Genomic DNA, 54,774 nt, shown 5'->3' with positions numbered 1-54,774 from the left:
CGCGCTGTTTGGGATTGCCCGCACCGTTGGAGAAGCGGATCAGCACCGGAACCGTCGAGCCGTCGAGATGCTTTGCGCGCGTGAGCATGAGCGCGTCGGGTGTCGCGGTGAACGTGCCGCGGTAGAGCGTGCCTTTGGCGTGCAGCGCGCGGCAGCCCGGCTGCGCCCCGCCGGCGCCGCGAATCGCCTCGATCGCCTCATCGGGAGTGACCATGCGCGAATCTTAAGGCGCTAGGAGGGAAAGCCGAAGAGTTTGACCACACCGTGATCACGACCGGCGGTGTAGCCGCCGTCGACGGCGATGGCCTGACCGCTGACGAACGAGGCGTCCGGCGACAGCAGGAAGGCCGCCATGGCCGCGACCTCCTCCGGCTGGCCCAGCCGCTGCAGGGCGTGTTCGGAGGTGATGGATTGCAGCGGGCCCTCCATGCCCGGGAGACCGAAGACGCTTTGGGCCATTGGGGTTTCGATGAACCCGGGACATATGGCGTTGGCCCGGATGCCGCTCGGTCCGTAGTCGAGCGCGATGTTCTTGGTGAGCAGCACGACGCCACCCTTGGCCGCGTTGTATGAACTCCCGCCCGCCGTGCCTTCCAGGCCCTCGACGCTCGCGACGGTCACGAGCGAACCCCGTTCACCATCGACGCGGGGTTGCTCGATCATCCGGGCCAGCGCCGCCTTCGCCACCAGAAAGGTGCCGGTGAGGTTGATCTTGATCACCCGGTCCCATTCAGATCGGTCGAGCAGGTGGACCGGTCCTCCCCCGGCGACCCCGGCGGCGTGCAGGACGCCGTCGAGGCGGTCGGGCACGGCGGCCAGCACCGCGGCGATCGCGGCTTCGTCGGTCACGTCGGCGTTGACGAACTGAAACCGGGGGCCGAGGTCGGGCGCCGCGACCAGGTCGGCGCCAATCACCGTGCCGCCCTCGGCCAGCAGGCGCCTCGCGGTCGCCAGGCCGATCCCGGACGCGGCGCCCGTGACGACGAAGGTGCGTGAGCCGGCTCGGTCGGGGTTCACCATGGCAGACATGTTGGCACACCGCTCCACTCGCGGGTAAGCAAACGCGCACGGGGAGCTAATGCTCGCGCCGCTCGATATAAGTGAGCTATCAGCAAATATCGAGATTTTCTTCTCTGCCCGGCACCGACGCATCGAACGCGTTCAGCGTGATGCCGACCATCGAGAAACATCCCACCAGGAAGACGATCTCGGCGACACCCTCAGCGCCGAAAGCCTGCCTCGCCGCTTGGTACGTGGTCTCCGGAAGCGGGGCACCCCGGTTCAGCGCCGCCGCCATGTCGTAGGCGGCACCCTCGTCGTCGTCGAGGTCGTGCGGACGTTCGCCCGCGGCGATCGTCGCGATCTTGCGCTCGGCCAGGCCTGCCTGCCGGGCGAAGTGCTCGTGCCCATAGATCTCGTACCGGGCGCCGAACCTGGCGGCGGTCACCAGGATGACGAGCTGGTGGACGGCGGCGGGCAACACCCTGTGCTCCCAGAGCGCCTTGTTGAAGGCCCAGGCCGGCTTTCCGAATTGTGGGAAATGCAGCCAGCCGTTGAAGGGGCCGATCAGGGCGCCATCCTCGCGGCGCGCGACGAGCCCGTCGAAGTTGCGCTCGATCACCGCCGCCATGTCGTCATAGAGGCGCTTCTGCTCGGGGCTCAGGCTGGGCGGTGGCAGCAGGGGCAGGCGCGTCTTTTCGGGCATAGTCTGATCGTGCGCCGACGTCGGTGCGAGTGCCAGGACTTGTTGGTGACCACTGGTAGGCGGAAGCTCCCAGTCAAACGGAGGGCCGCCGTGGCGGGCGCGGCCACGACCGCGTATCACAGAGTGTGAGTAAACCGACCTCGGAGGGGTTCATGCCACCAGCCGACACCACGGCGAAAACGACGGAGACGCTCGCCGGATTCGTCGACCGGCACGCACAGCAGCGGCCCGACGCCATCGCGATTCGCTACGGCGAACGGCAGTGGTCCTGGGCGGACTGGGCCGCGCGGATCCGGCGCGCGGCCGGCGCGCTGCGGGACGCCGGCGTGCAGCGCGGGCAGTGCGTGGCCTTTCTGGACAAGAACCACCCCGCCTGCCTCGAGGTGCTCTTCGCCGCGGCGTCGATCGGCGCGGTGACGACCGTCGTCAACTGGCGCATCGTCGGCGACGAACTCGTCCACGTGCTCGAGGACAGCGGCGCGCGGCTGCTTTTCGTCGGCGCCGAGCTGCAGGCCGCGGCCGAGGCGGCCGCCCAACGAGCACCGGGCGTGCAGCGCATCGTGGTGGTGGGTGACGAGTACGAATCCCTGCTGGACGCGGCGGCGCCCATGGGCAGCGACGCCGAGGTCGACGAGAGCGAAACCGCCCTGGTGATCTACAGCTCCGGCACCACGGGGCGGCCGAAGGGCGTGCTGCTGAGCCAGCGCGCGCTGGTCAATCACGCGGCCAACCTGGCGCCGGCGTTCCCGTTCGATGACGGGGACGCGAACCTCGTCGCCATGCCCCTGTTCCACGTGGGCGGAATCGGCTACGCGCTCTTCGGTATTCGGGCCGGTGTGCCGACGATCATGACACGTGAACCCGACGCCACCGCGCTGATGGGCGCGGTCAGATCCGGCGCGACCCACGCGTTCTTCGTCCCGCCGGTGATCGCCCGGTTCCTCGACGCCGGCGACGCGGCCCACGCCATGTTCGCGGGCCTGCGCTACATCGTCTACGGGGCCGCGCCCATGCCGTTGCCGCTGCTGCATCGGGCGCTGTCCACCTGGCCCGAAACGCGTTTCGTTCAGGTGTACGGGCAGACGGAACTGTGCGGCGCGGTCACGGCGCTCAGCGACGCCGATCATCGCGATTCCGCTCGCCCGCACCTGCAGTTAGCGGCGGGAAAGGCGGTGCTGGGCACCGAGATTCGCGTGGTCGATCCGGAAACGGGCGCCGAGGTGCCGGCCGGGGAACCCGGCGAGATCTGGGTGCGGAGCAACCAGAACATGAGCGGTTACCTGAACCGGCCGGAGGCGACCGCCGAGACGATCACCGACGACGACTGGGTGCGCACCGGTGACGTCGGCCGCCTGGACGCCGACGGCTACGTGTACATCGAAGACCGGCTGAAGGACATGATCATCACCGGCGGCGAGAACGTGTACGGGCCCGAGGTGGAAAGCGTGCTCATCGAGCACCCCGCCATCGCCGACGCCGCGGTCATCGGCGTGCCCGACGACTTCTGGGGGGAATCGGTCAAGGCGATCGTGGTGGCCAACGGCGAGATCGATCCCGACGATGTCATCGCCTTCTGCCGGGAGCACCTCGCCGGCTACAAATGCCCGCGGACCGTGGACTTCGTGGAATCGCTGCCCCGCAATGCCAGCGGAAAGATCCTCAAAACCGATCTGCGCGAACCGTATTGGCGCGACCGGGCCCGGGGCATATGAGCGCCTTGGTGGACGCGCAGCGGCGCGCCTGCGCGATCACTGTGCTGGGCGGCCCGACCACGGTCGTCGACGTCGCGGGCCACCGGATCGTGATGGACCCGACGTTCGACCCGCCCGGGGTGCACGCGTACCTGACCAAGCTCGCCGGGCCCGCCGTGAGCGCCGAGGCGCTCGGCCCGGTGGACGCGGTGTTGATCAGCCACGACCAGCATCCCGACAACCTCGACGACGACGGCCGGCGGATGGCCCTGGCCGCGCCGCTGGTGCTCACCCATCCGGGCGGCGCCGGCCGGTTGGGCCCGCCGGCGGTGGGGGTGGCACCCTGGCAGACGCATGAGCTCTCCGGATCGCTTGCGGTGCAAGCTGTTCCGGCGGTGCACGGCCCGGCGGACGGGCAGCGCGACGAAGGCGGCCACGTCAACTGCGAGGTGACCGGATTCGTGCTGTCCGGGCGCGGCCTGCCGACCGTGTACCTCAGCGGGGACAACGCCTCGATGGCGGCGGTCAAGGACGTGGCCGACCGGGTGGGCACGATCGACGTCGCGGTGCTGTTCGCCGGGGCGGCCAGCGTGCCGACCAAGGAGCGCGGGCGTCCGCTGACGCTGACCGCGGCGCGCGCGGCCGCCGCCGCCGAGATCTTGGGCGCCCGGGTGGTGATACCCGCGCACGTCGACGGCTGGGCGCACTTCAGCGAGGGCGTCGACGAGTTCGCCGCGGCCTTCGATCAGGCCGGGATCGGCGACCGCTTGCGGGTCGCTCCCCACGGCGAGTGGATCGACTTATAGCCGCCCCTCGGCGCGCAGATCCGGGTGCACCCAGTCGGGCGAGCGGCGCTCCTTGAAGGCTCGGAAGCCTTCCCGCGCCTCGGCGTCGCTCAGGCTGCTGGTCATGCCGATTCGGTCGTAGAGGCCCAGGTAGCTGTCGATGCTGGACTTGATGACACCGCGGGCGCGCGGCGCGGTGCGGCAGCACTGCGCGAGCAGGTCCTTGGCGGCGTCGAGCAGGCTCTCGTGCGGTACGACGCGGGTGACCAGGCCCCAGTCCAGGGCCTCGACGGCGGTCAGCACCCGCCCGGTGAACATCAGGTCGCGGGTGCGCACCGGCCCGATGACCCGGGTGAGCATCTGGCTGTAGTAGGTGTCGGCGTAGCCGCGGAACAGCTCGGGGACGCGGAAGGTGGCCCGGTCACTCACCACCGACAGGTCGCTGCACAGCGCGATCTGGAACCCGCCGCCCTGGCACAGGCCGTTGACCGCCGAGACGATCGGCTTGGCCGACGTGCGCACGGTGTCGAACGGGGTGACGTCCATGCCCAGGGCGCCGCCGAAGGTGATCCAGTTGTCGGCGGCTCCCCCGCCGCCCATGTCACCGCCGGGCGCAAACACGTCCCCGGTTCCGGTGAGCACGAGCCCGGCCAAATCGTGATCCTCGTTGAGACGCCCAACGGCGTAACGGATTCCGAAGTACATCGCGGGCGTCAGCGCGTTACGCGCTTCGGGGCGGTCGATGGTGCACACCGCGATCGACCCATGACGCTCGAACCTGAGGTAGGGCGTTCCGAGCCAATCCCCCTCGGGCGGGCGGGGGGCTTCCTGCGAGGTCGGGGGAACCTGGGCCACGGGACTCCTCTTGCGTCGGTCGCTACTGTCGCTCTTACAGTAGCCGCGGCGGCCGCCTACAGGTACGCCAGCGTGGCCGTCCCGGTGGTCAAGGCGGCGTCGGCGATCACCTCGGCCAGTTTCACCTGCAGCGTGGCCGTGGCATCCCCCACCGGCTTCTCGCAGAATCGGCAGCTCGTTTGGAACTGCGGCTGGTCGTCCTCGTCCGGCCAGAACCGGCGCGATCCCACCATGGCGCCGGGGTCATATTGAACGGCCTGGTGCGGGGCGTCCTTGAGGATCCTGCCCACGGGATGACCTTGTGGACACTCAAGTTTCAGCGTGCCGATACCTTCGGAATTTCCGACCATCGTCCACCATCCTTTGCGGAGTTCTCTTGAATCCCAGCATCGTTCATGGCTGTGGGCAACACGTCTTCGAGCGAGAGGCCGGCCGCGGGAGCGGAGCCGTGAACGGCCCGCTGCTAGCGCCAACAGTGAGAGTTTCCGGTCGCCAGCCAGCCGAGTGCGTTTGCTGATTAATCTGCGTTGTACCCGGGTACCCAGGAGATCGTGCGTTTCTTTTCCGTTGCTGCGGCACTCGGCATAGCCATCGCCACTCTGGTGGCCGCACCGGCTCGCGCCGACTTGAGCGGTTACGGAAATTGCGTGGGAAGCGTTACGCAAGTCCCGCTGTGGGAGCACGACTCCCAAAACCAGCAGCTCATTGGCGTTATCGAGCAGGACCTCAATTCTGGTGTATCGCCGGCTGGTGAAGCGCAGAAGGTGTCGCGGATGGGATTCGACCAGCGCTTGGCCAATCGGATTGTGGAGTGCGTTATCCAGGAGCGCCCCTAAAGCCCTAGCGAACTAGTCGCTGGGCTCCTCATGAGCGTGTGTCCAACCGTCTGTCCCCGCCGTCATCTGGGCGTTCGCGATCGTCGTATGGAAACTCGGCCGACAATAGGCTTCAGAAGTGGAATGCTCGGTGCCAGCCAAAGAATTGAGGTCGATATGCCAGCCGCCATGGCGGACACCGAACTCATCGAGGACGCGGTGCGGTCAGCATGCCGCGCGCCCTCACTGCATAACAGCCAACCCTGGCAGTGGGTGGCCGGCGGCGGTCAGCTGGATCTTTTTCTCGATCCAAGCCGGGCGATGGTTACAGACCGGTCTGGCCGAGAGGCGGTGATCAGCTGCGGCGCCGCGCTCGATCACCTTCGAGTCGCATTCGCCGCTGCGGGGTGGCGAGCCCGGATCTCCCGGTTCCCCGACCCGAAGGATCCGAACCATCTGGCGTCCATCGACGTCACCCCCGCGGAGAACGTCACCGACGAAGAAAAGCGTCGCGCCTCCGCGATCTGGGCGCGCCGGACCGACCGATTGCCGTTCATCGCGCCGATGAACTGGGAGGCGTTCGAGCCGTCGCTGCGGGGCGTCATCGACGACGACGCCGTGCATCTGGACGTGATGGCCGACGACGTGCGCGACAGGCTGGCGCAAGCATCGTGGGTGGCCGAATCGGTGCGCCTCTATGACACCGCCTATCAGGAGGAACTTCGTTGGTGGACAGCGCCTTTCGAGGCAGCTGAGGGCATTCCATACGATGCGCTGGTGTCGTCGGCCGAGAGGGAGCGCGTCGACGTCGGGCGGACGTTCCCGATGCCGCATAACCTTGAACGGCGCACCGACATCCCCGCCGACGAGGCGACGATTTTGATGCTGTCCACCGACGACGACACTCGGCTCGGCGCATTATTGTCCGGCGAAGCGCTCTCCGCGGTGTTACTGGAATGCACGATGGCGAACCTGGCCACGTGCCCGGTCACTCACGTCACCGAGCTCAAAGTCACGCGCGACATGATTGCGGACCTGATGGAAGAGGGCAGGCGGCCGCAGGTCCTGGTCCGCGTGGGTGTGGCGCCCGCGGCGGCCGAACCGCCCAGACCGACGCCGCGCCGTCCGCTCACCGAGGTGTTTCAGCTGCGGGGTTGAGCAGCACTCGCGCCGTGGTGCCTGCGTCTTTACTTGTGGTCCCGGCTGGGATCGAACCAGCGACCTTCCGCGTGTGAAGCGGACGCTCTCCCACTGAGCCACGGGACCGGCGCCGAGAGGCGAACGACGTCGAAGATTAGCACGAGCCCGGTCTCGACAGTACCGGCCGCCTGCGCGTCATCGGTACGCCGCGATAGCCTGGACGCGGTCCGTACCGAGAAATTTGTATGTGCCCGCTCACGTCGACTATCGTCGTGCTTCGCACCGGGCGACGATGTCGTCCGAGGCGCGCGGATGTAGCGCAGTTGGTAGCGCATCACCTTGCCAAGGTGAGGGTCGCGGGTTCGAATCCCGTCATCCGCTCGAAGGTGCAAGTGGCATCAATCCAGCGGTGGAGTGGCCGAGTGGTGAGGCAACGGCCTGCAAAGCCGTGCACACGGGTTCGATTCCCGTCTCCACCTCCAGCTTTTGACCCCGGCGCGATTAGCTCAGCGGGAGAGCGCTTCCCTGACACGGAAGAGGTCACTGGTTCAATCCCAGTATCGCGCACAAAGCGTCACAGCAGCTCAAAGCATGTTTCCAGAACCCTCACGCGGCGCTCGCTGCCAATACGCTGCCGATGGAGATCCTAGGAGCGCTTGCCGGCGGCCGCCGATACGATCGATCTCGTGACGCTGTTCCTTGGGATGAGCAAGCCCGAAGGGATCTACGTTTCAACTGACTACCGCATGTCCGACGCGAATGGAATCCCGCTCGATGACGACAGGGTCAAGCACCTTACGGTCCACTACCCACCGGAGGGCGGCCCCAAGGCGCTCTTCGGATTTACAGGTCTCCTCGAAACGCATGACGGCATCAGAGTTGGTGACTGGTTGCGCGAGACCATACGCGGGGTCAACGAGCCTCTCGAAGTGTCAATGGATCGCCTAAAACGGCGGCTCACTGAAGAGTTCGCGCATCGCGGGCACCCATTGTGCATCAACTTTCTCATCATCGATGGGGAGAAGCGATACATCGGGGAATTAGCGAATCTCGAGATCCCCGACGCTGCCACCGGTGCCTACAAGCTGCTGGATTCCTTCTACTTCCGCGCTAAAGAAATCACCGAGCCTTACGTGTTCGCCAACGGCTCGGGTCGCAAACTGGTGATGACAGGCAGGAATCACGAAGTATTAAAGAGGCAGGTCTCCAAGCGGCTGACGCAGCCTGAATTGCACATGCAGTTGCTCGCGGCAGTGAATCGCCGGGTCGCGAAGACGGACCAGCAGGTTAGTCCGTTCTGCCACGTGTCGTTCATCGGTGCGGACGATTCGTATCCGCCACAGTCGCGAGTTTTCACTCTGGACGGCGAGTCCGTGACATTCAGGATGCCGCTGATCTGGATGGGTATCGACACGTCGTTTCCGATGGAGGCTTTCACGGCTGGTATCGACTTGTCGTCGATCCCGCCCGAGGAATGGAATAAGAACCTTAAACGGCTCGAATAAGAACGCGGGAGAAAGGGATTCGATGGCACAACGTTCTTATGCGCCTGGGGCCGCGGCCCTCTTGTCGTAAAGTTGTTGGGCCTTGGTCACGAAGACAAAGGCACCGGCGCAGGACAGGTCAAAGAAATCCTCATCGAACTTGCCTGGATCGGAGCGGCCTGCTTGCGCCCAGTAGTATCCGTGCGCAACAGCAGACCCCATGCGCCACAGCCCCCCTATCGCCGAGCCCCAGCCGGTGTTCGGATCCGCTAAGTCACGGAGCATCGACACAGTGTCTTTGGGCTCGGCGAGTTTTTGCACACCTAACGACTTCGCTTGCGACTCAAGCGATCCAATCTCGGTATCCAGTTGCGTGATCGCAGCTGAAATGGACTGTTTCTCGGCTGCGTTCAGGTGGCCGCCAAGGAAGCCGTTGAATGCTTTTCGCTGTTCGTGGCGGTTCTGGTAGCAGACCTGGAGGCATCGCAGACGCCGATCCTCACTTTTGTCGGGTTCCAGCATCCAGCGCACCCGCGCCGATGCCAGCAACGTCGTGCGTAACGCGGTGAAAGGCGCAAAGTGCCGGATCGGCCTGTCGGACGCCACTACGTCAACGACCGATCCGAAATGATCGATCGCGGTGGCGACACCGTAGGCGGCGACGTCAGAGACCGCTGGGCGGGCCGACGCGTTGTCAAGAGCCAGGTCACTCCCCGCCTGTGGGATATGGTCAGTAGTCATCCATTGCTGACCCGCACTCTGCATCCAAGCGATCATCTTGAGGCGATACTTCCTAGACTGCACGACGTATAAGTCTGCGCCCTCCCGCCATCCGGGTGGACCAACCCCCTATTTGGAGCCATGACCTCCGAGAACGCGAGCGATTGGCGCGATCTCGCCGCCGAACTACCCGCCGACCGCGCGGCCACGCTGGCCAGGCGCGAGGCCAAACTGCTCCAGGGCGGCATGCCGGCCGACCAGGTGGCCGCCCTCATGCTGGACTTCGCCCGAGCAGCCCTCCACGACCGCACCTTCGGCGTCCTCTATCCCGACGTACCCGTGCCGGCCGGCGCCGAGGCCTTTGAGTGGGAGCCCCACGCCGATGGCAGCTGGCGGCGGGGCCTGCACTGGGGCAGTTGGGGTGCCGGCGAGCCCATCACCGTCGACGTTCGTCGGCCACCAGCACAACGACGGCAACGTCAACCGCCTGATCGCCATTGATGGGCTCGGACAAATCACTGCGATCGATTCGGCCACAGCCCGCAAGCTAGCCGGTTACCTGCTCTCAGCTGCGGATCTAGTCGACGAATCGGGATCGTAACGACTCTCCAAATGCGGAATTTTCTGGCTCGGCGCTGCTGTCAGAGCCGAAATTCTTAGGCGGGGCAGTCCTTGTGACTGAGGGACACGCTCGACCTGTAGTCGTCGGCGTCCAGCAACGTCGGCAGCCAGCTGTCCCACTCGCTCGTACCACCGCCGGCAGCATGTACCGCAGTTCGTGCCGCAACAAACGCCTTGAAAAGGGCGCCAGGGCGATCGTCAGCGTTGACGGTCATGCACAGGTCAACGCGGCCCTCTTTGAGGTGTACGCCAACATCGCCATCCACATCGGTGAGACCGGCGAACGCTTCGGCCACCTCATCGAAGTGCGCTTCCGCCGCCTCATCGAACGGGGCGCCCATCTCGAATGTCATCTCGACGTAGTAGCTAGTCACTGGTTGTCACCTTCTTCCCAACATTCCTGACGCCGAAACCACGCCCGTAGATTCCTGATGTAGTTCGGATCACTCGGCGAGTGGTGAATAGTCTTTGAATGTCCGCCACATGGGCATCGAAACTTGCGATATCTGCGCCCTGTGACCTCGAACCAGCCGTGAGCCTCGATCTCCTCGACTACTTCCTTGATCTCCTTGTCGTGCTTCCCCACTACGGCGTCACGCTAGCGGACCCAGATCACAGCTGGGTATAGAACGGCTCACTCTGTGGACAATCACACAGCAACAATACAGCCTGACCTGCGTCTTGTGCCTTAGGCGAAAGCCTGAGCCCCGCGCCCGCCGCTAGTGCTCGTCCGCCCGCCAACCATGCTCACCGCACCGGATAAAGTCCTCGCCGGGTCGCCGGCCCCAGCCGCCGCCATGCGGCAACCCGATCAACTCATCGTTATCCTCCCCGAAGCCATCAGCGCGCTCATCCTCCGGCCGCGGATCCACCAGCCGACGCATCAGGAACCGCCCGGCACGCCACGCAGCCCTCGCGGCGCACGCTCCGCCCGCTCCACCACCCCGACCTCACCCTGCGGCAGGCCAAGCGCCTTCAGTAGCTGGTCTAAGGCAACCCCGCATCCACGGGATCATGCAAGCACCGCGGAAACCCGGGAGCTAGCTGTGAGAAAAATCAGAAGCGGCGAAGGTGGAGTAGTCGACGCCGGGTCGATGATGAATCCCGAGATGGGATGGGTAGCCCAGGCGCAGCACCCAACCGAACAAACGCGTCACATCTCGGTCCACTCGACTGAAGCAGGCGCCCAGCGGCGTCTCGCTCTGGTCGCAGAATCGTGGGGCGTTACTCTCGACAAGCTGGATTGCAGTATCGCCCACCGCCCTATCGAACCGTAGGAGTCCCCGCGCAGTGCTTTCACACCGCGATGGGGTGTCAGGTCCGCGCTAGGCCGACGCCTCAAAACCGCGGCGGGTCGCTCGCCAGCTCGATGTGCGGGCGCCAGCACGGTCGACCCCCGGCGGCCGGACAGGCCCCGAGCGCGCCCTAAAGGCTGTACCCGTCTCGGAGTGACTTAGCTGGGCCGATTTCCCTCGCGAACGGCGGCCGCAGCGTTAAATTCTGCTCCTAAGCATCGCAAAGGAGCGGGGCAGATGCGGTCACTCATTGCCGTCCTCATTGCCGTAGTCGGTTACGGGGTCATTCCATTTGCTGCACCCCCAACCGCCGCGGCCGACGAATGCCCGGCGGGTTATTACTGGTCTAAAGCACACGCCACGTGCGTGGAGCGCCCCGACAACAATCCGGTCGGCGCGGTTGCGCTGTGCGGCGACGGGAAATACTCGCACAGCGAATCACGCAGCGGCACATGCTCATCGAACGGCGGCGTCAGCCGGTGGTGCCCGTGTGGAGCCGCGCCCTCTCTCGCTGCCGTTCCAGCACCCGCCACTGCGGATAACGATGAATATGTCGCTATCGCTATCTCGCTCGTTACCGGACGTCCCGCCGGGTGGGGTACCGCGGGTAGCCAGACCAAGGCGAATCAAATAGCGGTCGTCGAATGCACTGACGCTACCGGCGACAATTGCGAAGCCGTGGCGGGCATGCACAATGGCTGTGCATCAGTCGCAATCGACCCCGACGCCGGCCGATTCCAAGGCGGATATGGTGCGGACACAACAGCTTCTAATGCGGATGCACTCGCCAAGTTGAACTCACCCACCGGGGTAATAGCAGCCTCGCATTGCTCTTCGTGAACGCTGACGCCTAGGGCTGCTTCGTCACACGCTACGCCATGCTCACTCCGAAGCCGAACGTCTAATTGCCTCTCGGACAACCGGAACGACCCGATCGTCCGGTGACACCCGCACACGCCGCCGGCCGCCACGGCCAAAGGCAACCGCGGCCGATGAGACCCTGGATCCTGCTTGCGGGTCACGAGACCACAACGCATTCTCGAGCCATCCGGCGCTGACATTGACCGTTTTGCCGGCCTCAACAAGGTCGAGCGCATGCCGCGGCCAGAGAAAAAACTTTGCGAGTGGTCATCCTTGCCGACCCACGTCACGCGGAGCTCGCGGCCGCCCATCATGGTCAATTCGCCTCGGCGCTTCTATCTCGTCCTCTCATAATCCAGGAGTGCCGCGTACACACCTGGCAGGTGCAGTCCGGGCGTTCCCGTCGCGTTACCCCTGACTCGAGCCATCGCGATCCCATCGCACGTGCGCCGCGCGCCGGGCCCGGCGCGTCCGCGGACTTTCCCGCTCCCGCACGTCGGGGTTGATCTGGTTCAATCCCGGTATCGCGCACCAGCGTTTTCGCACGTCAAAGGTGGTTCCGAGGCTAACCGATTTTCGGTGCGCGAACTCAACGTGAACTGACTGGCCTGAAGGCACCGACGAGAGTTGTCCGAGTCAGTGGAACCAAATCGTCCTAACGCTGCGCCTGGCCGCGCCCCCACTCTCCTTTGGGAGTATCGGTTGCTTCGTAAGCCCTCGGTGTGGCCAGCCCTCGCAATTCTTCCGGGAAAGTGTCCCTTTCGGTTCTCCCGGTTGCTCCAGGTCTATGAATGCAGCCCGAAGGACGGGCTGTGACGACCTAACGGAGATCACGATGAAGAACACCACCCGCAAACCGACTCGCTTCCACTACGCCGCCGCCCTGGTTGGCGCGCTGGGGATCGTCGCGTTGGCTCCTGCCACCGCCTACGCCGAACCCAACGGACCCACGGGCCCGAGCGGCGGATGCCACTACACCGACCCCGACGGTTACGACATCCCGATCGACGAGGGCCAGGGCGTGATCGTCGGCGGCAAGCTCGTCACCTGCACGGGCGGGAAAATCGTCGTCAGTGCCGCGCCTGCGCGCACGAACCCCCATCGGCCGGCCGCACCGCCCAATCAGCCGCCGGTATTGACCCGGAAACTGTAAGTCGCGCAAGCGCACTGAAGCAGTCACTGATCGTCGAGGCCGCCACCGTGCAAACGCGGTGGCGGGCTGACGCTTGTGTTCTGTATGCCTACGGCTAGCCCAACCGTCACGCGCCTGGGCTAGGCGACGCCGAGACTTCATTCAGATCGCGTAGCACGTCGTCTTTGACGTTTGTCCGCCGTTTCTGCGGAAACCGCCTACGGGAATTCCGGTGTGGCGTAAGCTTTCAGCTCATGATTAGGGGGAAGAAAGTCTTGTTGGCGTTACTGCTCGCTTTTGCCGTCTCGACGACTTCGGTGAGCTGCATACCCATCAACATCCCCACCTGCCCGGCGGGCGGCGGACCGGTCGGCTGCTGACCAAGCGCCTCGGGGCCCGAAGCTCCGGCCCGTCGCCGGGTGCCGGTGTCACCAACCAATTACTTCGACTGGTTGCGGACTTCCTCGCGGCGGGCGGAGACCACCAAAGCCACGCTGAGTAGAACCAGCAATGGCACGAACACGAACGGGTACGCGGCGACCGCGGCCAAGCCGATGATCACGCTCGGCACCGTCAGCGCCAGCGCGGCCGTGGGATGCCGACCGCTTAGAACGACGATTCTCCGCAGCAGCGCGAGCGCCTCCGCGGCCCGCGAGTGCCGATCCGGACGCCGGGGGTACGAGTAACGGGTTTCCAGGCCGCAACCCATGCAGCTGCGCCCATACGAGTAGCGGGTTTGCAGGCCACAACCCATGCAGGTTTGGGTGGTCATCTGCCTATGGTCCCATCGCGGCGAGTGGGCTTCGCGACTGGCGCGGTTGTCTGCGTACCGCCGCTAAGCCACAGTGGTGGTCGGCGGCTGGTATCTCAATTCGGGTCTTCCGCGAACGCGCGGACGCGGCGATAATGCAGCATGCGTTTCATATATGTCGCCGCGGCGGTCGGCATAACCATCGCCGTGCCGATGGGGGCGTCGCCGGCTCACGCTGACACCGGGGTCAATGGTTACGTTCAATGCGTGGGAGGCGATGCGAAGCCCCCGCCGCCGGGGGTAAACGCAGAAGATTGGTTTCCCAGCGTGCATGTGATCGCGACGGATATCGATGGTGGAGTGCCCTCTAACCAGGTAGAGGCGAGGTTAGTCGAAATGGGGGTCGCGCCGGCCGACGCCGTTAAACGGGTGCAGTGCTTCATGGCCAACCGGCCGCATTAGCGCGCCCGCCGAATCGCCGGCAAAACGCGACTCATATTTTGAAATACGTTGTGCGTCAATGCTTTTGGTCGAATTTGAACTTCACACGCGCTCAGCCTTCATGTCCATGTCGATGGTGCCTTGGCACGCCCCGCTCAAGATGTCCGTGTGCATGGTCCCGTTAAGCGATCCGTCGGGTTGCGGCGTGTAGCGCACAGTGGCGCGCGCCGGATTCCATTGGATGGTGGTGTCGGGCATCATGCAGTCCCACTGAAAATCGGTGGTCTGCGACCAGGCCGTTCCATCCCACGTGAACTGAACCGGCTGCGGAACCGTTGGGTTGCTCGGCGGAGGGCCGCTGATGATTGTGGCGACGCATTTTCCGTTGGTGCAGCTCGAGCGGAGACCGTAGGTCTCGGTGTGCTGCCCCTCCGGGTCGCCCACCGCCATGCTGGTCCCGGCCTTGGGCCCAACCATGAACGTGATCGCGTACTGGCCGTTCCAGGATGGGTTGTCGGCGAAGGCGGTCGGGGAAAGTGACAGGGCGATCGGGAGCGACGCCGCGCATAAACCGACGAACATTTTCAAGCGGTCCGGGGTCATCGTTTCTCCTCTGAGTCCGTGACCATTTCCCCAATGGTCGTACCCAGGGCTATCGGCGACAAGCCTTTTGGCCGATTGCCTCGGCGCCCCGTTTATCGCGCCTTACCAACCCCACTCGTCAGGGTTCAGGACATCCACCGTGAGATCGTTGTCAGCCGGGGCTTTGGTCCCGTAGGCAAAGGTGAGCAGGGTGCGGCCGTCGTCGAGCGGCTCGGTCGCGACGACGGTGGCATGCCCGATCTTCATCCGGATCTTGTCCCCTGGCTCCAATTCGTCGACACGTTTCAGCGGCATGCTTGACCCGTCAGTGTCAGTGAAACTGGCGATCCCGCGGCTACCGTGGTCATCACGGCGATCCTCCCATGGCTCTAGGGGCGCCCACGGCACGCGCGATGGCTTGTGCAGCTAAGGAAATTGGGAAGCGCTGACCGCCGGTGACCGCAGCGTCTGGCGGCACCTAGTCCGAGGACTTCTCGGAGTCTTCGGACTCTTCGTCGTCATCGGACTCGTCGTCGTCGTCTTCGTCATCGTGGTCGTCTTCGTCGTCGTCGTCATCATCGGAGTCTTTCGACTTCTTCGACTTCTTCGACTTCTTCGACTCCTTGTCCTTCGAGTCCTTGTACTCATCGGAATCGTCGGACGTGTCGGAGCGGTCGAGCTTGTCGGCGAATTTCGTCAAGAGCTCAGCGAGTTTGCGGGCCTCATCGGAGTCCAGCGAGTCGTCGAATAATTGCTCGTCGCCCTCCGAGACGCGCTGAACGTAAACCGCGTCGTCTTTGATGCCGACGTCCCACCTGCCGCCCTCTTGACGAACCATTTGCTGCCGCCTTCCGACTAGTGAACTGATCGCACAACCGACGCGTCCCGGCGCGTTACTGGGTTGTTTACCCACTTGTGTCGGCAGAGCCTCACTCGTGGAGGTCCGAATCGACCGAGGGGCGTCGGGCTTAACGTGCGATCGGCCGCTTGAAGAAGCACGCGACGGAGAAGGCTCCGCGGTGGTCGGCGTCGAGTCCGACCATTTCCCACCCCAGCCGCCCCAGCTCGTCCGCCCTGAGCTTCATCTCGTCCATGGCGGTATCCCCCTCCCGGTAGTCCCACGTGTACTCCCACTGCTGCGGATACCACTTGCCGTCAGAGGCCAGCCACCAGCCAGGGCCCGGCGAAGGATTGTTCATGTGGTCGTAAGTACCACAGGCCGCAGTGTCCCCCGGAACTGGTCTTGGGCGCGGACGGATCCAGATGCCGTGTTCCTCGGCCGCGGCGACTACGGGGCGTAGGCCCAACCGAGGAAGATGTTTTGCGAATCGTTGGGGCTTGGCCTTATCTCCCGAATGTGCGGCGCAGTGAAGTAGTTGGCGGTTAGGAACTGGCCGTTGCCCTCGCTGAGCATGACGTGACCCGTGCCGTGATCGAATCCCGGATTGCTCGTGAAAACGAGCGCCCCCTCCGGAATATTGTCGCGGTTGGTGTGGATCTGCCCTTTGCGGTTGAAGTCGTTGAAAGCGTCCATCGCCGACGGATATCTGAACGCGTGGTTATACGCCTGCTCGACGAACGCCTCGCATTGAACCGTGCTATTGGGGTCGGCCGCCATTTGGTCGCGAGCCCACGCCAGCGCATGGGCGGCCTTGTCTTCACCGGTCGCTGACGCGGCCGCTCCCCCGCCACTGCAGTCCGGGCCGAGGGCGTCCAGTGTGCGCGTGTCGATATCGACATCGGCGACGTAATGGCCGTCAGTTGTCTTGTACCAGAGGCTGTCCCAACCCCCATTGGCAATCTGGTAGCTGAAGAATCCCTGCACCGGGTCGCCCGCCGCATGGCACACGAGAGTGAGGACCTGGCCGGCGTTATAAACGCCGTCTTGACCCGCCTTCAAGTTGGGGCCGTTCATGCGGTTGGACTGCGCTTTGACGGTCGCAGTCGTCTCCGCGTGAGCCGGCGCGGCAACGGGCAGACCCAAAGCAAAAACGGCTGCCGTCGCTGCCGCGATTGCTGCTTTCATTGCTCGGTCTTTCTGCCACGTCCCTATGAAATTGATCGGGACGCTACACCAGCAGCAAACGTTATGTATTTGAAATGTCGTAAGAACTCAGCCGTAATTCCTTAAGGAAACTCCAGCCCATCGACGACGGCGGTATCCCGAACCAGCCCCTTAAGCGAGTTGAATTTCGGCGCCGGCGGCGCGCCGTGTGAACCTACTTCTCGGAGAGAGAGTTCGGGGTTTATCCGCCGGGCCACAGCCCGGCCGGGGAAGCCATCAGCAGTGCGCGGCCCAGCACCGCTGAAGCGGACAATAGGTCGCATGCGCGATGCTCACCATGGACTCGACGTCTCCCATCGTCACGTTCCTCGGATCCAGGTCGGCGTGCACATTCTGCGCGATCTGCTCGTAGGTCCAACCCCACCCGATGTCGTCACAGATGAGGCGCCCCATCCCCGTCAGCGCGGCGTCGTGGTCCGGCGGCCAACTAAATCCCGCGGCGCGCAGTTGCGCGAGGTAGGCGTCGTCGGCGGGATCCGCCACGGCGATCGCGGCGCTCGCGAACAAGGCCGCGACTGCCACGACGGGGACGACCAGTCGCGCAAGCCAACGAGGTAGCGGCATCGATCCACTTCCTTTCTCACGCCGGCGACGAGGCCGTCCGGACCGGCTCCAATGCGGGAGGAATACGAAGAATAGGAAGCGCAGGGAAAATTCAGCTTATGGGAAGCTGAATAATCGGATTAGCTGCCCGTTGTCAGGGTGCGGGCGGTGGTGGTGGCGGCGGCGTCCATCGCCGCCCATCGGTGGTCCACCCGCAGGGCAGCCAGTTCAGCTGGGGGCCATCGAACGTCAGGCATTTGGGCGTGCCGGGCGGCGGCGTGGGACCCGGCGAGGGCTTGTCAGCGTGAGAGGTGGCCCCGCTGAGCATTAATGCCCCAACGGCCAAAAATATCGCTGCCGACTTCCTCATCGCGATTCCGGTGAATGGGGGTCCACCAAGGCGATTGTCGCTAGCCTTCGGCCTGCGCGTTCACGCTATGAATTTTAGTCGTCCAACGGTGGATAAGACCTGGGGAATTCCTGGCAATCGGCCGTGGCGGAAGACTGGACAATGGCAAGTACGCCCCTGCCCGCACTCGCGATGCGCCGCTCAATGCACCGGAAACATCCCCGACCAATGATCATGCGCTGCAATGACTTTCGTAAGAGGAGTACAGTCACGGGCATGAATTTGGTGGAGTGGCTGAGGACCCCGCACTATTTGCGGACGCGGTTGATGATGGAACGGCAACCGATACGCAACCTCGAGATAGAGACCGTGTTCCTCGAAATCTCGCACCGCGACGCGCTGCTGCGGTTCCCGGTGATGCTCATGCTGCTGCCCAGGCGCAATCGCTCACCTAAGGAACAGACCTCCCGCCTCGATCAAGGCAAGTGATTACAGGGCGTCGGCTCGGGTGCGGCGCCGGCCCTCGATCGGGCATGCTTGCCCTATGCACCTCGTCAACGGCGTCCGCGACCCCGCGGCAAGTTTTCCCCTCGACACCCTCACCGACGATGCGGCCGAGCGCCGGCAGGCCAACCGGGCTGTCGCCGTCAGCGCCGTCGGCCTGGCGCTGACCGGGCTCGTCGAGTTGGCCATCGCGCTGCTGTCCGGCTCGGTGGCATTGCTCGGCGACGCGTTGCACAACCTGTCGGACGTCTCCACCAGCGTCCTGGTATTCGTCGGCTTTCGGGCGTCTCGCAAGCTTCCCACCGAGCGCTACCCCTACGGCTACGAACGCGCCGAAGACCTCGCCGGAATCGGTGTGGCCCTGGTGATTTGGGGCAGCGCCGCCGTCGCCGCCTACGAGAGCATCAACAAGCTGCTCCGGCACGGCGGTACCGAATACGTGGGCTGGGGCATTGCCGCGGCCATCGTGGGGATCGCGGGCAATCAGCTGGTGGCCCGCTACAAGTTGGTGGTGGGCAAGCGGATTCGCTCGGCGACGATGGTGGCCGACGCCAAGCACTCCTGGCTGGACGCGTTGTCGTCGGCCGGGGCGATGCTGGGGCTGATCGGGGTGGCACTCGGCTGGACCTGGGCCGACGCGATCGCCGGGATCGTCGTCACCGGCTTCATCTGCCACGTCGGCTGGGAGGTTACCGCCGACATCGCTCACCGCCTGCTCGATGGCGTGGACCCCGAGATCATCACTACGGCCGAGGCGGTCGCCGCCACGGTGCCGGGCGTCACGCACGCGCACGCCCGGGCCCGGTGGACCGGCCGGACACTGCGTGTCGAGGTGGAGGGCTTCCTCTCCCCCGAGACTCCCCTGGCCGCGGCCGATCGGATCGGCGGTCAAGTTGCCGCCGCCCTGGCGCCGAAGATCCCCGAGATGCACAACTTCACCTGGACGGCGCGGGCCGCCTGAAGCGCGCGTTCAGCCCCGCCGGAATCGTTCCCGCAGCTGTGGATCGTTCTCCCACCACAGCCCCGACGGTGCGACGCTTTTGTCCTCGGTGCTTTCCGCCTTGTCCAACTCGGTGTCGACCCGCGCCGCGTGCGCCTTCTCGTCGCGTGACAACGCGCGCATCAGAAGCAGTACGAACGGCCACCCGACCAAGTCACCGAGGATCCACAGAACACCCGCGCCGATCGTCTGATCGAGCCGCTGATCCGGCCCCCAAGACCGATGCAGCCCCGCGTAATACACGGCGCCGATCAATGCGCCCTGCCAGATGACCAACCCCAAGACACCGTCGCCTAGCGCCTCAGCGACGGTGATTAACAACGAGATCAACTGGGGATACCTACGCGGAACCGGGTCTTCTTGCAGCCGCGCATAGAAGTATCCAAACCCGATGGCCACCAACATGATTCGAGTAGGCGCACCCACCCATTCACTTTCGAGAGCCGCGGTGTACCAGGACGTCAGGTAAAGCAGCCACGGCGTGGCCAGCATCGCGACCGACGTGGTTGCGGGGTGGGCGACTATCCGGGCGAATCGCGTCGCCAACAGACGATCGATACGGTTACGGCCCCCGGGGCCCAGCGCAGCGCGCAAAGCCGTGACCGGCTTGCCCTGCGCGATGAACAAGGGCACGACGTATAGCAGCAGCACCACCTGTAGCGCGCGCACCCAGAACAGGATGTACGCGTACGCCCCGATCACGCTTGCGGTCGCCAGCAGCCACACAACCGCGCCCGCCGCGAGGCACCAAGCCTGAGCGGGCCCGACTGACTGCTCCGCCTTTCGCGCCCGTCGGTAGCACCACGCGTAGCCGCCGGCAAGCAACACGATTGCGGTCGCGGAGGCAAGGTCCAGCCGCCATGTCTGAACCACGGCGCTCCAGGTCAGCGGTCCGGGGTTGGGGCCCACAGCAATCAGGGTATTGCGCAACGCAACGGCGGTCGACGGGCGCGGTCTGGACGCCGACGCTCAGTTGCCGGGTTGCCCCTCGGGCTTGGGGCCACGATCCTCGCCGGTGATGTACTTCGGGCAGTAATGGGCAGAAGCCAGGTACGTGAACTTGGCGGCGCTGGCACCCTGAAAAGCCGGATTCTGGTTGCGGAGTTGCGTCACGATCTCGGCCGACGACTGGCCGTCATCGAGCAGTTCACACACCGACTTGGCGATGGTGACCGCGTTGCCGCCGTCCTGGTAGGTGAGACCGGCGTCTCGCAGGTCCTTGAGGAAGTCCTGATCGTTGTCGATGTCGGCATACGCGGGAGCGGCCAGGCCGATTGCGGCGACGCTCGTCAGCACCAGTAGAAATCGCATAACGCAGCGATTGTCGCAGACCTGTTGGGGAATAGCACCTCGCCGGGCAAACGGCGGGTGAACTCTCTCCGGCCCCGCGGCTACGCGGCGGGCGCGCGGGAGAAGCGGAGCGCGGGGCGGCGCAGCGTCAACGATTCGGGCAGCGCTCCGACCTGTCGGCGCTCCGCGGCTTCCCAGATGTCGCCGTCGAGGACGCCGGGCAGGCCAGCCTGGCTGGCGATGAAAACCGGCATGACGCCTTGCCTGAACTGCCGGTGGTAATCCTTGAGCGCGGCGAACGCCCACTTCCCCAGCAGGCAGATGGTGAGCAGGTTCGCGATGGCCATCACCGCCATCGTCAGATCGGCGAGCGCCCACACCAACGTGAGCTTGGCCAGGGCCCCGAAGACGATGGACAGCAGCGTGACCACCTTCAGCACGTTGGCCGCCAGGCGCCGGCCACCCAGATAGAACAGATTGGCCTCGGCCACCACGTAATTGCTCAGCACCGAGGCGAACGCGAAGACGAACACCACCGCGGTCATCAACACCGTGGTCCACGATCCGAGATCGGCGGCGACCGCCGACTCCGTCAGGCTCGCACCGGCAATCGCTCCCAGGCGGGCCGGGTTGTAGGTTTCGGGACCCGAGAGCAGCACGATGAATGCCGTTGCCGTGCAGATCACCATCGTGTCGACGAACACGGCGAGCGACTGAATCAGCCCCTGCTCCACCGGATGTGCCACGGTTGCGGCACCGGCGATATTGGGCGAACTGCCCATCCCTGCCTCGCAGGCGAACAGGCCGCGCTTGACCCCGGTGAACATCGCGGCGAGCACGCCACCCGCGAAACCGCCTGCCATTTCCCGGATTCCGAATGCACCACCGATGATCTCCTTGATCACCGTAGGCAGTTCGGTGATGTTGACCGCCACGATGCCCAGCGCGAGCACGGTGTAGAGCAACGCCACCACCGGAAGGACCGATCCGGCGAACTGGGCGACCCGCCGCACACCACCGAAGAGCACGGGCGCTGCCAGCACCGCCAAAATGGCTGTCGTCCAACCGACCCCGATGCCGTGTGACGATTGCAGGACACCGCTGATCGCGTTGGTCTCCACCATGTTGAACGCGGTGGAGAAGGTGAGCACCAACAGCATGGCGAACGCGACGCCGCCCGCGCGTGACCGCAGCCCGCGTTGGATGTAGAACGCGGGACCGCCGCGGAATGCGCCGTCGCCCGAGCGGACTTTGAAGATCTGGGCCAGGGTGGCCTCGATCACCGCCGTGGCCATGCCGACCGCCGCGACCACCCACATCCAGAAGACGGCACCGGGCCCGCCGACGGTCAGCGCGATTGCGACACCGGCGATGTTTCCGGTACCCACGCGCGAGGCGAGACCGACGCAGAACGCCTGGAAGGAAGAGATACCGCCGTCGTGGTGATGCGCTCGACGGAGCTGGCGAATCATGCGGCCGAAGTAGCGGATTTGAACGAACCGGGTGCGCACCGTGAAATAGATGCCGCCACCGATCAGCAAATAGATCAAGACGTGCGTATTGAGGATGTTGCTAAGGGGTTCGACTAACTGCTGCTGAAGGAAGTCCAAACCCCTGCTTCCTTTCGACTACGGCCGCGATCCGTCGCCGAAATGGTATGGGCGAATTGTTGATTACAGGTTTCGTTCACTCGCCGTTGGCGGGCGGATATGTAAAAAGCGCATCACATTCACCGCCGGGCCCACCCCTAGGAGGCGGCGGTGGGCGCCGAGAGCGCCTGGGGGCAATAGGAGTTGGCGGCGATCGCGGCGAACCGGGTGGCGTCGTCGCCCTGAAGCCCGCGATTGAGCATTTGAATCATCCGGACGACGTCCGCCAGGTTCGCGCCTTCGCTCACCAACTTGCACACCGACCTGCCGGAGGTAACCGCCTGCTCGGGATCCGAATAGGTGAGGCCGGCAGCGTGCACCGTGGCGAGGAAGGCGTCGTCGCTGCCATCGGCGCGCGCGGGACCGGCCAGGCCGATCGCGGCCGCAAGCCCGAGCAGAATCAGAAATAGCCTCACGGCTCACAGATCGTTCCAGAGCTGCGGCCGGCCCGCATCTCGTAGAGCGGATCGTGCACTCAGGAGCTGGCGGTCGTGGTCGTCGGGGTGGACGACGAGATCGCGTCCGGGCAGTAGGCGCTGGCCGCGATCGCGGTGAATTTCTCCGCCTTCTCCTCGGTCAGTGCGGCCGCCTTCGATGTCATCGCCTTCGCGATATCCGCCATCGCCGTGCCGCTGCCGGCCGCCGAGCACACGTAGTGGGCGGCCTGGATAACCTGCGCCGGGTCGTTATAGGTGAAACCGGCCGAATTCAGCGACGCGAGGAAGGCGTCGTCGGTGTCATCGGCGTGCGCGGGAACGGCCAAGCCAATCACGGCCGCAACACTCGAAATCGTCAGAACAAGCTTCATAAATTCGAAATCGTCCCAGACCCGCAGGCGGTTTGCCGCCGGCGAAACAATATTTAACAATCGTCAACCTCGGGTTGACAGCCCGGTTAGCGTCAACCTATCGTTGACGACATGTCCGGCCCGACCCGCATCGCTTACCCCGTCCGCCTTGACGAGCTGATCGACGCCATCAAATCGGTTCACACCGACGCGCTGGATCAACTGGCCGACGCCGTGTTGGCCGCGGAGCACCTGGGCGAGGTCGCCGACCACCTCATCGGGCACTTCGTCGATCAGGCCCGCCGATCCGGGGCGTCGTGGACCGACATCGGCAAGAGCATGGGCGTCACCAAGCAGGCGGCCCAGAAGCGGTTCGTCCCACGCGCCGAGGCCGCCACCCTGGACCCCGAACAGGGCTTCGGCCGCTTCACCCCGCGGGCGCGCGGCGCCGTGGTGGCGGCCCAGAACGCCGCGCACGAGGCTGCCAACAACGAGATCACCCCCGAGCACCTGCTCCTCGGTCTGCTCGATGATCCGGCCGCCCTGGCCACGGTGTTGCTGCACCTGCAAAAGGTCGACATCGAAGCGCTGCGCGCCGCGGTCAACCTGCCCCCGCCCAGCAGCGGAACCCCCGACCTCATCCCGTTCAGCGGACCGGCGCGCAAAGCCCTGGAGCTGACCTTCCGCGAAGCACTTCGGTTGGGCCACAACTACATTGGGACGGAGCATCTGCTGCTGGCCCTGCTCGAGTTGGAGGAAGCCTCCCCCGACGCAGGGCCACTGCGCCGATGCGGTGTCGACAAGGCCCGCGTGGAGGCCGATTTGATCAAGGCGCTCGAATCGCTCGGCGGCGGCAAGACCGACCGCGCGGACGGCTGATCGGTGCGGTCCGACCCCTCCCCGCCGCCTCACCGCGTGTGCGATCATTCGATGGTCCCTTCCAAGGGTGCCTAGGAGGCGAAGATGCACCGCTGGCTGGTCGTCCTGTCCGCGTTCCTCGTCGCCGCGGCAAGCGGCACCGCCGTCGCCGGGCTCTCCGCCCCCCGCGCCTGGGCCGGTGACGCCCCGATCGGCCACATCGGCGACACGCTGCGGGTGGACGCCGGCACCTACGTCGCCGACGTCACCGTCACCGGCGTGTCACCCTGTGACCCACCCCCCGGATTCGGCTACACGCGCGAAGGTACGTACAAGGGCTTCCCGGGGAGCACCGTCGAGCGTGCCGACGTGGTCGTCCGCGCCGTCCGGGTGCCCAATCCGTTCATCATGGCGACGACCTTCAGCTTCGACGGCGTGACCCCATTCGCCGACGCCTACAAGCCACGAGCCACCGATGCGCCCGACGCCCTGGACAACGTGCTCACCAACGCGCCGAACGGGGCGATCGTGCGCGGCGAAGTGTACTGGGACGCCTACCGTGATCCCGTCTCCACCGTGGTGCTGCTGGACAAGAAGACGGGCTACCACCTCGCGCAGTGGAACCTCTGACACGCGTCGTAACAACGAACTCCGTTGACGTTCAAGAGCTTGCCGATATCGCCGCGCGCACATTCCCGTTGGCCTGCCCCGCCTCGATGGCACCGGCGAACATCGCAGCGTTCGTCGAGGCCCACCTGTCGCCCGACCGCTTCGCCGAATACCTGTCCGATCCGCAACGCGCGGTCCTGACCGCGGCGGACGGCGACCGAATCATCGGTTACGCCATGCTGATTCGCGACGGTGACGCAGCCGAGCTGTCCAAGATCTACGTTGCACCCGAGCACCATGGCAGCGGGGTCGCCACCGCGCTGATGGACCTCGCGCTGGCCACGGCCGGCGAATGGGGCGTGCGCCGGGTGTGGCTGGGCGTCAATCAGGCAAACCAACGCGCACAACGGTTCTACGCCAAGAGCGGCTTCACGGTCAGCGGCACCCGGACCTTTCAGGTCGGCGCCGGGCGCGAGAACGACTTCGTCATGACCCGCGTGCTTCGCTGACGCCAGCCGTCAGCGCCAGGAGGCGAGACATGGCCCTCAGATACTTCTTTCGGTACCCGCCGGCCAGCATCTCCTCGCTGAAGATGGTGTCCAGCTTCGCGCCCGAGGCCACGACCGGGACGCCGGCGTCATAGAGCCGGTCGGTCAGCGCCACCAGCCGCAGCGCGACGTTCTGGTCGTCGATGCCGTGCACGCCCGTCAGAAACACCGCGGTCACCCCCTCGATGAGGGTCAGATACCGCGACGGGTGCATGGTGGCCAGGTGCGCGCACAACGCGTCGAAATCATCGAGCGTCGCGCCGTCCACCCGGTGGGCACGCGCGGCCACCTCTTCGTCCGACAACGGCTGCGGAGCCGGCGGCAAGCCGCGGTGCCGATAGTCGGGACCCTCGATCCGTACGGTGGTGAAAATGCTTGCCAGCGTGTTGATCTCCCGCAGGAAGTCCTGGGCGGCGAATCGGCCCTCGCCGAGCTGCTCGGGCAGCGTATTGGAGGTGGCCGCCACCGACACCCCCCGCTCGACCAGTGACGAGAGCAGCCGCGAGATCAGCGTCGTGTTGCCGGGATCGTCGAGCTCGAACTCGTCGATGCACACCGCGGTGTACTCGGCCAGCAGTTCCACGCATTCGGCGAAACCGAATACCCCGGCCAACTGCGTCAGCTCCCCAAAGGTTGTGAACGCCTTGGGGTTTGACGATTCCGGCCCGTCGCCGGGCAGCTCGTAGTAGGCCGACGCGAGCAGGTGGGTTTTCCCCACGCCGAAGCCGCCGTCCAGGTACAACCCCACACCGGGCAGAACCGCCCGTCGGCCCAGCATTTTTCGCCGGCCCGCGCGTCGTTCCACGGCCCGCCGGCAGAAGTCGCGGCACGCCACGACGGCGGCGGCCTGCGTCGGCTCGGCGGGATCGGGCCGATACGTCGCGAAGCTCACGTCGGCGAACGTTGGGGGCGGCCTCAATTGGGCGATCAACCGCTCCGGTGAGACCGTCGGATGCCGATCCACCAGGTGCGTCACTCGCCCCGAAGAGGACCCGTGCATGCCAAAACTGTAACGGCGTGCTGCAATCGACCTCATGCCCCTTCCCGAGACACCGCTGTCGCTGCTCGGATCGGTACGCGAAGTCGACGACGGAGAACTCCCCCGGCTCTACGACTACCCCGAACACGAGGGGACATGGGTGCGGGCCAATTTCATCACCAGCGTGGACGGCGGGGCCACCTCCGGCGGCAGCAGCGGAACGATGGGCGGTCCCGGCGACCGATTCGTCTTCAACCTGCTGCGTGAGCTCGCCGACGTCATCGTGGTCGGCGCGGGCACCGTGCGGGTCGAGGGCTATTCCGGCGCGCAGCTCAGCGTCGCCCAGCGCCAGCAACGGCAGGCCCGCAGGCAGAGCGAAGTCCCGCCACTGGCGATCGTCACCAAGTCGGGTCGGCTGGACCGCGACATGGCGGTGTTCACCAAGACCGAGGTACCGCCGCTGGTCCTCACCTGCGCGGCGGCCGCCGCCCCGGCGCGCAGGCTGCTCGCCGACGTGTGCGAAGTGATCGACTGCTCCGGCAGCGACCCGGGCGAGGTCGACGAGGCCGTCATGCTGGCGACCCTCGGTGATCGCGGCATGCGCCGCATCCTGACCGAGGGCGGGCCGATGCTGCTCGATTCGTTGATCCAGCGCGACATGCTCGACGAGCTCTGCCTGACGATCGCGCCCTACATCGTCGGTGGGCTGGCCCGGCGCATCGCGACCGGCCCCAGCCAGCTGCTCACCCGGATGCGCTGTGCCCACGTTTTGACCGACGACGCCGGTTACCTGTACACCCGCTACGTCAAGGCCTAGCTACTGTGGTCGACATGAGTCGGCAGATCACGTTCGCCACGATCTTGGTTGCGGCGACCACCGTGGTCGCCGGCTGCGTCCCGGGCCTGGCAGCCGACCCGCGCTTCGCCACCAATTCCGGCGCCCGCCCCCAGGGTGCGGCCACCGCCAAACCGCCACCCAGCGGCCCGCCGCCGCTCGCCGCGCCCAAGAACGATCTGCCCTGGCACGACTGCACGTCGCGGGTGTTCGGCGACGCCGCGGTGCCGCCCGCGGCCGGGGTGCAGCTGGATTGCGCGAACTACGATGCCGACCTGGACCCGAACGGCGGCGGGACCGGCACCGTGAGCGTCGGCGTGGTCCGCGCCCGCTCGAGCCAGACGCCGCGCGACGCGGGCCCGCTGGTCTTCACCACCGGCTCCGACCTGCCGTCTTCGGCGCAGCTGCCGGTCTGGCTGTCCAGGGGCGGCGCCGACGTGCTGCAGACCCACCCCATCGTCGCCGTCGACCGTCGCGGCATGGGCATGTCGAACCCGATCGACTGCCGCGACACCTCCGACCGGCAGATTATGCGCGACCAGGCGCAGTTCCAGACCGGCGACGACCCCGTCGCCAACCTGTCGGACGTCGCGAACAACGCCACCACCAACTGCACCGACGCCATCGCGCCGGGCGCGTCCGCCTACGACAACGCCCACGCAGCCTCGGACATCGAGCGACTGCGGTCGCTGTGGGACGTGCCGGCGGTCGCGCTGGTCGGGATCGGCAATGGCGCGCAGGTGGCGCTGGCCTACGCGGCGGCGAGGCCCGACAAGGTCGCGCGGCTGATACTCGACTCGCCAGTTGCGTTGGGTGCCAGCGCCGAAGCCGCCGCCGAGCAACAGGCCAAGGGCCAGCAGGCCGCGCTCGACGCGTTCGCCGCCCAGTGCGTCGCGGTGAACTGCGCGCTGGGTCCAGACCCCAAGGGCGCCGTCAGCGGGTTGCTGGCCGACGCCCGCGCCGGCAAGGGGCCCGCCGGGGCGTCGGTGGCCCAGCTGGCGAGCGCCATCACCGTCGCGCTGGGCTTTCCCTCGGGCGGCCGCGTCAACTCCACCACCAGCCTGGCCAACGCGCTGGCCGCCGCCCGCTCCGGCGACACCAATCAGCTGACCAACCTGATCAATCACGCCGACGCCACCGAGGACTCCGACGGCCAGTTCGTCAACACTTGCAGCGACGCCGTCAATCGCCCCACCCCCGACCGCGTGCGCGAACTGGTCGTGGCGTGGGCCAAGCTGTACCCCGAGTTCGGCACCGTCGCGGCGCTCAACATGGTCAAATGCGTGCATTGGCCCACCGGCTCGCCCCCGGCGCCGCCGAAATCGTTGAAGGTCGACGTCCTGTTGCTGGGCGTCCAGCACGACCCGATCGTCGGCACCGACGGGGTCGCGGCGACGGCGGCCACCGTCATCAACGCCAACGCGGCCAGCAAGCGGGTGATGTGGCAGGGCATCGGACACGGCGCCAGCATCTACTCGAGCTGCGCGGTCCCACCGCTGATCGGCTACGTCAACAGCGGCAAACTGCCCGGCACCGACACGTACTGTCCCGCCTGATTTTCCGGCCACGCGCCGGTGTACGGTGCGCTGGTGACGGCAGCTGAATCGAGCCGAGCCGGCTCTCGCGATCGGATCCTGGCCGCCTTTCGTCCCCGCAGCGGCCCGCCGAGCACGGCGACCATCGTGCGTTCGGCGTTGTGGCCCCTGGCGATTATGTCGGTGCTGCACCGCAGCATCATCCTCACCCTCAACGGCAACATCACCGACGACTTCAAGCCGGTCTACCGGGCGGTGCTGAACTTCCGGCGGGGCTGGGACATCTACAACGAGCACTTCGACTACGTCGACCCGCACTACCTGTACCCGCCCGGCGGCACGCTGCTGATGGCGCCGTTCGGGTATCTGTCCTTCACGCCGTCGCGGTATCTGTTCGTCCTGATCAACACCGTGGCGATCCTGCTGGCCTGGTACCTGCTGCTGCGGATGTTCAAATTCACCCTGTCCTCGGTGGCCGCGCCCGCCCTGCTGCTGGCCATGTTCTGCACCGAAAGCGTGACCAGCACTTTGGTGTTCACCAACATCAACGGCTGCGTGCTGCTGGCGGAGATGCTGTTCCTGCGCTGGCTGCTGGACGGCCGGGTCAGCCGTCAGTGGTGGGCCGGCATCGCGATCGGGCTGACGCTGACGCTCAAACCGTTGCTCGGTCCGCTGCTGTTGCTGCCGCTGCTGAACCGCCAGTGGCGGCCGCTGATCCCCGCGATCGTGGTGCCCGTCGTCGTCAACCTGGCCGCGTGGCCTCTGGTGAGCGATCCCATGGACTTCGTCACCAAGACGGTGCCGTACATCCTGGGCACGCGTGACTACTTCAACAGCTCGATCGAGGGCAACGGCGTGTACTTCGGCCTGCCCACGTGGCTGATCGTGTTCCTGCGGCTGCTGTTCACGGTGCTTGCGATCGGGGCGATGTGGCTGCTGTACCGCTACTACCGCACCCGCGACCCGCTCTTCTGGTTCACCAGCTCGTCGGGCGTGCTGTTGCTGTGGTCGTGGCTGGTGCTGTCGCTGGCCCAGGGCTACTACTCGATGATGCTGTTCCCGTTCCTGATGACCGTGGTGTTGCCCAACTCGCTGATCCGCAACTGGCCGGCATGGCTCGGGGTCTACGGCTTCTTGGCGCTGGACGACTGGCTGATCTACCGGTGGATGAGGTACGGCCGCGCGTTGCACTACCTGAAGATCACCTACGGCTGGTCGCTGCTGCTCATCGTTGTGTTCACGGTGCTGTTGTTCCGGTATCTGGACGCGAAGGCCGAGAACCGGCTGGACGAGGGCATCGATCCGGCGTGGCTGACGGCGCGCCGAGATGGCGCTAGCGTGGATGCATGAATCCGAAGCTGCAGCTGACCGATGCCGAGTGGCGCCAGAAGCTCACGCCCGAAGAGTTTCACGTGTTGCGCCAGGCCGGCACCGAGCGGCCCTTCACCGGTGAGTACACCGACACCAAGACCGAAGGCGTCTACCAGTGTCGCGCCTGCGGGGCCGAATTGTTCCGCAGCACAGAGAAGTTCGAGTCGCACTGCGGGTGGCCGTCGTTCTTCGACCCGGCGAACTCCGACGCGGTGATCCTGCGGCCCGATCACTCGATGGGCACGACGCGCACCGAGGTGCTGTGCGCGAACTGCCACAGCCACCTGGGCCACGTCTTCGCCGGCGAGGGCTACCCGACTCCGACCGATCAGCGCTACTGCATCAACTCCATCTCGCTGCGCCTGGTGCCCAAGGGGGCCTAGTCGCGGCGGCTATCCGCCGCGACACATAACCAGTTGCGACGACACGCCGCTGGGCGTCGCAAGGGTTTATATCTCGCGGCATCCGCGACGGGTGAGCGCACCGCGAACGCGTCTCACGACGTCTTGCGGCTTGTCCTCCGCGATTACCCGGATGACGATCCAGCCAAGTTCTTCGAGCTTGCGTAACCGCCACTGGTCTCGGGCGTATTGCCGGCGGTTGGTGCGGTGGTGGTCTCCGTCGTATTCGACCGCCACTTTGTACCGCTCCCAACCCATGTCGAGCACACCTACGGTGCGCCAGCCTTCGTTCACCGGAATCTGGCTTTCTGGTACCGGCATTCCGGCGTCGATCAACAGAAGACGGAGCCACGTCTCCTCGGGCGACGCGGCACCGGGATCGACAAGCGGAATCACCGCACGCAGCCGCCGCAGCCCCCGCGCACGCGGGTACCGCTTAGCCAGGAGCAGGACCTCCTCGACGTCAAACGGGGTTGCCCTCATCAGCGCGTCGAGCCGCGCCACCGCCTCGCCCCGGGGACGTTGTCTGCCCATGTCGTAGGCCGTCCTCACCAATGTGGTGACCGGAATACCCCCGACGATGGTGATTTCGTCGGGCTCAATCCGGTGATTCCGGGTGACTATGCCCGGCGGCGAATGCTGGTTGCCCCAGATCAGTTCGACGGGCTCATCGTCGTCGATCCAATCCGAGCCGTGCAACGCAGCCGCGGCAAGCCCGGCCACCACAGCGCGTCTGCCCGACCACAGCCACGCCGCGATGCAGCGGGTCCGCAAGGACTGGTGGCCCGCTCCCCCAGGTACACGTCGGGATAAATCGCACGAAATCCGATTCGCAGCTGATACGGGCTGAGCCTGCCCTGCCGCACGGCCTCACTGCCGACGAACACATCATCCACGAACGAAAGACGCCGTTGCCCGCCACATGGATCCATGAGACATAAAGCGCTGCGACGGTTTCCGGCGTGTCGTCGCAAGGGTTTATGTGTCGTGGAAGGCGGGGCTCACGGAAGAACGAGGCCCGACGGCGAGCCTAGTCCACCCTGGTGGCGTGTACTTCCCAGAACGGGGCGTGCACCCGGCCGTTGACCAGCCACGGTTCCATCAAGCGAAACTGCTCCAGCAGCTCCTCGATCTGATCGGCCATTTCGCGATTGCGCGCGGCCATCATCTCGATCTGCTCGACGCTCATGTTGACCAGGTAGGTCGTCGGGCCGAGGTAGGTGATCTCCCAGCCGCCGAGGGGAAGCACATCGCGAAAAGCCTTGTCGGACAACGTCCGCAGCATCTTGAAGCCGTTGACGTTATGCTCGCCGAACTCGAACATGTACAGCCGTGCACCGGGCTTGGTGGCCCGGTGCAGCGCCCGCACATAGGACCTCTGCAGCTCGGGATCGGTGCTGAAGGTGTGGTAGAAGGCGCAGTCGACGACGGTGTCGAACCGCCCTTCCATGCCTTCGAGCTTGGTGGCGTCGGCCAGCTCGAAGTTGACGGAAACCCCTGCCCTGCGGGCGTTTTCGCGAGCCCGCTCCAGCGCGGTTGCCGACCCGTCGATGCCGGTGGCGGCGTAGCCCTTGGAGGCGTAGTAGATCGCGTGGTGGCCCGGCCCGGTGCCCGGGTCGAGCACCTCGCCTTTGATCGCGCCCAGCGCGACCAGTCGCTCGACCACCGGCTGCGGGCCGCCGATGTCCCACGGCGTCGCGGCGGGCAGTCCGTGCGACGTCCGCTCGTCGCGGTACATCTCCTCGAAACGGGCCGGGTCGGTGACGTCGGGCTGGCTCATGGCAGCGCGTTCACCAACTGCTCGACCGGCACGCGCGGGCCGGTGAAGAACGGCGTCTCCTCGCGGGTGTGCCGGCGGGCATCGGTGGCGCGCAGCTCGCGCATCAAGTCGACGATGCGGTGCAGTTCGGGGGCCTCGAAGGCGAGGATCCATTCGTAGTCGCCGAGCGCGAACGCCGGCACCGTGTTGGCGCGGACGTCCTTGTACTCGCGGGCGGCCATGCCGTGTTCGGCGAGCATACGGCGCCGCTCCTCGTCGGGCAGGAGGTACCACTCGTAGGACCGCACGAACGGATACACGCAGATGTAGTTGCCGGGCTCCTCGCCGGCCAGGAACGCGGGGATGTGGCTCTTGTTGAACTCCGCCGGCCGGTGCAGCGCCACGCTGCTCCACACCGGCGAGCAGGCCCGCCCCAGCGCGGTGGTGCGCCGGAAGTCGGCGTAGGTGGCCTGCAGCGCCTCGATGGTTTCGGCGTGGGTCCAGATCATGAAGTCGGCGTCGGCCCGCAGGCCCGCCACGTCGTAGAGGCCGCGCACCACGACGCCGCGCTCCTCCTGCTGCTTGAAAAACCGCGACGCGTCATCGATGACGGCATCGCGCTCTTCCCCGAGCTCGCCCGGTCGCACGGAGAAGACCGAGAACATCAGGTAGCGGATCGTCGCGTTGAGGGTGTCGTAGTCGAGCTTGGCCATGGAACCTATCGTGCCACTTCCACGTCGAGGGCCTCGATCGCGCGGCCGGCCGCCCCGACGCACGCCGGCACGCCGATGCCGTCGAGGTAGCTGCCGGTCACGGCGAGCGTCGGCGGCAGGCCCGCGCGGATCTCCGCCGCCAATTCGGCGTGGCCGGGCCCGTACTGCGGCATGGCCTCGATCCAGCGCTGCACGCGTGCATCGACCGGGTCGACGGCCAGGTCGAACACGTCGACCAGGTCGCTCAACGCCCAGCCGAGCAGTTCGTCATCCGAGGCGCTGGTGGCCACGTCGTCGCCGCAGCGACCGAACGACAGCCGGAGCAGCTGCGTGTCCCCGCGGGCACCCCATTTGCGCGACGAGAGCGTGATCGCCTTGCTCCGCAACGGCTCTCCGGTGGCGACGAGCACACCGGAACACTGCGGGAACGGCGTGTCAGCGGGCACCGCCAGCGCGACCACCACCGACGATGCGCTGGTGATCCGGCCCGCGGCGGCGGCGCTGCTCGGGGCGACACCGGCCAGCAGGCGCGCCACTCGCGGAGCCGGGACGGCCAGGATCACCGCGTCGGCGTGCCAGCGGGCGCCGGTGTCATCGGTCAGCGACCACCCCGGTCCGGCCGGTTCGAGCCGTTGCACCGCGGCCCGAACCCGGTGCGGCCGGCCGCGCTCGACGAGTGCGTCGAGCAGCACCTGGTACCCGCCGTCCAGCGCGCCGAACACGGGTCCCCCGGTCGCCGGCGGCAGCGCCTGCCGGACCGCGTCCGTCAGGCTGGTGGCCCCACGGTCCAGCGCGGCCGCGACGCCGGGGGCCGCCGCCCGCAGCCCGATGGTGGCCGCCGAACCCGCGTACACGCCGCTCAGCAGCGGATCCACCGACCGGGCCACGACCTGCTCGCCGAACCGCTCGCCCACGAGTTCGGCGGTCGCGGGGTCGCTGCCGGGTTGCCAGCTGAAGGGTCGGCCGGGTTCGGCTTCGATGCGCGCGACGGTCGCCTCGTCGACCAACCCAGCCACGGAGGCGGCCGACGACGGAATCCCGACCACCGTCCCGGTGGGCAACGGGTGCAGCGTCTGCCGGCTGTAGATCAACGGCCGGGCGCCGGTGGACACCAGTTGGCGCCCCGACAGGCCGAGCTCGGCCAGCAGTGCGGGCATCTCGGGCCGCCGCAGGATGAACGCCTCGGCACCCAGGTCCATGGTCTGCCCGCCGACCCGGTCGGTGCGCAAGATTCCGCCCAGCCGGTCGCCGGGGTCGAACAGGGTGATGGCGGCGTCGTCACCCACCGCCACGCGCAGTCGGTATGCCGCCGTCAGGCCCGAAATACCACCACCGACAACGCAATACGAAGGCGGGCTCATAGGGAGTGGACCAGTGACACCAGATCGGTCAGCACACCGGGGTCGGTCTCGGGCAGCACGCCGTGGCCGAGGTTGAAGACGTGACCGGTCACGCCCGCGTCGACGGCGCGGCGCCCGTCGTCGACCACGGCCCGGGCGGCGCGTTCGACGGCCGGCCACCCCGCCAGCAGGACCACCGGATCGAGGTTGCCCTGCAGCGCGGTCCCCGCCGTGACCCGGGCGGCCGCATCGGTGAGCGAGGTTCGCCAGTCCACGCCCACCACCGTCGCGCCCACCGTCGACATGGCCCCCAGGAGTTCGGCGGTGCCGACCCCGAAGTGCGTCATCGGCACGCCGTACTCCGTCAGCGCGCCGAAAACCCGGGCGCTGTGCGGTTGCACGTAGGTGCGGTAGTCGGCGAGCGACAGCGCACCCGCCCACGAGTCGAACACCTGAATCGCGTCCACCCCGGCCTCCAGCTGGGCCCGCAGGAAGCCCACGGTGATGTCGGTCAGCTTTTCCATCAGCGCATGCCAGCAATCCGGTTCGGCCAGCATCATCGCCTTGGTGCGGGCGTGGTGGCGGCTGGGGCCGCCCTCGATCAGATAGGACGCCAGCGTGAAGGGGGCACCCGCGAACCCGATCAGCGGGACGTCGCCGAGCGCGGCCACCAGCAGCGTCACCGCGTCGGACACCGGCTGAATCCGTTGCCGGTCAAGGGGTTTCATCGCATCGACGTCGGCCGCGCTGCGCACCGGCGACGCGATCACCGGCCCGACGCCCGCGACGATGTCCAGGTCGACGCCAGCGCCGAGCAGCGGCACCACGATGTCGGAGAACAAGATCGCCGCGTCGACGTCGTGCCGGCGCACCGGCTGCAGGGTGATCTCGCAGACCAGCTCGGCGTCGAAGCAGGCCGACAACATGTCGGTCTGGGCCCGCAGCGCCCGGTATTCGGGCAGCGAACGACCCGCCTGCCGCATGAACCACACCGGGGTCCGGCCGGGTTTGCCACCGGTGACGGCGGCCAGATACGGCGACTCGGGGAGGTCGCGGCGAGTACTCATTGTCCTCAATGCTGCCACGAGGGTGCTGCTGCGTAATATCGACGACCGTGCCAGTCAGCCACCCGCCCGTGAATTACGACGAGTTCCCCAGCCTGCGCTGCGAGGTCGGCGACAACGGCATCCTGACGCTGGTTCTCGACGCCCCGGGCCTCAATTCGGTCGGGCCGCAGATGCACCGGGACCTGGCCGACATCTGGCCGGCGATCGCCCGCGACCCCGACGTGCGCGTCGTGCTGGTCCGCGGCGAGGGCAAGGCCTTCTCCTCCGGCGGCAGCTTCGACCTGATCGCCGAAACCATCGGCGACTACGAGGGCCGCATGCGCATCATGCGGGAGGCGCGCGACCTGGTGCTCAACATGGTCAACTTCGACAAACCCGTCGTCTCGGCGATCCGGGGCCCGGCCGTCGGGGCGGGGCTGGTGGTGGCCCTGCTCGCCGACGTCTCGGTGGCGGGCCGCACCGCGAAGCTCATCGACGGGCACACCAAGCTGGGCGTGGCCGCCGGCGATCACGCCGCGATCTGCTGGCCGCTGCTGGTCGGCATGGCCAAGGCCAAGTACTACCTGCTCACCTGCGAGACGCTGCTCGGCGAGGAAGCCGAGCGGATCGGCCTGGTGTCCACCTGCGTCGACGACGACGACGTGCTGTCCACGGCGACGCGGATCGCCGAGGATCTGGCCCGCGGCGCGCAGAACGCCATCCGGTGGACCAAGCACAGCCTCAACTCCTGGTACCGCATGTTCGCGCCCACCTTCGAGACCTCGCTCGGCCTGGAATTCCTGAGCTTCAGCGGTCCCGACGTTCAGGAAGGGCTGGCCGCGCACCGCGAGAAGCGGCCGGCCCGATTTACCGGCGGAAATGCCTCCTGAGCAGGGGCGATACCGGCCCATGGGGTCGGGTAACGGGTTGGTAGCGGTCGGCGCGCCTGGTTCCGCGTGTCGGCCGATAGGTCTACCGTCGGACGCTGTGACCCGTACCGCGACGATGCAGTGGGGGCACGCCCCCTCGAGTGGGAGGTTCCCCCACCCGCTTGTGGGGGATGGCAGCGATGTGGAGGAGCGGCGCTCATGACGTACGCCGCGCCGACGCAGAGTGGCCGGGATGAACAGGAGCGGCGCCAAGTGACCTCAGCTGAACCGGAGCCATTCCGCGAGGCGGTAGCGGCGATGAACGGCGTCACCGTCCGAGCGGAAATCGAGCTGGGCCCCATTCGCCCGCCGCAACGCCTGGCGCCCTACAGCTACGCGCTGGGGGCCGAGGTCAAGCATCCCGACCGCGAAATCGTGCCCGAGCGATCCGACGGCGACGCCTTCGGCCGCCTGATCCTGCTGTACGACCCGGAAGGCGCCGACGCGTGGGACGGCACCATCCGCCTGGTCGCCTACATCCAGGCCGACCTCGATCCCAGCGAGGCCGTCGACCCCCTGCTGCCGGAGGTGGCGTGGAGCTGGCTGGTCGACGCGCTGGAGTCTCGGATGGAGCAGGTCACCGCCCTCGGCGGCACGGTCACCGCCACCACCTCGGTGCGCTACGGCGACATCTCGGGGCCGCCGCGCGCCCACCAGTTGGAGCTGCGGGCGTCGTGGACGGCGACCACGCCGCAGGTCGGCGTCCATGTCGAGGCCTTCTGCGAGGTACTGGAACACGCGGCGGGTCTCCCGCCGACGGGCGTCACCGATCTGAGCTCGCGGTCACGCGCCTGACATGTGCGAACCGGCGGCCCATGGGGCCGGCAGCGCGGCACCCGAAGACATCGAACCCGCGCCGACGCCCCTGCTGCACCCGGCCGAAGGGATTCCGGACCTCTCGGTGACCGTCCGCCAGATCCAGGAGGCGGCGGAGTTCCTGGACAGCGGTCGCGGACCGTTTGCGGTGGACGCCGAGCGGGCGTCGGGTTTCCGGTACTCCAACCGGGCCTACCTGATTCAGATCCGGCGGGCCGGCGCGGGCACGGTGCTCATCGACCCCGTCAGCCACGGCGCCGACCCGCTCGAGGCACTGCGGCCCGTTGCCGAGGTGCTCAGCGACGACGAATGGATCCTGCATTCGGCCGACCAGGACCTGCCCTGCCTCGCGGAGGTCGGCCTGCGGCCGCCCGCGCTGTACGACACCGAGCTCGCGGGGCGGCTGGCCGGCTTCGAGCGGGTGAACCTCGCGACCATGGTGGAGCGGCTGCTCGGGTCCGGGTTGGCCAAGGGGCATGGTGCGGCCGATTGGTCCAAACGCCCGCTGCCGAGCGAATGGCTCAATTACGCGGCGCTGGATGTGGAACTGCTCATTGAACTGCGAGCCGCGATCGCCGACGTGCTGGCCGAGCAACGCAAAACCGGTTGGGCCGCAGAGGAATTCGATTACCTACGGGTGGCGGGCGCCAAGGAGCCCAGCGCGGCGACGCGGCGGGACCGGTGGCGGCGGACGTCGGGGATCCATCGGGTGCGCGACCAGCGCGGCCTGGCGGCGGTCCGCGAGCTGTGGTTGACGCGCGACCGCATCGCCGAGCGCCGCGACATCGCGCCCCGACGCATCCTGCCGGACTCGGCCATCATCGAGGCCGCTATCGCCGACCCGAAGACCATCGAGGACCTCACCGCCTTGCCGGTGTTCGGTGGGCGCAATCAGCGTCGCAGCGCCGCCACGTGGTTGGGTGCGCTGGAGGCGGCGCGGCAAACCAAGAACCCGCCCGTCGATGCCGAAGCGCCGAACGGGCCACCGCCGGCGGCGCGGTGGAGCAGGCGCAAACCGGAGGCGGCCGCGCGGCTGGAGGCGGCGCGTGCGGCGCTGTCCGAGGTGTCTGAGCGGGTGCACGTCCCCACCGAGAACCTGGTCTCGCCCGACCTGGTGCGACGGCTGTGCTGGGACTGGGAGCCCGCCCCCGACCCTTTGGAGGCCGTCGATACGTTTCTGCGGGCCGGGCAGGCCCGATCATGGCAGCGCGAATTGGTGGATCCCGTGCTCGCTCGGGCGTTGCAACCACCCGACGAGCCGGAGGCCGAAACCGACTAGTCGAGGTGCTCGCGGATCTCGGCTTCGGTGACGGCGTTACCCAGCGCGGCGACCCACCCCGTGATGCGGCGGGCCACGTCCTGATCGGTGAGCCCCAGGTCGGCCAGCAGCTCTCCCCGCGAGGCGTGCTCGTAGAACCGCTGCGGCAAGCCGACGTCGCGGCACGGCACGTCGATCTCCGCGCGCCGCAGAGCCGCGGACACCGCCGACCCGATGCCGCCGTTGACACCGTTGTCCTCGCACGTGACGACCAGCTTGTGCTGCGCGGCGAGCTCGATGACAGCCTCGGACACCGGCAGCACCCAACGCGGGTCGATCACCGTCACGCCGATCCCCTGGTTGTGCAGCCGCTTGGCGACCTCGAGCGCCATCGGGACGAACGCGCCGACGCCCACCAGGAGCACGTCGTGGTTGAGTCCGGCGGCCGGCAGCGCGAGCACGTCCACACCCGAGCGTCGCTCGAGCGCCGGAATGTCTTCGCCCACATCGCCTTTGGGGAAGCGGAGCGCCGTCGGCCCGTCATTGACGTCAAGCGCCTCGCCGAGTTCCTCGCGTAACCGGGTGGCGTCGCGGGGCGCGGCGACCCGCATGCCGGGCACGATGCCCAGCATCGACATGTCCCACATGCCGTTGTGGCTGGCGCCGTCCGAACCCGTGATCCCGGCCCGGTCGAGCACCATGGTGACGGGCAGCTTGTGCAGCGCCACGTCCATCATGATCTGGTCGAAGGCCCGGTTGAGGAACGTCGAATAGATGGCCACCACCGGGTGCATGCCGCCCATCGCCAGGCCGGCCGCCGACGTCAGCGCGTGCTGCTCGGCGATGCCGACGTCGAAGAGGCGATCCGGGAACTGTTGCCCGAAGGCGCTCAGCCCCGTCGGGCCGGGCATCGCCGCGGTGATGGCCACGATGTCGCGGCGCTTTTTCGCGTAGCCGATCAGCGCGTCGGAGAAGGTGGCGGTCCAACCGGGACCGGCGACCTTGGTGGCCTGGCCGGTGACCGGATCGATGACGCCGCAGGAATGCATCTGCTCGGCCTCGTCGTCCTCCGCGGGACCGAAACCCATGCCCTTGCGGGTGACGACGTGCACGATCACCGGCCGGCCGAAGCCACGCGCGTGGCGCAAGGCCATCTCCACGGCGCGTTCGTCGTGTCCGTCGACCGGCCCCACGTACTTCAGGCCGAGGTCGGTGAACAGCAGCTGCGGGGACAGGGAGTCCTTGATGCCGGCCTTGACACTGTGCATGAACCGGTAGGCGAGCTCGCCGAAGAACGGCAGCGAGCGCACCGCGTCGCGGCCCTTCTCCAGGGCCTGCTCGTAGGCCGGCTGCAGCCGCAGAGTGGCCAGATGGTCGGCGACGCCGCCGATCGTCGGTGCGTAGCTGCGGCCGTTGTCGTTGACCACAATGATCACCGGCCGCTTCGACGCCGCGATGTTGTTCAGCGCCTCCCAGCACATGCCGCCGGTGAGCGCGCCGTCGCCGACCACGGCGACCACGTGCCGGTTGCGGTGGCCGGTCAGCTCGAACGCCTTGGCCAGGCCGTCGGCGTAGGACAGCGCCGCGCTGGCGTGGCTGGACTCGACCCAGTCGTGTTCGCTCTCCGCGCGCGACGGATAGCCGGACAGCCCGCCCTTTTTGCGCAGGCTCTCGAAGTCCTGCGCGCGTCCGGTCAGCATCTTGTGGACGTATGCCTGGTGACCGGTGTCGAAGACGATCGGGTCGTGCGGCGAGTCGAACACACGATGCAGCGCCAGCGTCAGTTCGACGACGCCGAGGTTGGGCCCGAGGTGTCCCCCGGTCGCAGCGACCTTGTGGATCAGGAACTGACGAATCTCGGCGGCCAGTTCACGCAGCTGCTGTTGGGACAGGTGTTGCAGATCAGCGGGCCCGCGGATCTGTTCCAGCATCCCGATAGTCTACGCAGCCACCGCAGGAACAGCAGCGACCCGAGGTAGCCGGCCTACGCGGGCCCGAACAGCTCGGCCAGGGTGTCGTGGAGTTCGGGATCCGCCAGGATGACGACCTCGTCGCCGGCCTGAAGTTTGGTGTCGCCGCGGACCGGGACCAGACCGGTGGTGCGAACCACGATGCTCACCCAGATGTCGCCGACCCGGTCACCGAGCCCCTCGACCGTGTAGCCCTCCGCGGCGGACCCCTTCGCAACGCTGAAGCGATGGGCCCCGTGCGGTTCGTCCGCCAGCCGGACGCCGATCTCCCAAGGCTGGGTCTCCACGGTCCGCATGGGCAGCCGCAGCAGGTTCGCGACGCCGGGCACCGAGCTGCCCTGCACCAGCACCGAGAAGATCACGACCACGACCACGATGCCGTAGAGGCGTTCGGCGTCGGGGACGTGCGCGGCGCGCAGCAACTCGCCCAGCAGGATCGGCACCGCGCCCTTGAGCCCGGCGAACATGATGAAGATGCGTTCGTTTCGCTGCAGCCGGACGGGAACCAGGCAGGAGCCCACCGCCAGCGGCCGGATCACCAATGTCAGCGCGACACCGAGGGCGACGCCGGGAATCCACACCTCCGGATGGGCGAGCACGTTGATGTCGACGGTCAGCCCGAGGAACGCGAACGCGACGATTTCGGCCAGACCGGCCAGGGCGGCGTGGAACCGCTTGATCTCCGGCTTGTACGGCGCGCGGGCGTCGCCGATCACGATGCCGGCGACGAATACGGCCAGGAAACCCGAGCCGTGCGCGAGCGTGGCGATGCCGTACAGCATCAGGCACGACGCCAGCGTGCGCAGCGAGTAGAGGCCCTCGCTCGGCAGGGCGACCCGGCGCATGAAGACGAGCAGGGCCCGGCCGCCGATCACCCCGACGGCCAGTCCGACCACCATCTGGAGAGCGAATTGCGTTCCCACATCGGCGAATCCGGCCGCACTGAGGCCACCGGCGGCGATCAGGCTGGACATCAGGGAGATGCCGACCGGGTCGTTGGCGCCGGACTCGCCCTCGAGGATGGTGCTGCTGCGCCCCCTGATCTCGCGTTTGCCCAGGACGGAGAAGACCACGGCCGGATCGGTAGGGGCCACCGCCGTGGCGACGAGTACCGCGGGGAACCAGCCGATCCCGAATGCGTAGTGCACCACCAGCGCCGCCCCAGCGGCGGTGAGGGCGGTTCCCACCACGCCCAACGACAGGATCGGGACGACCGCCGCGCGGAACCGCGATGGTCCGATGTGCATGCCGCCGTCGAACAACACCAACACCAGCGCGATGGTGATCACCCGCTCGACGGTCGGCTCGGACGGAGACTGCACCGCCGGCACCGCGTGCACCGCCACGGCGGCCCCGACCAGCACGAGCAGGGGCACCGGGATCTTCACCCGTTCGGTGAGGCGGTTCGCCAGGACCGCGACCAAACCGACTGCGCTGCAGAACAAAATGATCAGCGCGTAGCGAAGAGTTTCCGTCACGATGGCCGCGGTCCCCTACCGCTGGACACATCGACGGGCGCGGCCCGCACTTCGGTGGTAGGCACCTAAGCCTCTCGGTCGGTCGACAAGGACATCGCCGACCAGACTTCCCGGCACACCGTGACGGAGTCTATCGGCTGCGGCGCCCTTCCTCTAATCGCTAACGGGTCAGCAGCGCGACGCATTCGGTGTGATGCGTGAGCGGGAACGCATCGAACACCTTGATCTTCTCGACGGCGTAGCCGCGGCCGAGGTAGAGCCCGATGTCACGGGCGAAAGACGCGGCCTCGCAACCGATGTGCACTATACGCGGGACACCGGCCGCGGCCAGCAGATCGACGATTTCGCGCCCGGCCCCCGCACGCGGCGGATCCAGCACCGCCACATCTGCTGTTGAGGCGCTGGATCGCTGCGCGTTGAGCACCCGCCGCACCGAGTCGGTGACGACCTGCACCTGCGGCAGGTCGTCCAGCGCCGCCCGGGCGGCGCGGGTGGCCGCGCGCGAGGTATCGACGCTCAGCACCCGACCGGACTCCCCGACCGCGGCCCCGAGCGCCGCGGCGAAAACGCCGGCGCCGCCGTACAGATCCCATGCGGTCGCGCCGGTGTCCGGCTGCGCCCAGTCGGCGACCAGGCGGCTGTACACGATGGCCGCGCCGCGGTGCGCCTGCCAGAAGGCCGTCACCGGGATCTGCCAGCTGCGGCCGTCGACCCGCTGCACCGCCTCGTAGCTGCCCTCGACGACCTTGGTCGCGGTCTTTTTGCCCTGCCGCAGCGTGCGCACCACGTGGCGGGCACCGTCGTCGTCCACGACGACGTGCAGCTGAGCGGCCGGCGGCCACTCGGATTCGGCGATCCCGTCGAGCATGCCGGCCGGCAATTGCGCGCAGCGCAGGTCGGTCACCAGCTCGTCGCTGTGATACCGGTGAAACCCGGCGCGGCGGTCGGCGCCCACGTCGAGCCGGACCCGAGTGCGCCAACCCGTCGGCCCGGAGCCCGGGAGCGGTTCCGCCCCGCCATCCCAGCGGTGTCCGCCCAGCCGCTCCAGTTGATTGGCCACCACTTGCGCCTTGATCGCGCGGGCCGCCTCCGGGGCGGCGAACGCCAAGTCACAGCACCCGGCGCCATCCACCCCGGCGATCGGGCACAGCGACTCGACGCGGTCGGCCGAAGGCTCGAGCACCTCGACAACCTCGGCGTGCCAATAAGATCCACGGTCGGCGGTGACCCGGACCCGCACCCGCTCACCCGGCAACGCGTAGCGGACGAACACCACGCGTCCCTCGTGGTGCGCCACGCAGCTGCCGCCGTTCGCCGGGGCGCCGGTGACCAACGTCAGCTCCTCGTGCGGGGGCGCCACCGCGGCGGGTGCGCGGGGGGATTCGCGGGTCAATCGAAGATTCCCCGACGAGTGTCCCCCGGGGCCACGTGGTGCTGCAGCGTCTGCAGCCGTTCCGACGAATTCAGTTGCCACGGAACAGAAGTCACCATCACGTTGGGCATGAACAACAGCCGGCCCTTGAGCCGCAGCGCGCTCTGGTTGTGCAACACCTGCTCCCACCAATGGCCCACCACGTACTCGGGAATGAACACGGTGACGACGGTGCGCGGCGATTCCTTGCTGACGCGCTTGACGTAATCCAGTATGGGCCGGGTGATTTCGCGATACGGCGAGGCGATGACCTTCAGCGGCACGCTGATGTCGCTTTCCTCCCACTGGTGCACCAACTCGCGGGTTTCCCCGTCGTCCACGCTGACCGTGAGCGCCTCGAGCGCATCGGGGCGCGTCGCCCTGGCGTAGGCCAGCGCGCGCAGCGTCGGGAGATGCAGCTTGGACACCAGCACCAGCGCGTGATTGCGGCTGGGCAACACCACATCGTGCTGGGCGGCGGCCTGCTCCTCCAGTTCCCGGCTGACGGTGCCGTAGTGGCGGTGGATCATCTTCATCATCCCGAACAGCAAGCCCATGGCGAAAAGCGCGATCCACGCGCCGGCGACGAACTTCGTCACCAGGACGACCAACAAAACCGCGCCGGTGGAGAGCAATCCGACGGTATTGACGACCCGGGAGCGCATCATCTTGCGCCGCGCCCGCGGATCGGTCTCGGTGCGCAGCAATCGAGTCCAGTGCCGCACCATGCCGATCTGGCTCAGGGTGAACGAAATGAACACGCCCACGATGTACAGCTGGATCAGGGCGGTGACCTCGGCGCGGAACGCGATGATCGCCAGCAGCGCCGCACCGGACAGGAACAGGATCCCGTTGGAGAACGCCAACCGGTCCCCGCGGGTGTGCAGCTGGCGCGGCAGGTAACTGTGCTGCGCCAGCACCGAGCCGAGCACCGGGAAGCCGTTGAACGCGGTGTTGGCTGCCAGCACCAGGATGAGCGCGGTCACCGTGGCGATCAGCAGGAAGCCGATGTGGAAGCTGCCGAACACCGTTTCCGCCAGCTGGGTGACCAGGGTTTTCTGGTAGTAGCCCGGCGGGGCGCCGGCCAGTTGCGTGGCGGGATCCTCGACCAGCTGGACGCGGATCTGCTGGGCCAGCACGATGATGCCCATCAGCAGGGCCACCGCGATCGCCCCCAGCATCAGCAACGTCGTCGCCGCGTTGCGCGACTTGGGCTTCTCGAAAGCCGGGACGCCATTGCTGATGGCCTCCACACCGGTCAGCGCCGCGCAGCCCGAGGAGAAGGACCGCGCCACCAGGAATGCCAGTGCGAAGCCGACGACCTGGCCGTGCTCGGCGTGCATCTGGAAGCCGGCCGACTCCGCGCGCAGCGGGTTGCCCAGCACGAAGATCCGGAACAGGCCCCAGCCGATCATGATGAAGACGCCGATGATGAACGCGTAGGTCGGAATGGCGAACGCCACCCCGGACTCCCGGATGCCGCGCAGGTTCAACGCCATCACCAGCAGGATCGCGGCCACGCAGAACCACACCTTGTGCTGGGCCACCAGCGGGATGGCGGAGCCGATGTTAGACATCGCCGACGCCGTCGAAACGGCAACAGTCAGAACGTAATCCACCATCAGGGCGCTCGCGACCACCAGGCCTGCGGTGTCACCGAGGTTGGTGGTGACCACCTCGAAGTCGCCGCCGCCCGACGGGTAGGCGTGCACGTTCTGCCGGTAGCTGGCCACCACGACCAACATCACCGCGGCCACGGCGAGACCGATCCAGGGCGTCAACGCGTACGCGGACAGGCCGGCCACCGAGAGCATCAGGAAGACCTCTTCGGGCGCGTACGCCACCGATGACAACGCGTCGGAGGCGAACACCGGCAAGGCGATCCGCTTGGGCAGCAGGGTGTGACTCAGCCGGTCGCTGCGAAACGGCCGGCCAATTAGCAACCGACGCGCTGCGGTTGAAAGTTTGGACACGAGAGCCAAGAGTAAGCCCACAAGGGTTTGGCGGTAGCTTCGTAGGCGAGAATGTTTGCCGACCCGAAATCGGCTGGCCGACGTGGGTTGCCGATCGGGGCGCAGGACGCGGCCGAGAGGATCGGAAAGTGCGAGTAGTGGTGATGGGCTGTGGCCGCGTCGGTTCCTCCGTGGCCGACGGGCTATCGCGGATCGGCCACGACGTCGCGGTCATCGACCGCGACAGCACCGCGTTCAACCGGCTCAGCCCCGAGTACGCCGGGGAGCGGGTGTTGGGGCAGGGGTTCGACCGGGACGTATTGCTGCGGGCCGGCATCGAGGAGGCGGACGCGTTCGCCGCCGTGTCGTCCGGTGATAACTCGAACATCATCTCGGCGCGGCTGGCCCGGGAGACCTTCGGCGTCAAGCGGGTTGTCGCCCGGATCTACGACGCCAAGCGGGCCGAGGTCTACGAACGCCTCGGCATCCCCACCATCGCCACCGTGCCCTGGACCACCGATCGCCTGCTGAACGCGCTGCTGCGCGACACCGAGACCGCGAAATGGCGGGACCCGACCGGCACGGTGGTTGTCGCCGAGGTCGTCCTGCACGAGGAGTGGATCGGGCAGCGCGTCACCGATCTCGAGCAGGCCACCGGCGCCCGCGTGGCGTTCCTGATCCGGTTCGGTGCAGGCGTATTGCCGGAACCGAAATCCGTCATCCAGGCCGGCGATCAGGTCTACGTCGCCGCGATCTCCGGGCGCGCCGCCGAGGCGATCGCCATCGCGGCCATGCCCCCCAGTGAAGACCTCGGTTAAGGAGCGGCGAACATGAAGGTAGCTGTCGCCGGGGCCGGCGCGGTCGGCCGCTCCGTCAGTCGCGAACTCATCGGCAACGGCCACGACGTGACGCTCATCGAGCGCAACCCCGATCACGTCGACGTCGACGCCATCCCCGCCGCGCACTGGCGGCTCGGCGACGCCTGCGAGCTGAGCCTGCTGGAATCGGTGCATCTGCAGGACTTCGACGTGGTGGTCGCCGCGACCGGCGACGACAAGGCCAACGTCGTGCTCAGCCTGCTGGCCAAGACCGAGTTCGCGGTGCCCCGGGTCGTGGCCCGGGTCAACGATCCCCGCAACGAGTGGCTGTTCACCGACGCCTGGGGCGTGGACGTGGCGGTGTCCACGCCGCGCATGCTCGCCTCGCTCATCGAAGAGGCCGTCGCGGTCGGTGATCTGGTGCGGCTCATGGAATTCCGCCGCGGGCAGGCCAACCTCGTCGAGATCACCCTGCCCGACGACACGCCCTGGGGCGGCAAGCCGGTGCGCCGCCTGCAACTGCCCCGGGACGCCTCGCTGGTCACGATCCTGCGCGGTCCGCGGGTGATCGTGCCCGAGGCGGACGAGCCGCTGGAGGGCGGCGACGAACTGCTCTTCGTCGCGGTCGCCGAGGTCGAAGAGGACCTGCGCAAGCTCCTGCTGCCGGACGGCCCGCCGCTCGACGGCTAGTCGCCGACCGCGAGCATGGAACGCTGCGCGGACTTGATCGCCAGGTACGTCGCGAGCGCGGCCGCCACGGTCAGCGGCCACCCCATAGCGATGCGTGCGACGGCCAGCCAGCCGGTCTGGTCGGCGTTGTAGAGCAGGCCCTGGACCACGAACCGCGCGGCGAACACCAGCACCCAGCAGACCGAGGCGAGGTCGAACGCGTGGACGGCGCGCGGAACATCGCGCCAGCCGTGGCCCCGCCCGGTGGCCCAGGTCCACACGTAGCCGACCAGCGGCCGCCGCATGACGACCGACACCGCGACGACCACCGCCCACACCAGCGACATCCAAATGCCCAGTAGGAAGTAGCCCTTGGACTCCCCCACGATGTAGGCGATGAGCGCGCAGATCGCCACGCCGAAGAATCCCGAGAGGGCCGGCTGTACTGAATCGCGGCGGATCAGGCGCCACACCAGGACCAGCGCGGCCGCGCTCAACGCGGAGGCGATGGCCGCCAACAAGCCCGACAGGCTCGACGCAATGACGAAGATCACAACGGGCAGCGAAGAATAGATGACGCCGCTGACCCCGCCCGCCTGGCGCAGTAGACGTTCGGCCGTGACGCGGTTGACGGTCGCGCGCTCAGCAGCGCCCGACTCGTGGGGTCCCGAACTCGACCCCAAATCGCCGGGTTGGGTCACCGCTGAATTTCGTAGTGCGGGTTGTAGATGGCCTTGGTTCCGTTCTCCAGCTTGCCCAGCCGGCCGCGTACCCGCAGCTTGCGGCCCGAGTCGATGCCGGGTATCCGGCGCTGCCCCAACCAGACCAAAGTGACGGTGTCGGTGCCGTCGAACAGCTCGGCGCGGACACCGCCCGCACAGGCCTTGCCGTTACATTCCACGCTTCGCAGCGTGCCGACCATCGTGACCTCTTGGCCGCGCTCGCAGTCGATGACTCGTTGCGCGCCGGTAAGTGCGACCTCGTCGGACAACTCCTCCGAGTCGCGTTGCTCCGGTGCCTCCGTCAAGCGGCGGGTGAGCCGGCGCAGATATCCTTGGGCCCCCATGGCCCCTCCTGACAATGCCGATAAGCCTTGGCGCTTCCATTTATGCCAACGGACACCGTAGACCTGTTGGTTCCCACGCGCCAACCGACTCAAACACCGATGTTGGGCGCAGATGAACGCCGGGGCAATATCAGGGGATGGCTGTCGATCTGCGGGGTGTGACGACCGTCTTGCTGCCCGGCACGGGGTCCGACGACGACTACGTTCGCCGGGCGTTTTCGGGCCCACTGCGCGAGGCCGGCGCCGTTCTGGTGACCCCGCCGCCCAACCCGGATCGGCTGATCGACGGCTACGTGTCCGCGTTGGACGCCGCCGCGCGCACGGGCCCGATAGCCGTCGGCGGCGTCTCGATCGGCGCGGCGGTCGCGGTCGCCTGGGCACTGGCGCACCCGGCCCGGACGGTCGCCGTCCTGGCCGCGCTGCCGGCCTGGGCCGGGGAACCCGAAACGGCGCCCGCGGCCCTTGCGGCGCGGCATACGGCAGCGCAGCTCCGCGCCGACGGACTGGAGGCGACGACCAACCAGATGCGGGCGTCCAGCCCGCCGTGGCTGGCCGACGAGCTGGCGCGCTCGTGGCGCGCCCAGTGGCCACAACTGCCCGACGCCATGGACGAAGCCGCCGGCCACGTGGCGCCCAACCACGCCGAGCTGGCCCGGCTGGCCGTGCCACTGGCTGTGGCGTCCGCCGTCGACGATCCCATCCACCCACTGCAGGTCGGCGTGGAATGGGTTGAGGCCGCGCCGCGGGCGGCGCTGCGGACGGTCACGCTCGACCAGATCGGCTCGGACCCCGCCGCGCTGGGCGCGGCGTGCCTGGCCGCTCTCGCCGAGCTGAGCTAGCGGTTTCGGTTCAGCCGCCGGTGGTGGTGCGCAGCTGCTGCATGGCCGAGCCGTCGACGCTGCGGCGGGCCGCCGGCTGGTTTGACCCCTCCTGCGCGTCGTCTTGTTGCTGGGCCTGTTGCGCCTCGGCCTGCTGGGCGGCCGCGGCTTCCCGCAATTGCTGCGCCATCGGCTCGGGCAGCTGCACAGTCAACGGCGTGCGCACCGGAAGCGGTGTGTCACCGCGGCGAACCACGGTGTCCGCCAACGCCGCCCGCGCCTCCTGCTCGAGGGCTTCCATGGTCTCGTGGGGGCCGTTGATCACGCAGCGGATCATCCAGCGGTAGCCGTCGACCCCGATGAAGCGCACCGCACCGGAGGCGGAGCCGACCACCTCGCGGCCCCAGGGGCCGTCCTTGATGCTGACTTTGGCCGAGTCCTTGCGGAGCGAATCCGCGAGTTCGCCGGCCACTTCACGCCACAGGCCGCCCGTCTTCGGTGCCGCGTAGGCCGCGATGGTGAAGCGGCCGTTGGGCGTGACGACCCACACGGCGCTGGGAACGCCGGTCTCGGTCAGTTCGACCTGCAGCTGGCCCGCCTCCGGCATCGGAATGAGCACCGAGCCGAGGTCCAGGCGCGCTACCTCGGCGACCGACGGGTCCTCGAAATCGTCGATGTCGAACGGGCCCTCGAGTTCTTCGTCGAACTCCTCGTCGATCGGGTCGGCGGCGGGTGCCGCGTCGACCGGCTCGTCGCGGTCGTCATTGCTTCTGTTAAGTGCCATCACAAACTCGCATGTCCGCCGGAGGAACCGTGGCCACCGTCGCCACGGGATGTGTCGGCCAGCCCGGCCTCGTCGAACGACGACACCTCGACCAGCTCGACCAGCTCGACCCGCTGCACGAGCAGCTGGGCGATGCGGTCGCCACGGTGCACCACGATGGGCTCGGCGGGATCTAGGTTGATCAGCGCGACCTTGATCTCGCCGCGATAACCCGCGTCGATGGTTCCCGGACTGTTGACGATCGAAAGCCCCACGCGCGACGCCAATCCCGAACGCGGGTGCACCAACCCGACCATCCCGAACGGGATCGCGACGGCCACGCCCGTGCGAACCAGGGCGCGTCGCCCGGGTTCCAGCTTGAGATCTTCCGCGCTGTAGAGGTCCACGCCGGCGTCGCCTTGGTGAGCGCGCGTGGGCAGTGGAAGCTCGGGATCAAGACGGACGATGGCGAGACTGGTCGACACGGGGCCACAGATTACCCTTGACTGCGTGTCCGGTACGCGCGTCGCGCCGCACAGTGTGCGATATCGCGAACGACTGTGGGTGCCATGGTGGTGGTGGCCGCTCGCCTTGGGGCTGGCGGGGCTGATCGCCTTCGAAGTCAACATGGGCGTCGCCCCCCGGCCTTCCTGGCTGCCGTACGCAACGCTTTTCGCGGTGGCGGCCGGAGGCCTGTTGTGGCTGGGCCGCGTCGAGATCCGGGTGACCGCCGACCCGAACGTGCCGGGTGGGGTCGAATTGTGGGCCGGCGAGGCGCACCTGCCGGTCACCGTGATCGCCCGATCCGCCGCGGTCGCCCCGTCGGCCAAATCCGCGGCCCTGGGCCGCCAACTCGACCCAGCGGCTTACGTGTTGCATCGGGCGTGGATCGGGCCGATGATCCTGGTCGTCCTCGACGACCCGGACGACCCGACGCCGTACTGGCTGGTGAGTTGCCGCCACCCCGAGCGGGTGCTGTCGGCATTGCGCAGCTGATCCCGAAACCCGCTCAGGCCGCGCAGTCGGTACAGATCATCAGGCCGTTCTTCTCGCTGGCCAGCCGGCTGCGGTGTTGCACCAAAAAACAGCTCGAGCAGGTGAACTCGTCGGCCTGCTTCGGAATGACGCGCACCGACAACTCTTCCCCGGACAGGTCGGCGCCGGGCAGCTCGAAAGACTCAGCGGTTTCGGATTCGTCGACGTCCACCACGGCCGAGGCCGCCTCGTTGCGTCGGGCTTTGAGCTCCTCCAGCGAATCTTCCGAGACATCGTCGGTCTCGGTGCGCCGTGGAGCGTCGTAGTCGGTAGGCATATCTGTTTCCCCTGCCCTGTTGCCTCTTCATGCCTCGTTTATCAGGCATCGCTTTGTACCAGCGTCGAACGCATCCACCAAATGATTCGTGCCCGGATAGCGGTCCGGTTATGTGTGATTTACGTCACACACCCATCTTGGCCCTTGCGTTCGCCTTTGAACAGTGCGTTTAGGGTGCGACTAGAGTGCACCTGTGGTCGCACAAATCACCGAGGGTACCGCTTTCGACAAGCACGGTCGGCCCTTCCGGCGACGCAATCCCCGCCCCGCCATCGTCGTGGTCGTTTTCCTCGTGGTGGTGACGGCCGTGGTGTGGACGATCGCGCTGACCCGGCCGGCGAAGGTGCACGAGGTCGCGGTGTGCAACCCGCCGCCGAAAGGGGCCGGATCGGGGGCGCCGGCGCAGCTCGGTGAGCAGGTGTCGCGAAGCGCGATGATGGACGTCACACCCGCCAAACTCAGCGACACCAAGGTCCGCGTGCTCAACGCCAGCGGGCGGGGCGGGCAGGCCGGTGACGTCTCAGGCGCCCTGAAGGACCTCGGGTTTGCCCAGCCGACGGCCGCGAACGATCCCCTGTATGCCGGCACGCGGCTGACCTGCCAGGGCCAGATCCGCTTCGGTACGGCCGGGCAGGCCACCGCGGCGGCGGTCTGGTTGGTGGCGCCGTGCATGGAGTTGTTCAACGACAGTCGCGCCGACGACTCAGTCGACCTGGCGTTGGGTACGGACTTCACCGCCCTGGCCCACAACGACGACATCGATGCCGTGCTGGCCACGCTGCGCCCCGGCGCCACCGAGCCGTCAGACCCCGCGCTGCTCACGAAGATTCACGCCAGCAGCTGCTGAGCGCGGCCTCAATCGAGGATCGGGTCCAGGCCGTCGATTTCGTCCAAGGCGGCCAGCAGCGCGTCGGCGATTCCCGGCGCGGCGGCCAGCACCAGCCCGGCGCCTTCAATGTCGTTCGCGGGCAAGGAAACCCGCGCCCCCGCCTCGGCCGCGATCAGCGCACCGGCGGCGCAATCCCACGGCTGCAGGCCGTGCTCGTAGAACGCGTCGAGCCGGCCCGCCGCGACCATGCACAGATCCAGTGCCGCCGAACCGATCCGGCGGACGTCGCGGACCACGGGAAGCAGCCGCGCCAACAGCGCCGCCTGCGTCGCCCGCCGCTGCCGCGAGTACCCGAAGCCCGTGCCCAGCAGCGCCATCGACAAATCGTCGACCGTGGCGCACCGCAGCGGCCGCACCCCCTGATCGTCGACGACATGCGCGCCCAGACCGATGGCGGCCGAGTACACCCGGCCCGCGACGACGTCGGCGACCGCGCCCGCCACCGACATGCCCTCGACTTGCACGCCGACCGACACCGCGTACGCCGGGATGCCGTAGACGAAGTTCACCGTGCCGTCGATGGGATCGAGCACCCAAGTGACCGCGCCCGCGGGGGCACCGGCCGGGTCGGCCGGGCCGCCGCCCTCCTCGCCGAGAATCGGGTCGCCGGGCCGTAATTCGGCCAGCCGGTCCCGCAACAGGCGTTCGGTCTCCGTGTCGACGACGGTCACCGGATCGGTGGGGGTGCTCTTCGACCGGACCGCGCCGCTGCCAGAATGTTTCGAGCCCGCCGCGGACGCGCCGAATACCTCGGCGCGGCGCTGCCGCACGAACGCGGCGGCCTCCGTGGCCAGTGATTCGGCCACCGTGCGCAACCGGGCGGGCTCGTCATCTCCTCGGGTCACCGGTCTATCGCATCACAGGCGGCACGGCCCCGCAGATGCCCCGTCGGCGCACCGCCACCGGGCTAAGGTGGGCGGACAGCCTCAGCCACGTCCAGGAGCTTCGATGACCAGCACCGACTCGACCACGGATACGCCAGGCACCGGCACCGCCGTCGGCACCCCACAGCGTCGGGGATTCGGCATCGACGTCGGCGGCAGCGGCATCAAGGGCGGCATCGTCGACATGGACACCGGGCAGCTCATCGGCGAGCGGATCAAGCTGTTGACCCCGCAGCCGGCAACGCCGCCGGCGGTTGCCAAGACCATCGCCGAGGTGGTCAACGCGTTCGGCTGGACCGGCCCGCTCGGGGTGACCTATCCCGGGGTGGTCACCCATGGTGTCGTCCAGACGGCTGCCAACGTCGACAAATCGTGGATCGGCAGCAACGCGCGCGACATCATCAGCGCGGAGTTGGACGGCCAGGACGTCACGGTGCTCAACGACGCCGATGCCGCGGGGCTGGCCGAGGAGCATTACGGCGCGGGCAGAAATCAGTCCGGTCTGGTCGTGTTGCTGACGTTCGGGACCGGAATCGGCTCCGCGGTGATCCACAACGGCGTCCTGATACCCAACACCGAGTTCGGGCATCTCGAGGTCGGCGGCAAAGAAGCCGAGCAGCGCGCGGCGTCGTCGGTCAAAGAGAAGAACGGGTGGAGCTACGAAAAGTGGACCAAGCAGGTCACCCGGGTGCTGGTGGCCATCGAGAACGCGGTGTGGCCGGACCTGTTCATCGCCGGTGGCGGCATCAGCCGCAAGGCCGACAAGTGGCTACCGCTGCTGGAAAATCGCACCCCGGTGGTGGCCGCGGCGCTGCTCAACACCGCCGGGATCGTCGGCGCGGCCATGGCCTCCACCTCCGACGTGACGCACTGATTTTCGCCCGGCAGAGCCGTTGGACCGCTCACTGTCGTTACAATGGTCATCGGCGACCGCCCGAACGATAGCGTGCAAAGACCCACGCTGATCCAACGCCGACATCGACATAGCAGACACTTTCGGTTAACCATGCCCAATACCCACCGAAGGTGAGTCCAAACGAAGGGGTGTAAGTGGCAGCGACCAAGGCAAGCCCGGCAACCGAAGCGCCGGTGAAACGGACCGCCACGAAGTCCTCCCCCGCTAAGCGATCGGCGGCCAAGGCCGCTCACGGCTCCGCGCCCGCGAAACGCGCCGCCAAGGCGCCGGCACGCGCGGCCGAGGACGGAGCCGCTGCCGACACGAAGAAGACCCGCGCCGCCAAGGCGCCTTCGGGCCGCGGGACCAAAGCGGCCAAGGGCGCGCCGGCCGATTCCGACGTCGAGCTGGAGGCCGTCGAGGACCTCGACGACGCGGAGCTCGACGCCGAGCCCGGCGAAGACCTCGAGATCGACGCCGCCGACCTGAGCCTGGACGACCTGGAGGACGACGACGTCGCGCCGGCAGACGTCGACGCCGAGGACGCCGACGTCGACCCACCCGATGACAGCGAGGAGGAGGCGGCCGCCCCGGCCGCCGCCGCCGCCGCGGCTCCCGCCGATGACGACGAAGAGATCGCCGAGCCCTCCGAAAAGGACAAGGCCTCCGGCGATTTCGTCTGGGACGAAGACGAGTCCGAGGCGCTGCGCCAGGCACGCAAGGACGCCGAACTCACCGCATCCGCGGACTCGGTTCGCGCGTACCTCAAGCAGATCGGCAAGGTGGCGCTGCTCAACGCCGAGGAAGAGGTCGAGCTGGCGAAGCGGATCGAAGCCGGCCTGTACGCCACGCAGCTGATGGCCGAGATGGCCGAGCGCGGCGACAAGCTGCCCGCCGCTCAGCGCCGCGACATGATGTGGATCTGCCGCGATGGCGACCGCGCGAAAAACCATCTGCTGGAAGCCAACCTGCGCCTCGTGGTGTCGCTGGCCAAGCGGTACACCGGCCGCGGGATGGCATTCCTCGACCTCATTCAGGAAGGCAACCTGGGCCTGATCCGCGCGGTCGAGAAGTTCGACTACACCAAGGGCTACAAGTTCTCCACCTACGCGACGTGGTGGATCCGGCAGGCCATCACCCGCGCCATGGCCGATCAGGCCCGCACCATCCGCATCCCGGTGCACATGGTCGAGGTGATCAACAAGCTGGGCCGCATCCAGCGCGAGCTGTTGCAGGACCTGGGCCGCGAGCCCACGCCCGAAGAGCTGGCCAAGGAAATGGACATCACGCCCGAAAAGGTGCTGGAGATCCAGCAATACGCCCGTGAGCCGATCTCGCTGGACCAGACCATCGGCGACGAGGGCGACAGCCAGTTGGGTGATTTCATCGAGGACAGCGAGGCCGTGGTGGCCGTCGACGCGGTGTCGTTCACCCTGCTGCAAGACCAGTTGCAGTCCGTGCTGGAGACGCTGTCGGAGCGCGAAGCCGGCGTAGTACGGCTGCGCTTCGGCCTCACCGACGGCCAGCCCCGCACCCTCGACGAGATCGGCCAGGTCTACGGCGTCACCCGCGAGCGCATCCGTCAGATCGAGTCCAAGACGATGTCAAAGCTGCGCCACCCCAGCCGTTCCCAGGTGTTGCGCGACTACCTCGACTAGTAACCGCCGAACGTCCCTGTCGCGCAACGGGTCTGAATCCGAACGGAAAACCCGTCGCGGGGCGGCGCCGGCCGTCGTACGGTGACCGCATGAACCGCACACTGGTCTCCTCCGGCTCCGAATTCGAGG

62 protein-coding genes, 4 tRNA genes and 1 pseudogene (1 of these 67 only partly in view) are annotated in these 54,774 nt (G+C 67.3%); 31 read left to right on the top strand and 36 right to left on the bottom strand.

What is annotated here, in order from left to right:
- The 3 genes from A5697_RS19255 to A5697_RS19245 all read right to left on the bottom strand — a co-directional run.
- Positions 1–214, bottom strand: the start of a protein-coding gene (locus A5697_RS19255; RefSeq protein WP_067950816.1) for a catalase family peroxidase. 719 nt of this gene lie to the left of the window's left edge; only the first 214 of its 933 coding nucleotides appear in the window; the start codon lies at positions 212–214; its stop codon lies off the left edge, out of view.
- A gap of 17 nt (positions 215–231) precedes the next feature.
- A complete protein-coding gene (locus A5697_RS19250) occupies positions 232–1,029 on the bottom strand; it encodes an SDR family NAD(P)-dependent oxidoreductase (RefSeq protein ID WP_197501064.1) in 798 nt (265 codons plus the stop codon).
- Positions 1,030–1,108: 79 nt separating this feature from the next.
- On the bottom strand, positions 1,109–1,705 hold the full coding sequence (locus A5697_RS19245) for a carboxymuconolactone decarboxylase family protein (RefSeq protein ID WP_067950818.1): 597 nt from the start codon (positions 1,703–1,705) through the stop codon (positions 1,109–1,111).
- A gap of 152 nt (positions 1,706–1,857) precedes the next feature.
- Between A5697_RS19245 and A5697_RS19240 the strand changes: the two genes are divergently transcribed.
- The gene (locus A5697_RS19240) at positions 1,858–3,417 is read left to right on the top strand and encodes a long-chain-fatty-acid--CoA ligase (RefSeq protein WP_068011696.1); all 1,560 of its coding nucleotides are present in this window, start codon (positions 1,858–1,860) and stop codon (positions 3,415–3,417) included.
- 8 nt (positions 3,418–3,425) lie between these two features.
- Complete coding sequence (locus tag A5697_RS19235) at positions 3,426–4,202, top strand: MBL fold metallo-hydrolase (RefSeq protein ID WP_068011701.1); 777 nt, start codon at positions 3,426–3,428, stop codon at positions 4,200–4,202.
- Here the strand turns inward: A5697_RS19235 and A5697_RS19230 are convergent.
- Together A5697_RS19230 and A5697_RS19225 are read right to left on the bottom strand one after the other, a co-directional pair.
- Positions 4,197–5,036 (bottom strand): enoyl-CoA hydratase/isomerase family protein, encoded by an 840-nt coding sequence (locus tag A5697_RS19230; protein ID WP_067949582.1) that lies wholly within the window; start codon positions 5,034–5,036, stop codon positions 4,197–4,199. The two genes, A5697_RS19235 and A5697_RS19230, sit on opposite strands and share 6 nt — an antisense overlap.
- A gap of 56 nt (positions 5,037–5,092) precedes the next feature.
- Positions 5,093–5,386: a hypothetical protein gene (locus tag A5697_RS19225; RefSeq protein ID WP_067949579.1), complete on the bottom strand. Its 294-nt coding sequence runs from the start codon at positions 5,384–5,386 to the stop codon at positions 5,093–5,095.
- 201 nt (positions 5,387–5,587) lie between these two features.
- On the opposite strand from A5697_RS19225, the gene A5697_RS19220 reads away from it, so the two are divergent.
- The gene (locus tag A5697_RS19220) at positions 5,588–5,872 is read left to right on the top strand and encodes a hypothetical protein (RefSeq protein WP_156673369.1); all 285 of its coding nucleotides are present in this window, start codon (positions 5,588–5,590) and stop codon (positions 5,870–5,872) included.
- Between the two features lie 168 nt (positions 5,873–6,040).
- A complete protein-coding gene (locus A5697_RS19215; RefSeq protein ID WP_369806130.1) occupies positions 6,041–7,009 on the top strand; it encodes an NAD(P)H nitroreductase in 969 nt (322 codons plus the stop codon).
- 36 nt (positions 7,010–7,045) lie between these two features.
- Here the strand turns inward: A5697_RS19215 and A5697_RS19210 are convergent.
- Positions 7,046–7,117, bottom strand: a tRNA-Val gene (locus tag A5697_RS19210).
- Between the two features lie 182 nt (positions 7,118–7,299).
- Here A5697_RS19210 and A5697_RS19205 point away from each other — a divergent pair.
- The 4 genes from A5697_RS19205 to A5697_RS19190 all read left to right on the top strand — a co-directional run bounded on the left by A5697_RS19205 (position 7,300) and on the right by A5697_RS19190 (position 8,496).
- A tRNA-Gly gene (locus A5697_RS19205) sits at positions 7,300–7,372 on the top strand.
- A gap of 27 nt (positions 7,373–7,399) precedes the next feature.
- A tRNA-Cys gene (locus A5697_RS19200) sits at positions 7,400–7,473 on the top strand.
- A gap of 13 nt (positions 7,474–7,486) precedes the next feature.
- Positions 7,487–7,558: transfer RNA gene (locus A5697_RS19195), tRNA-Val, on the top strand.
- A gap of 119 nt (positions 7,559–7,677) precedes the next feature.
- Positions 7,678–8,496 (top strand): hypothetical protein, encoded by an 819-nt coding sequence (locus A5697_RS19190; RefSeq protein WP_068011693.1) that lies wholly within the window; start codon positions 7,678–7,680, stop codon positions 8,494–8,496.
- A 36-nt stretch (positions 8,497–8,532) separates the two neighbouring features.
- Here the strand turns inward: A5697_RS19190 and A5697_RS19185 are convergent, their stop codons facing one another.
- Positions 8,533–9,252, bottom strand: a complete 720-nt coding sequence (locus tag A5697_RS19185) for a hypothetical protein (protein WP_068011692.1) — start codon at positions 9,250–9,252, stop codon at positions 8,533–8,535.
- 84 nt (positions 9,253–9,336) lie between these two features.
- Here A5697_RS19185 and A5697_RS19180 point away from each other — a divergent pair, with 84 nt between their 5' ends.
- A complete protein-coding gene (locus tag A5697_RS19180) occupies positions 9,337–9,696 on the top strand; it encodes a hypothetical protein (RefSeq protein WP_068011691.1) in 360 nt (119 codons plus the stop codon).
- A gap of 155 nt (positions 9,697–9,851) precedes the next feature.
- Here the strand turns inward: A5697_RS19180 and A5697_RS19175 are convergent, their stop codons facing one another.
- A complete protein-coding gene (locus A5697_RS19175) occupies positions 9,852–10,190 on the bottom strand; it encodes a hypothetical protein (RefSeq protein ID WP_197501065.1) in 339 nt (112 codons plus the stop codon).
- A 1,158-nt stretch (positions 10,191–11,348) separates the two neighbouring features.
- On the opposite strand from A5697_RS19175, the gene A5697_RS27335 reads away from it, so the two are divergent.
- Together A5697_RS27335 and A5697_RS19170 are read left to right on the top strand one after the other, a co-directional pair.
- Complete coding sequence (locus tag A5697_RS27335; RefSeq protein ID WP_231972113.1) at positions 11,349–11,951, top strand: DUF3761 domain-containing protein; 603 nt, start codon at positions 11,349–11,351, stop codon at positions 11,949–11,951.
- 856 nt (positions 11,952–12,807) lie between these two features.
- Positions 12,808–13,125, top strand: a complete 318-nt coding sequence (locus tag A5697_RS19170; protein ID WP_068011690.1) for a hypothetical protein — start codon at positions 12,808–12,810, stop codon at positions 13,123–13,125.
- A gap of 418 nt (positions 13,126–13,543) precedes the next feature.
- Here A5697_RS19170 and A5697_RS19165 read toward each other — a convergent pair whose 3' ends face one another.
- On the bottom strand, positions 13,544–13,876 hold the full coding sequence (locus tag A5697_RS19165) for a hypothetical protein (protein WP_068011689.1): 333 nt from the start codon (positions 13,874–13,876) through the stop codon (positions 13,544–13,546).
- Positions 13,877–14,017: 141 nt separating this feature from the next.
- On the opposite strand from A5697_RS19165, the gene A5697_RS28790 reads away from it, so the two are divergent.
- Complete coding sequence (locus A5697_RS28790) at positions 14,018–14,317, top strand: hypothetical protein (protein ID WP_082953486.1); 300 nt, start codon at positions 14,018–14,020, stop codon at positions 14,315–14,317.
- 81 nt (positions 14,318–14,398) lie between these two features.
- On the opposite strand, the gene A5697_RS19160 is transcribed toward A5697_RS28790, so the two are convergent.
- From A5697_RS19160 to A5697_RS19135, 6 genes are all read right to left on the bottom strand, one after another.
- Positions 14,399–14,899, bottom strand: coding sequence for a hypothetical protein (locus A5697_RS19160; protein WP_068011688.1), 501 nt, complete (start codon positions 14,897–14,899; stop codon positions 14,399–14,401).
- Positions 14,900–15,001: 102 nt separating this feature from the next.
- Entirely contained in the window at positions 15,002–15,193 is a 192-nt protein-coding gene (locus A5697_RS19155; protein WP_066950207.1) for a hypothetical protein, read from the bottom strand.
- 163 nt (positions 15,194–15,356) lie between these two features.
- A complete protein-coding gene (locus A5697_RS19150) occupies positions 15,357–15,716 on the bottom strand; it encodes a hypothetical protein (protein WP_068011687.1) in 360 nt (119 codons plus the stop codon).
- 130 nt (positions 15,717–15,846) lie between these two features.
- Positions 15,847–16,077, bottom strand: a complete 231-nt coding sequence (locus A5697_RS19145; protein ID WP_068011686.1) for a hypothetical protein — start codon at positions 16,075–16,077, stop codon at positions 15,847–15,849.
- An 89-nt stretch (positions 16,078–16,166) separates the two neighbouring features.
- Positions 16,167–16,904, bottom strand: a complete 738-nt coding sequence (locus A5697_RS19140) for a hypothetical protein (protein ID WP_156673367.1) — start codon at positions 16,902–16,904, stop codon at positions 16,167–16,169.
- A 255-nt stretch (positions 16,905–17,159) separates the two neighbouring features.
- Positions 17,160–17,507, bottom strand: a complete 348-nt coding sequence (locus A5697_RS19135; RefSeq protein WP_068011684.1) for a DUF732 domain-containing protein — start codon at positions 17,505–17,507, stop codon at positions 17,160–17,162.
- A 604-nt stretch (positions 17,508–18,111) separates the two neighbouring features.
- Between A5697_RS19135 and A5697_RS19130 the strand changes: the two genes are divergently transcribed.
- Positions 18,112–18,324 carry a hypothetical protein gene (locus A5697_RS19130; protein ID WP_067949559.1) on the top strand — a complete coding sequence of 71 codons (213 nt, stop codon included), beginning with the start codon at positions 18,112–18,114 and terminating at the stop codon, positions 18,322–18,324.
- Positions 18,325–18,379: 55 nt separating this feature from the next.
- Entirely contained in the window at positions 18,380–19,300 is a 921-nt protein-coding gene (locus A5697_RS19125) for a cation diffusion facilitator family transporter (RefSeq protein ID WP_067949556.1), read from the top strand.
- 9 nt (positions 19,301–19,309) lie between these two features.
- Here A5697_RS19125 and A5697_RS19120 read toward each other — a convergent pair whose 3' ends face one another.
- From A5697_RS19120 to A5697_RS19100, 5 genes are all read right to left on the bottom strand, one after another.
- Positions 19,310–20,248, bottom strand: coding sequence for a cytochrome c oxidase assembly protein (locus A5697_RS19120; RefSeq protein ID WP_068011683.1), 939 nt, complete (start codon positions 20,246–20,248; stop codon positions 19,310–19,312).
- Positions 20,249–20,308: 60 nt separating this feature from the next.
- Positions 20,309–20,650 (bottom strand): DUF732 domain-containing protein, encoded by a 342-nt coding sequence (locus tag A5697_RS19115; protein ID WP_067949552.1) that lies wholly within the window; start codon positions 20,648–20,650, stop codon positions 20,309–20,311.
- 80 nt (positions 20,651–20,730) lie between these two features.
- The gene (locus A5697_RS19110) at positions 20,731–22,239 is read right to left on the bottom strand and encodes a sodium:alanine symporter family protein (protein ID WP_068011682.1); all 1,509 of its coding nucleotides are present in this window, start codon (positions 22,237–22,239) and stop codon (positions 20,731–20,733) included.
- A gap of 137 nt (positions 22,240–22,376) precedes the next feature.
- On the bottom strand, positions 22,377–22,694 hold the full coding sequence (locus tag A5697_RS19105) for a DUF732 domain-containing protein (protein WP_067949545.1): 318 nt from the start codon (positions 22,692–22,694) through the stop codon (positions 22,377–22,379).
- A 59-nt stretch (positions 22,695–22,753) separates the two neighbouring features.
- Entirely contained in the window at positions 22,754–23,086 is a 333-nt protein-coding gene (locus A5697_RS19100) for a DUF732 domain-containing protein (RefSeq protein WP_067949544.1), read from the bottom strand.
- Positions 23,087–23,197: 111 nt separating this feature from the next.
- Here A5697_RS19100 and A5697_RS19095 point away from each other — a divergent pair, with 111 nt between their 5' ends.
- The 3 genes from A5697_RS19095 (at position 23,198) to A5697_RS19085 (ending at position 25,041) form a co-directional block, all read left to right on the top strand.
- Positions 23,198–23,944, top strand: a complete 747-nt coding sequence (locus tag A5697_RS19095) for a Clp protease N-terminal domain-containing protein (protein ID WP_068011681.1) — start codon at positions 23,198–23,200, stop codon at positions 23,942–23,944.
- 84 nt (positions 23,945–24,028) lie between these two features.
- Entirely contained in the window at positions 24,029–24,553 is a 525-nt protein-coding gene (locus A5697_RS19090; RefSeq protein ID WP_067949541.1) for a hypothetical protein, read from the top strand.
- Positions 24,541–25,041, top strand: coding sequence for a GNAT family N-acetyltransferase (locus A5697_RS19085; protein WP_068011680.1), 501 nt, complete (start codon positions 24,541–24,543; stop codon positions 25,039–25,041). Before A5697_RS19090 ends, A5697_RS19085 begins: the two co-directional genes overlap by 13 nt.
- Here A5697_RS19085 and zapE read toward each other — a convergent pair.
- Positions 25,019–26,116: a cell division protein ZapE gene (zapE, locus tag A5697_RS19080; RefSeq protein ID WP_156673366.1), complete on the bottom strand. Its 1,098-nt coding sequence runs from the start codon at positions 26,114–26,116 to the stop codon at positions 25,019–25,021. The genes A5697_RS19085 and zapE overlap by 23 nt on opposite strands.
- On the opposite strand from zapE, the gene A5697_RS19075 reads away from it, so the two are divergent.
- Genes A5697_RS19075 through msrB form a run of 4 tightly spaced genes read left to right on the top strand, consistent with a single transcriptional unit; the run spans position 26,115 to position 30,183 of the window.
- Positions 26,115–26,876: a pyrimidine reductase family protein gene (locus A5697_RS19075; RefSeq protein WP_068011678.1), complete on the top strand. Its 762-nt coding sequence runs from the start codon at positions 26,115–26,117 to the stop codon at positions 26,874–26,876. The two genes, zapE and A5697_RS19075, sit on opposite strands and share 2 nt — an antisense overlap.
- 14 nt (positions 26,877–26,890) lie before the next feature.
- On the top strand, positions 26,891–28,450 hold the full coding sequence (locus A5697_RS19070) for an alpha/beta hydrolase (RefSeq protein ID WP_068011677.1): 1,560 nt from the start codon (positions 26,891–26,893) through the stop codon (positions 28,448–28,450).
- 18 nt (positions 28,451–28,468) lie between these two features.
- Positions 28,469–29,779 (top strand): arabinofuranan 3-O-arabinosyltransferase, encoded by a 1,311-nt coding sequence (gene aftC, locus A5697_RS19065; protein ID WP_067949530.1) that lies wholly within the window; start codon positions 28,469–28,471, stop codon positions 29,777–29,779.
- A complete protein-coding gene (gene msrB / locus A5697_RS19060; RefSeq protein WP_067744194.1) occupies positions 29,776–30,183 on the top strand; it encodes a peptide-methionine (R)-S-oxide reductase MsrB in 408 nt (135 codons plus the stop codon). Before aftC ends, msrB begins: the two co-directional genes overlap by 4 nt.
- 66 nt (positions 30,184–30,249) lie before the next feature.
- Here msrB and A5697_RS19055 read toward each other — a convergent pair.
- The 5 genes and pseudogenes from A5697_RS19055 to hemE form a co-directional block, all read right to left on the bottom strand.
- Positions 30,250–31,097, bottom strand: a pseudogene (locus A5697_RS19055) (endonuclease domain-containing protein).
- 134 nt (positions 31,098–31,231) lie between these two features.
- On the bottom strand, positions 31,232–31,981 hold the full coding sequence (locus A5697_RS19050; protein ID WP_067949524.1) for a class I SAM-dependent methyltransferase: 750 nt from the start codon (positions 31,979–31,981) through the stop codon (positions 31,232–31,234).
- Entirely contained in the window at positions 31,978–32,673 is a 696-nt protein-coding gene (hemQ, locus tag A5697_RS19045) for a hydrogen peroxide-dependent heme synthase (protein ID WP_067789672.1), read from the bottom strand. The genes A5697_RS19050 and hemQ overlap by 4 nt, the downstream gene beginning before the upstream one ends.
- Before the next feature lie 5 nt (positions 32,674–32,678).
- Positions 32,679–34,034, bottom strand: coding sequence for a protoporphyrinogen oxidase (locus A5697_RS19040; RefSeq protein WP_067949522.1), 1,356 nt, complete (start codon positions 34,032–34,034; stop codon positions 32,679–32,681).
- The gene (gene hemE / locus A5697_RS19035; protein ID WP_068011676.1) at positions 34,031–35,080 is read right to left on the bottom strand and encodes a uroporphyrinogen decarboxylase; all 1,050 of its coding nucleotides are present in this window, start codon (positions 35,078–35,080) and stop codon (positions 34,031–34,033) included. Before hemE ends, A5697_RS19040 begins: the two co-directional genes overlap by 4 nt.
- A 47-nt stretch (positions 35,081–35,127) precedes the next feature.
- Here hemE and A5697_RS19030 point away from each other — a divergent pair, with 47 nt between their 5' ends.
- From A5697_RS19030 to A5697_RS19020, 3 genes are all read left to right on the top strand, one after another.
- Positions 35,128–35,949, top strand: a complete 822-nt coding sequence (locus A5697_RS19030) for an enoyl-CoA hydratase/isomerase family protein (RefSeq protein WP_068011675.1) — start codon at positions 35,128–35,130, stop codon at positions 35,947–35,949.
- 198 nt (positions 35,950–36,147) lie between these two features.
- The gene (locus A5697_RS19025; RefSeq protein WP_082953484.1) at positions 36,148–36,783 is read left to right on the top strand and encodes a DUF3000 domain-containing protein; all 636 of its coding nucleotides are present in this window, start codon (positions 36,148–36,150) and stop codon (positions 36,781–36,783) included.
- 1 nt (position 36,784) lies between these two features.
- Positions 36,785–38,083 carry a ribonuclease D gene (locus A5697_RS19020; protein WP_068011674.1) on the top strand — a complete coding sequence of 433 codons (1,299 nt, stop codon included), beginning with the start codon at positions 36,785–36,787 and terminating at the stop codon, positions 38,081–38,083.
- Here the strand turns inward: A5697_RS19020 and dxs are convergent.
- From dxs to A5697_RS19000, 4 genes are all read right to left on the bottom strand, one after another.
- Positions 38,080–39,993 carry a 1-deoxy-D-xylulose-5-phosphate synthase gene (dxs, locus tag A5697_RS19015; RefSeq protein WP_067949513.1) on the bottom strand — a complete coding sequence of 638 codons (1,914 nt, stop codon included), beginning with the start codon at positions 39,991–39,993 and terminating at the stop codon, positions 38,080–38,082. The two genes, A5697_RS19020 and dxs, sit on opposite strands and share 4 nt — an antisense overlap.
- Positions 39,994–40,046: 53 nt before the next feature.
- Complete coding sequence (locus A5697_RS19010) at positions 40,047–41,510, bottom strand: cation:proton antiporter (RefSeq protein WP_068011673.1); 1,464 nt, start codon at positions 41,508–41,510, stop codon at positions 40,047–40,049.
- A gap of 160 nt (positions 41,511–41,670) precedes the next feature.
- Entirely contained in the window at positions 41,671–42,870 is a 1,200-nt protein-coding gene (locus A5697_RS19005) for a class I SAM-dependent RNA methyltransferase (protein WP_068011672.1), read from the bottom strand.
- Positions 42,871–42,899: 29 nt separating this feature from the next.
- A complete protein-coding gene (locus A5697_RS19000) occupies positions 42,900–44,894 on the bottom strand; it encodes an APC family permease (protein WP_067949499.1) in 1,995 nt (664 codons plus the stop codon).
- A gap of 128 nt (positions 44,895–45,022) precedes the next feature.
- Between A5697_RS19000 and A5697_RS18995 the strand changes: the two genes are divergently transcribed.
- Positions 45,023–45,691: a TrkA family potassium uptake protein gene (locus A5697_RS18995; protein ID WP_156673364.1), complete on the top strand. Its 669-nt coding sequence runs from the start codon at positions 45,023–45,025 to the stop codon at positions 45,689–45,691.
- 12 nt (positions 45,692–45,703) lie between these two features.
- Positions 45,704–46,381 carry a TrkA family potassium uptake protein gene (locus tag A5697_RS18990; protein WP_068011671.1) on the top strand — a complete coding sequence of 226 codons (678 nt, stop codon included), beginning with the start codon at positions 45,704–45,706 and terminating at the stop codon, positions 46,379–46,381.
- Here A5697_RS18990 and A5697_RS18985 read toward each other — a convergent pair.
- Together A5697_RS18985 and A5697_RS18980 are read right to left on the bottom strand one after the other, a co-directional pair.
- Positions 46,378–47,043, bottom strand: coding sequence for a DUF3159 domain-containing protein (locus A5697_RS18985; protein ID WP_068011699.1), 666 nt, complete (start codon positions 47,041–47,043; stop codon positions 46,378–46,380). The two genes, A5697_RS18990 and A5697_RS18985, sit on opposite strands and share 4 nt — an antisense overlap.
- A gap of 14 nt (positions 47,044–47,057) precedes the next feature.
- Complete coding sequence (locus A5697_RS18980; protein WP_067949493.1) at positions 47,058–47,426, bottom strand: OB-fold nucleic acid binding domain-containing protein; 369 nt, start codon at positions 47,424–47,426, stop codon at positions 47,058–47,060.
- A 137-nt stretch (positions 47,427–47,563) separates the two neighbouring features.
- Here A5697_RS18980 and A5697_RS18975 point away from each other — a divergent pair, with 137 nt between their 5' ends.
- Positions 47,564–48,265 carry an alpha/beta fold hydrolase gene (locus A5697_RS18975; RefSeq protein WP_067949492.1) on the top strand — a complete coding sequence of 234 codons (702 nt, stop codon included), beginning with the start codon at positions 47,564–47,566 and terminating at the stop codon, positions 48,263–48,265.
- A 10-nt stretch (positions 48,266–48,275) separates the two neighbouring features.
- Here the strand turns inward: A5697_RS18975 and A5697_RS18970 are convergent, their stop codons facing one another.
- Positions 48,276–49,028 (bottom strand): DUF3710 domain-containing protein, encoded by a 753-nt coding sequence (locus tag A5697_RS18970; RefSeq protein ID WP_068011670.1) that lies wholly within the window; start codon positions 49,026–49,028, stop codon positions 48,276–48,278.
- Positions 49,028–49,492 carry a dUTP diphosphatase gene (dut, locus tag A5697_RS18965; protein ID WP_067944294.1) on the bottom strand — a complete coding sequence of 155 codons (465 nt, stop codon included), beginning with the start codon at positions 49,490–49,492 and terminating at the stop codon, positions 49,028–49,030. The genes A5697_RS18970 and dut overlap by 1 nt, the downstream gene beginning before the upstream one ends.
- Before the next feature lie 25 nt (positions 49,493–49,517).
- On the opposite strand from dut, the gene A5697_RS18960 reads away from it, so the two are divergent.
- A complete protein-coding gene (locus A5697_RS18960) occupies positions 49,518–50,003 on the top strand; it encodes a DUF3093 domain-containing protein (RefSeq protein WP_067944296.1) in 486 nt (161 codons plus the stop codon).
- Positions 50,004–50,016: 13 nt separating this feature from the next.
- Here the strand turns inward: A5697_RS18960 and A5697_RS18955 are convergent, their stop codons facing one another.
- A complete protein-coding gene (locus A5697_RS18955) occupies positions 50,017–50,319 on the bottom strand; it encodes a DUF4193 domain-containing protein (RefSeq protein ID WP_007171590.1) in 303 nt (100 codons plus the stop codon).
- A 193-nt stretch (positions 50,320–50,512) separates the two neighbouring features.
- On the opposite strand from A5697_RS18955, the gene cei reads away from it, so the two are divergent.
- Entirely contained in the window at positions 50,513–51,166 is a 654-nt protein-coding gene (gene cei / locus A5697_RS18950) for an envelope integrity protein Cei (RefSeq protein ID WP_066950310.1), read from the top strand.
- An 8-nt stretch (positions 51,167–51,174) separates the two neighbouring features.
- Here cei and A5697_RS18945 read toward each other — a convergent pair whose 3' ends face one another.
- Positions 51,175–52,053 (bottom strand): inositol monophosphatase family protein, encoded by an 879-nt coding sequence (locus tag A5697_RS18945; protein WP_068011669.1) that lies wholly within the window; start codon positions 52,051–52,053, stop codon positions 51,175–51,177.
- Positions 52,054–52,156: 103 nt separating this feature from the next.
- On the opposite strand from A5697_RS18945, the gene ppgK reads away from it, so the two are divergent.
- On the top strand, positions 52,157–52,966 hold the full coding sequence (gene ppgK / locus A5697_RS18940) for a polyphosphate--glucose phosphotransferase (protein WP_067949930.1): 810 nt from the start codon (positions 52,157–52,159) through the stop codon (positions 52,964–52,966).
- Between the two features lie 176 nt (positions 52,967–53,142).
- Positions 53,143–54,645: an RNA polymerase sigma factor gene (locus A5697_RS18935; RefSeq protein WP_082953482.1), complete on the top strand. Its 1,503-nt coding sequence runs from the start codon at positions 53,143–53,145 to the stop codon at positions 54,643–54,645.
- Positions 54,646–54,774 lie beyond the last annotated feature (129 nt).

The sequence above is a fragment of the Mycobacterium sp. E3251 genome (assembly GCF_001666835.1).
GTDB lineage: Bacteria > Actinomycetota > Actinomycetes > Mycobacteriales > Mycobacteriaceae > Mycobacterium.
The sequence above is the reverse complement of the archived record's forward strand: the minus strand, read 5'-3'. Positions and strand labels throughout refer to the sequence as shown.

Excerpts from the sequence above, each read along its gene's own strand:
- A5697_RS19250 (WP_197501064.1), bottom strand. The coding sequence starts at position 1,029 with ATGTCTGCCATGGTGAACCCCGACCGAGCCGGCTCACGCACCTTCGTC.
- A5697_RS19245 (WP_067950818.1), bottom strand. The coding sequence starts at position 1,705 with ATGCCCGAAAAGACGCGCCTGCCCCTGCTGCCACCGCCCAGCCTGAGC.
- A5697_RS19240 (WP_068011696.1), top strand. The coding sequence starts at position 1,858 with ATGCCACCAGCCGACACCACGGCGAAAACGACGGAGACGCTCGCCGGA.
- A5697_RS19225 (WP_067949579.1), bottom strand. The coding sequence starts at position 5,386 with ATGGTCGGAAATTCCGAAGGTATCGGCACGCTGAAACTTGAGTGTCCA.
- A5697_RS19215 (WP_369806130.1), top strand. The coding sequence starts at position 6,041 with ATGGCGGACACCGAACTCATCGAGGACGCGGTGCGGTCAGCATGCCGC.
- A5697_RS19185 (WP_068011692.1), bottom strand. The coding sequence starts at position 9,252 with ATGATCGCTTGGATGCAGAGTGCGGGTCAGCAATGGATGACTACTGAC.
- A5697_RS19180 (WP_068011691.1), top strand. The coding sequence starts at position 9,337 with ATGACCTCCGAGAACGCGAGCGATTGGCGCGATCTCGCCGCCGAACTA.
- A5697_RS27335 (WP_231972113.1), top strand. The coding sequence starts at position 11,349 with ATGCGGTCACTCATTGCCGTCCTCATTGCCGTAGTCGGTTACGGGGTC.
- A5697_RS19170 (WP_068011690.1), top strand. The coding sequence starts at position 12,808 with ATGAAGAACACCACCCGCAAACCGACTCGCTTCCACTACGCCGCCGCC.
- A5697_RS19165 (WP_068011689.1), bottom strand. The coding sequence starts at position 13,876 with ATGACCACCCAAACCTGCATGGGTTGTGGCCTGCAAACCCGCTACTCG.
- A5697_RS28790 (WP_082953486.1), top strand. The coding sequence starts at position 14,018 with ATGCGTTTCATATATGTCGCCGCGGCGGTCGGCATAACCATCGCCGTG.
- A5697_RS19160 (WP_068011688.1), bottom strand. The coding sequence starts at position 14,899 with ATGACCCCGGACCGCTTGAAAATGTTCGTCGGTTTATGCGCGGCGTCG.
- A5697_RS19155 (WP_066950207.1), bottom strand. The coding sequence starts at position 15,193 with ATGCCGCTGAAACGTGTCGACGAATTGGAGCCAGGGGACAAGATCCGG.
- A5697_RS19150 (WP_068011687.1), bottom strand. The coding sequence starts at position 15,716 with ATGGTTCGTCAAGAGGGCGGCAGGTGGGACGTCGGCATCAAAGACGAC.
- A5697_RS19145 (WP_068011686.1), bottom strand. The coding sequence starts at position 16,077 with ATGAACAATCCTTCGCCGGGCCCTGGCTGGTGGCTGGCCTCTGACGGC.
- A5697_RS19140 (WP_156673367.1), bottom strand. The coding sequence starts at position 16,904 with ATGAAAGCAGCAATCGCGGCAGCGACGGCAGCCGTTTTTGCTTTGGGT.
- A5697_RS19135 (WP_068011684.1), bottom strand. The coding sequence starts at position 17,507 with ATGCCGCTACCTCGTTGGCTTGCGCGACTGGTCGTCCCCGTCGTGGCA.
- A5697_RS19130 (WP_067949559.1), top strand. The coding sequence starts at position 18,112 with ATGAATTTGGTGGAGTGGCTGAGGACCCCGCACTATTTGCGGACGCGG.
- A5697_RS19125 (WP_067949556.1), top strand. The coding sequence starts at position 18,380 with ATGCACCTCGTCAACGGCGTCCGCGACCCCGCGGCAAGTTTTCCCCTC.
- A5697_RS19115 (WP_067949552.1), bottom strand. The coding sequence starts at position 20,650 with ATGCGATTTCTACTGGTGCTGACGAGCGTCGCCGCAATCGGCCTGGCC.
- A5697_RS19100 (WP_067949544.1), bottom strand. The coding sequence starts at position 23,086 with ATGAAGCTTGTTCTGACGATTTCGAGTGTTGCGGCCGTGATTGGCTTG.
- A5697_RS19095 (WP_068011681.1), top strand. The coding sequence starts at position 23,198 with ATGTCCGGCCCGACCCGCATCGCTTACCCCGTCCGCCTTGACGAGCTG.
- A5697_RS19090 (WP_067949541.1), top strand. The coding sequence starts at position 24,029 with ATGCACCGCTGGCTGGTCGTCCTGTCCGCGTTCCTCGTCGCCGCGGCA.
- A5697_RS19075 (WP_068011678.1), top strand. The coding sequence starts at position 26,115 with ATGCCCCTTCCCGAGACACCGCTGTCGCTGCTCGGATCGGTACGCGAA.
- zapE (WP_156673366.1), bottom strand. The coding sequence starts at position 26,116 with ATGAGGTCGATTGCAGCACGCCGTTACAGTTTTGGCATGCACGGGTCC.
- A5697_RS19070 (WP_068011677.1), top strand. The coding sequence starts at position 26,891 with ATGAGTCGGCAGATCACGTTCGCCACGATCTTGGTTGCGGCGACCACC.
- msrB (WP_067744194.1), top strand. The coding sequence starts at position 29,776 with ATGAATCCGAAGCTGCAGCTGACCGATGCCGAGTGGCGCCAGAAGCTC.
- A5697_RS19050 (WP_067949524.1), bottom strand. The coding sequence starts at position 31,981 with ATGAGCCAGCCCGACGTCACCGACCCGGCCCGTTTCGAGGAGATGTAC.
- hemQ (WP_067789672.1), bottom strand. The coding sequence starts at position 32,673 with ATGGCCAAGCTCGACTACGACACCCTCAACGCGACGATCCGCTACCTG.
- A5697_RS19040 (WP_067949522.1), bottom strand. The coding sequence starts at position 34,034 with ATGAGCCCGCCTTCGTATTGCGTTGTCGGTGGTGGTATTTCGGGCCTG.
- hemE (WP_068011676.1), bottom strand. The coding sequence starts at position 35,080 with ATGAGTACTCGCCGCGACCTCCCCGAGTCGCCGTATCTGGCCGCCGTC.
- A5697_RS19025 (WP_082953484.1), top strand. The coding sequence starts at position 36,148 with ATGACGTACGCCGCGCCGACGCAGAGTGGCCGGGATGAACAGGAGCGG.
- A5697_RS19020 (WP_068011674.1), top strand. The coding sequence starts at position 36,785 with ATGTGCGAACCGGCGGCCCATGGGGCCGGCAGCGCGGCACCCGAAGAC.
- dxs (WP_067949513.1), bottom strand. The coding sequence starts at position 39,993 with ATGCTGGAACAGATCCGCGGGCCCGCTGATCTGCAACACCTGTCCCAA.
- A5697_RS18990 (WP_068011671.1), top strand. The coding sequence starts at position 45,704 with ATGAAGGTAGCTGTCGCCGGGGCCGGCGCGGTCGGCCGCTCCGTCAGT.
- A5697_RS18980 (WP_067949493.1), bottom strand. The coding sequence starts at position 47,426 with ATGGGGGCCCAAGGATATCTGCGCCGGCTCACCCGCCGCTTGACGGAG.
- A5697_RS18975 (WP_067949492.1), top strand. The coding sequence starts at position 47,564 with ATGGCTGTCGATCTGCGGGGTGTGACGACCGTCTTGCTGCCCGGCACG.
- A5697_RS18970 (WP_068011670.1), bottom strand. The coding sequence starts at position 49,028 with ATGGCACTTAACAGAAGCAATGACGACCGCGACGAGCCGGTCGACGCG.
- A5697_RS18955 (WP_007171590.1), bottom strand. The coding sequence starts at position 50,319 with ATGCCTACCGACTACGACGCTCCACGGCGCACCGAGACCGACGATGTC.
- ppgK (WP_067949930.1), top strand. The coding sequence starts at position 52,157 with ATGACCAGCACCGACTCGACCACGGATACGCCAGGCACCGGCACCGCC.